This window comes from Kitasatospora sp. NPDC023176, assembly GCF_055560495.1.
Genome location: NZ_JBVHIP010000031.1, coordinates 1 through 55324 on the forward strand (window position 1 = coordinate 1; position 55324 = coordinate 55324).

Annotated in this window: 52 protein-coding genes and 3 pseudogenes (1 of these 55 cut by a window edge); 27 read left to right on the forward strand and 28 right to left on the reverse strand. The window is 73.0% G+C overall.

What is annotated here, in order from left to right; all coding sequences use genetic code 11:
* Positions 1-125 precede the first annotated feature (125 nt).
* The 4 genes and pseudogenes from ACZ3YL_RS32050 to ACZ3YL_RS32065 all read left to right on the forward strand — a co-directional run.
* Complete coding sequence (locus ACZ3YL_RS32050) at positions 126-638, forward strand: SUKH-3 domain-containing protein (RefSeq protein ID WP_465660866.1); 513 nt, start codon at positions 126-128, stop codon at positions 636-638.
* A gap of 949 nt (positions 639-1587) precedes the next feature.
* A complete protein-coding gene (locus ACZ3YL_RS32055; RefSeq protein ID WP_465660744.1) occupies positions 1588-1842 on the forward strand; it encodes a hypothetical protein in 255 nt (84 codons plus the stop codon).
* A gap of 134 nt (positions 1843-1976) precedes the next feature.
* Positions 1977-2342 carry a hypothetical protein gene (locus ACZ3YL_RS32060; RefSeq protein ID WP_465660746.1) on the forward strand — a complete coding sequence of 122 codons (366 nt, stop codon included), beginning with the start codon at positions 1977-1979 and terminating at the stop codon, positions 2340-2342.
* A gap of 108 nt (positions 2343-2450) precedes the next feature.
* Positions 2451-2962: pseudogene (locus tag ACZ3YL_RS32065) on the forward strand (FAD-dependent oxidoreductase); the annotation flags it as partial.
* Here the strand turns inward: ACZ3YL_RS32065 and ACZ3YL_RS32070 are convergent.
* A pseudogene (locus ACZ3YL_RS32070) lies at positions 2915-3112 on the reverse strand (undecaprenyl diphosphate synthase family protein); the annotation flags it as partial. The pseudogenes ACZ3YL_RS32065 and ACZ3YL_RS32070 sit on opposite strands and share 48 nt — an antisense overlap.
* A gap of 264 nt (positions 3113-3376) precedes the next feature.
* On the reverse strand, positions 3377-3838 hold the full coding sequence (locus tag ACZ3YL_RS32075; RefSeq protein WP_465660748.1) for a hypothetical protein: 462 nt from the start codon (positions 3836-3838) through the stop codon (positions 3377-3379).
* 1474 nt (positions 3839-5312) lie between these two features.
* Here ACZ3YL_RS32075 and ACZ3YL_RS32080 point away from each other — a divergent pair.
* On the forward strand, positions 5313-5561 hold the full coding sequence (locus tag ACZ3YL_RS32080; RefSeq protein ID WP_188308631.1) for a hypothetical protein: 249 nt from the start codon (positions 5313-5315) through the stop codon (positions 5559-5561).
* Between the two features lie 10 nt (positions 5562-5571).
* Entirely contained in the window at positions 5572-6396 is an 825-nt protein-coding gene (locus ACZ3YL_RS32085) for a helix-turn-helix domain-containing protein (RefSeq protein ID WP_465660750.1), read from the forward strand.
* A gap of 286 nt (positions 6397-6682) precedes the next feature.
* On the opposite strand, the gene ACZ3YL_RS32090 is transcribed toward ACZ3YL_RS32085, so the two are convergent.
* The 4 genes from ACZ3YL_RS32090 to ACZ3YL_RS32105 all read right to left on the reverse strand — a co-directional run bounded on the left by ACZ3YL_RS32090 (position 6683) and on the right by ACZ3YL_RS32105 (position 9836).
* Positions 6683-6859: a hypothetical protein gene (locus ACZ3YL_RS32090; RefSeq protein WP_465660752.1), complete on the reverse strand. Its 177-nt coding sequence runs from the start codon at positions 6857-6859 to the stop codon at positions 6683-6685.
* Between the two features lie 335 nt (positions 6860-7194).
* Positions 7195-7992 (reverse strand): alpha/beta fold hydrolase, encoded by a 798-nt coding sequence (locus ACZ3YL_RS32095; RefSeq protein WP_465660754.1) that lies wholly within the window; start codon positions 7990-7992, stop codon positions 7195-7197.
* An 81-nt stretch (positions 7993-8073) separates the two neighbouring features.
* Entirely contained in the window at positions 8074-8973 is a 900-nt protein-coding gene (locus tag ACZ3YL_RS32100; RefSeq protein ID WP_465660756.1) for an aldo/keto reductase, read from the reverse strand.
* The gene (locus ACZ3YL_RS32105) at positions 8970-9836 is read right to left on the reverse strand and encodes a helix-turn-helix domain-containing protein (RefSeq protein ID WP_465660758.1); all 867 of its coding nucleotides are present in this window, start codon (positions 9834-9836) and stop codon (positions 8970-8972) included. Before ACZ3YL_RS32105 ends, ACZ3YL_RS32100 begins: the two co-directional genes overlap by 4 nt.
* Positions 9837-10069: 233 nt before the next feature.
* Here ACZ3YL_RS32105 and ACZ3YL_RS32110 point away from each other — a divergent pair, with 233 nt between their 5' ends.
* Entirely contained in the window at positions 10070-10468 is a 399-nt protein-coding gene (locus tag ACZ3YL_RS32110; RefSeq protein ID WP_465660760.1) for a hypothetical protein, read from the forward strand.
* 334 nt (positions 10469-10802) lie between these two features.
* Here the strand turns inward: ACZ3YL_RS32110 and ACZ3YL_RS32115 are convergent, their stop codons facing one another.
* Positions 10803-11150 carry a hypothetical protein gene (locus tag ACZ3YL_RS32115; RefSeq protein ID WP_465660762.1) on the reverse strand — a complete coding sequence of 116 codons (348 nt, stop codon included), beginning with the start codon at positions 11148-11150 and terminating at the stop codon, positions 10803-10805.
* A 773-nt stretch (positions 11151-11923) separates the two neighbouring features.
* Positions 11924-12262, reverse strand: coding sequence for a peptidoglycan-binding domain-containing protein (locus ACZ3YL_RS32120; protein WP_465660764.1), 339 nt, complete (start codon positions 12260-12262; stop codon positions 11924-11926).
* A 654-nt stretch (positions 12263-12916) separates the two neighbouring features.
* Between ACZ3YL_RS32120 and ACZ3YL_RS32125 the strand changes: the two genes are divergently transcribed.
* From ACZ3YL_RS32125 to ACZ3YL_RS32135, 3 genes are all read left to right on the forward strand, one after another.
* Positions 12917-13879: a hypothetical protein gene (locus ACZ3YL_RS32125; RefSeq protein WP_465660766.1), complete on the forward strand. Its 963-nt coding sequence runs from the start codon at positions 12917-12919 to the stop codon at positions 13877-13879.
* 464 nt (positions 13880-14343) lie between these two features.
* Positions 14344-14754, forward strand: a complete 411-nt coding sequence (locus ACZ3YL_RS32130; protein WP_465660768.1) for a peptidoglycan-binding domain-containing protein — start codon at positions 14344-14346, stop codon at positions 14752-14754.
* A gap of 557 nt (positions 14755-15311) precedes the next feature.
* Complete coding sequence (locus ACZ3YL_RS32135; RefSeq protein WP_465660770.1) at positions 15312-16379, forward strand: alpha/beta fold hydrolase; 1068 nt, start codon at positions 15312-15314, stop codon at positions 16377-16379.
* Positions 16380-16457: 78 nt separating this feature from the next.
* Here ACZ3YL_RS32135 and ACZ3YL_RS32140 read toward each other — a convergent pair whose 3' ends face one another.
* Both ACZ3YL_RS32140 and ACZ3YL_RS32145 read right to left on the reverse strand, forming a co-directional pair.
* Entirely contained in the window at positions 16458-18134 is a 1677-nt protein-coding gene (locus ACZ3YL_RS32140) for a tannase/feruloyl esterase family alpha/beta hydrolase (RefSeq protein WP_465660772.1), read from the reverse strand.
* A 291-nt stretch (positions 18135-18425) separates the two neighbouring features.
* Entirely contained in the window at positions 18426-19352 is a 927-nt protein-coding gene (locus ACZ3YL_RS32145; protein WP_188308644.1) for an alpha/beta hydrolase, read from the reverse strand.
* Between the two features lie 250 nt (positions 19353-19602).
* Here ACZ3YL_RS32145 and ACZ3YL_RS32150 point away from each other — a divergent pair, with 250 nt between their 5' ends.
* A complete protein-coding gene (locus tag ACZ3YL_RS32150) occupies positions 19603-20835 on the forward strand; it encodes a cytochrome P450 family protein (RefSeq protein ID WP_465660774.1) in 1233 nt (410 codons plus the stop codon).
* 95 nt (positions 20836-20930) lie between these two features.
* Here ACZ3YL_RS32150 and ACZ3YL_RS32155 read toward each other — a convergent pair whose 3' ends face one another.
* From ACZ3YL_RS32155 to ACZ3YL_RS32165, 3 genes are all read right to left on the reverse strand, one after another.
* A complete protein-coding gene (locus ACZ3YL_RS32155; RefSeq protein ID WP_465660776.1) occupies positions 20931-21290 on the reverse strand; it encodes a hypothetical protein in 360 nt (119 codons plus the stop codon).
* Positions 21291-21419: 129 nt separating this feature from the next.
* On the reverse strand, positions 21420-21824 hold the full coding sequence (locus ACZ3YL_RS32160; protein WP_188308647.1) for a hypothetical protein: 405 nt from the start codon (positions 21822-21824) through the stop codon (positions 21420-21422).
* A 162-nt stretch (positions 21825-21986) separates the two neighbouring features.
* Entirely contained in the window at positions 21987-22550 is a 564-nt protein-coding gene (locus ACZ3YL_RS32165) for a TetR/AcrR family transcriptional regulator (RefSeq protein WP_465660778.1), read from the reverse strand.
* 195 nt (positions 22551-22745) lie between these two features.
* On the opposite strand from ACZ3YL_RS32165, the gene ACZ3YL_RS32170 reads away from it, so the two are divergent.
* From ACZ3YL_RS32170 to ACZ3YL_RS32185, 4 genes are all read left to right on the forward strand, one after another.
* On the forward strand, positions 22746-25556 hold the full coding sequence (locus tag ACZ3YL_RS32170; protein WP_465660868.1) for a helix-turn-helix transcriptional regulator: 2811 nt from the start codon (positions 22746-22748) through the stop codon (positions 25554-25556).
* 110 nt (positions 25557-25666) lie between these two features.
* Complete coding sequence (locus tag ACZ3YL_RS32175) at positions 25667-25795, forward strand: hypothetical protein (protein WP_465660780.1); 129 nt, start codon at positions 25667-25669, stop codon at positions 25793-25795.
* Between the two features lie 236 nt (positions 25796-26031).
* The gene (locus ACZ3YL_RS32180) at positions 26032-28863 is read left to right on the forward strand and encodes an ATP-binding protein (RefSeq protein ID WP_465660782.1); all 2832 of its coding nucleotides are present in this window, start codon (positions 26032-26034) and stop codon (positions 28861-28863) included.
* An 870-nt stretch (positions 28864-29733) separates the two neighbouring features.
* Positions 29734-31095, forward strand: a complete 1362-nt coding sequence (locus tag ACZ3YL_RS32185) for a ricin-type beta-trefoil lectin domain protein (RefSeq protein WP_465660784.1) — start codon at positions 29734-29736, stop codon at positions 31093-31095.
* A gap of 354 nt (positions 31096-31449) precedes the next feature.
* On the opposite strand, the gene ACZ3YL_RS32190 is transcribed toward ACZ3YL_RS32185, so the two are convergent.
* A complete protein-coding gene (locus ACZ3YL_RS32190) occupies positions 31450-31821 on the reverse strand; it encodes an STAS domain-containing protein (protein ID WP_188308650.1) in 372 nt (123 codons plus the stop codon).
* A 10-nt stretch (positions 31822-31831) separates the two neighbouring features.
* Positions 31832-32155 carry a hypothetical protein gene (locus ACZ3YL_RS32195; protein WP_188308651.1) on the reverse strand — a complete coding sequence of 108 codons (324 nt, stop codon included), beginning with the start codon at positions 32153-32155 and terminating at the stop codon, positions 31832-31834.
* A gap of 171 nt (positions 32156-32326) precedes the next feature.
* Here ACZ3YL_RS32195 and ACZ3YL_RS32200 point away from each other — a divergent pair, with 171 nt between their 5' ends.
* On the forward strand, positions 32327-32680 hold the full coding sequence (locus ACZ3YL_RS32200; RefSeq protein ID WP_188308652.1) for a helix-turn-helix transcriptional regulator: 354 nt from the start codon (positions 32327-32329) through the stop codon (positions 32678-32680).
* Positions 32681-32742: 62 nt separating this feature from the next.
* Here the strand turns inward: ACZ3YL_RS32200 and ACZ3YL_RS32205 are convergent, their stop codons facing one another.
* Positions 32743-32943, reverse strand: a complete 201-nt coding sequence (locus ACZ3YL_RS32205) for a hypothetical protein (RefSeq protein WP_188308653.1) — start codon at positions 32941-32943, stop codon at positions 32743-32745.
* A 326-nt stretch (positions 32944-33269) separates the two neighbouring features.
* On the opposite strand from ACZ3YL_RS32205, the gene ACZ3YL_RS32210 reads away from it, so the two are divergent.
* Positions 33270-34769 carry an MFS transporter gene (locus tag ACZ3YL_RS32210; protein WP_188308654.1) on the forward strand — a complete coding sequence of 500 codons (1500 nt, stop codon included), beginning with the start codon at positions 33270-33272 and terminating at the stop codon, positions 34767-34769.
* Between the two features lie 465 nt (positions 34770-35234).
* On the opposite strand, the gene ACZ3YL_RS32215 is transcribed toward ACZ3YL_RS32210, so the two are convergent.
* Positions 35235-35675: a nuclear transport factor 2 family protein gene (locus tag ACZ3YL_RS32215; RefSeq protein WP_188308655.1), complete on the reverse strand. Its 441-nt coding sequence runs from the start codon at positions 35673-35675 to the stop codon at positions 35235-35237.
* A gap of 120 nt (positions 35676-35795) precedes the next feature.
* Between ACZ3YL_RS32215 and ACZ3YL_RS32220 the strand changes: the two genes are divergently transcribed.
* Positions 35796-36368, forward strand: coding sequence for a TetR/AcrR family transcriptional regulator (locus ACZ3YL_RS32220; protein ID WP_465660788.1), 573 nt, complete (start codon positions 35796-35798; stop codon positions 36366-36368).
* A gap of 4 nt (positions 36369-36372) precedes the next feature.
* Here ACZ3YL_RS32220 and ACZ3YL_RS32225 read toward each other — a convergent pair whose 3' ends face one another.
* On the reverse strand, positions 36373-36714 hold the full coding sequence (locus tag ACZ3YL_RS32225) for a hypothetical protein (RefSeq protein WP_465660790.1): 342 nt from the start codon (positions 36712-36714) through the stop codon (positions 36373-36375).
* Positions 36715-37028: 314 nt separating this feature from the next.
* On the opposite strand from ACZ3YL_RS32225, the gene ACZ3YL_RS32230 reads away from it, so the two are divergent.
* Positions 37029-37724 carry an alpha/beta hydrolase gene (locus ACZ3YL_RS32230; RefSeq protein ID WP_188308658.1) on the forward strand — a complete coding sequence of 232 codons (696 nt, stop codon included), beginning with the start codon at positions 37029-37031 and terminating at the stop codon, positions 37722-37724.
* 1295 nt (positions 37725-39019) lie between these two features.
* Positions 39020-39122, forward strand: a pseudogene (locus ACZ3YL_RS32235) (aminoglycoside phosphotransferase); the annotation flags it as partial.
* 80 nt (positions 39123-39202) lie between these two features.
* On the opposite strand, the gene ACZ3YL_RS32240 reads toward ACZ3YL_RS32235, so the two are convergent.
* Genes ACZ3YL_RS32240 through ACZ3YL_RS32250 form a run of 3 tightly spaced genes read right to left on the reverse strand, consistent with a single transcriptional unit; the run spans position 39203 to position 41341 of the window.
* Positions 39203-40126: an RNA polymerase sigma-70 factor gene (locus tag ACZ3YL_RS32240; protein WP_465660792.1), complete on the reverse strand. Its 924-nt coding sequence runs from the start codon at positions 40124-40126 to the stop codon at positions 39203-39205.
* A 47-nt stretch (positions 40127-40173) separates the two neighbouring features.
* Positions 40174-40650, reverse strand: a complete 477-nt coding sequence (locus tag ACZ3YL_RS32245; protein ID WP_465660794.1) for a carboxymuconolactone decarboxylase family protein — start codon at positions 40648-40650, stop codon at positions 40174-40176.
* Positions 40651-40708: 58 nt separating this feature from the next.
* On the reverse strand, positions 40709-41341 hold the full coding sequence (locus ACZ3YL_RS32250; RefSeq protein ID WP_465660796.1) for a hypothetical protein: 633 nt from the start codon (positions 41339-41341) through the stop codon (positions 40709-40711).
* Between the two features lie 320 nt (positions 41342-41661).
* On the opposite strand from ACZ3YL_RS32250, the gene ACZ3YL_RS32255 reads away from it, so the two are divergent.
* From ACZ3YL_RS32255 to ACZ3YL_RS32265, 3 genes are all read left to right on the forward strand, one after another.
* Positions 41662-42591, forward strand: a complete 930-nt coding sequence (locus ACZ3YL_RS32255; protein WP_465660798.1) for an LAETG motif-containing sortase-dependent surface protein — start codon at positions 41662-41664, stop codon at positions 42589-42591.
* Between the two features lie 279 nt (positions 42592-42870).
* The gene (locus ACZ3YL_RS32260) at positions 42871-44085 is read left to right on the forward strand and encodes a phosphodiester glycosidase family protein (protein ID WP_465660800.1); all 1215 of its coding nucleotides are present in this window, start codon (positions 42871-42873) and stop codon (positions 44083-44085) included.
* 162 nt (positions 44086-44247) lie between these two features.
* Positions 44248-45057 carry a hypothetical protein gene (locus tag ACZ3YL_RS32265; protein ID WP_465660802.1) on the forward strand — a complete coding sequence of 270 codons (810 nt, stop codon included), beginning with the start codon at positions 44248-44250 and terminating at the stop codon, positions 45055-45057.
* A 223-nt stretch (positions 45058-45280) separates the two neighbouring features.
* Here the strand turns inward: ACZ3YL_RS32265 and ACZ3YL_RS32270 are convergent, their stop codons facing one another.
* From ACZ3YL_RS32270 to ACZ3YL_RS32290, 5 genes are all read right to left on the reverse strand, one after another.
* Entirely contained in the window at positions 45281-45973 is a 693-nt protein-coding gene (locus ACZ3YL_RS32270) for an SDR family oxidoreductase (protein ID WP_188308663.1), read from the reverse strand.
* Positions 45974-46165: 192 nt separating this feature from the next.
* Positions 46166-46663 carry a hypothetical protein gene (locus ACZ3YL_RS32275; protein WP_465660804.1) on the reverse strand — a complete coding sequence of 166 codons (498 nt, stop codon included), beginning with the start codon at positions 46661-46663 and terminating at the stop codon, positions 46166-46168.
* A 415-nt stretch (positions 46664-47078) separates the two neighbouring features.
* On the reverse strand, positions 47079-47552 hold the full coding sequence (locus ACZ3YL_RS32280; RefSeq protein WP_465660806.1) for a DIP1984 family protein: 474 nt from the start codon (positions 47550-47552) through the stop codon (positions 47079-47081).
* A 333-nt stretch (positions 47553-47885) separates the two neighbouring features.
* A complete protein-coding gene (locus tag ACZ3YL_RS32285) occupies positions 47886-48203 on the reverse strand; it encodes a YrdB family protein (RefSeq protein WP_188308666.1) in 318 nt (105 codons plus the stop codon).
* 14 nt (positions 48204-48217) lie between these two features.
* Positions 48218-48604 (reverse strand): hypothetical protein, encoded by a 387-nt coding sequence (locus ACZ3YL_RS32290; protein ID WP_188308667.1) that lies wholly within the window; start codon positions 48602-48604, stop codon positions 48218-48220.
* A gap of 60 nt (positions 48605-48664) precedes the next feature.
* On the opposite strand from ACZ3YL_RS32290, the gene ACZ3YL_RS32295 reads away from it, so the two are divergent.
* From ACZ3YL_RS32295 to ACZ3YL_RS32305, 3 genes are all read left to right on the forward strand, one after another.
* Complete coding sequence (locus ACZ3YL_RS32295) at positions 48665-49117, forward strand: MarR family winged helix-turn-helix transcriptional regulator (protein ID WP_188308668.1); 453 nt, start codon at positions 48665-48667, stop codon at positions 49115-49117.
* A gap of 436 nt (positions 49118-49553) precedes the next feature.
* Positions 49554-50660, forward strand: a complete 1107-nt coding sequence (locus tag ACZ3YL_RS32300) for a serine hydrolase domain-containing protein (RefSeq protein ID WP_465660870.1) — start codon at positions 49554-49556, stop codon at positions 50658-50660.
* A 95-nt stretch (positions 50661-50755) separates the two neighbouring features.
* The gene (locus ACZ3YL_RS32305) at positions 50756-51919 is read left to right on the forward strand and encodes a serine hydrolase domain-containing protein (RefSeq protein WP_465660809.1); all 1164 of its coding nucleotides are present in this window, start codon (positions 50756-50758) and stop codon (positions 51917-51919) included.
* Positions 51920-52268: 349 nt separating this feature from the next.
* On the opposite strand, the gene ACZ3YL_RS32310 is transcribed toward ACZ3YL_RS32305, so the two are convergent.
* Positions 52269-53534 carry a hypothetical protein gene (locus ACZ3YL_RS32310; protein ID WP_465660811.1) on the reverse strand — a complete coding sequence of 422 codons (1266 nt, stop codon included), beginning with the start codon at positions 53532-53534 and terminating at the stop codon, positions 52269-52271.
* 264 nt (positions 53535-53798) lie between these two features.
* Between ACZ3YL_RS32310 and ACZ3YL_RS32315 the strand changes: the two genes are divergently transcribed.
* A complete protein-coding gene (locus tag ACZ3YL_RS32315) occupies positions 53799-54863 on the forward strand; it encodes a PLL family lectin (protein ID WP_465660813.1) in 1065 nt (354 codons plus the stop codon).
* Positions 54864-55117: 254 nt separating this feature from the next.
* Here ACZ3YL_RS32315 and ACZ3YL_RS32320 read toward each other — a convergent pair whose 3' ends face one another.
* Positions 55118-55324 carry the end of a hypothetical protein gene (locus ACZ3YL_RS32320; RefSeq protein WP_465660815.1) on the reverse strand. Its footprint extends 855 nt past the window's final position, so 207 of the gene's 1062 nt are visible here — the last part of the coding sequence; its start codon lies off the right edge, out of view — the gene reads right to left on this strand; its stop codon occupies positions 55118-55120.

The window sequence follows — 55324 nt, forward strand, 5'->3', positions numbered from 1 at the left end:
TCCCCCTCTTCATCAACAAACACCCCCCCCCCCCCCCCCGCCTCCACCCCCCCCCCCCCCCCGGCCGCGGGGGGGGGGGGGGGCCCCGCGCGCCCCCCCCCCCCCCCCCCCCACCCCCGCGGCCCATCAGACGAAGCCCCGGGCGTGGCCGCGCTCGCTCTACGTCAACCGGTACCCTCAGACGATCGAACACGCCGTCAGTCAATCGTCAAAAGAAGAAGCATGCGCTTCGACCCCCGCGTCGAGCTCGTCCTCCTGCCGCCGGCTGGGCCCCCGATCGCTGGTCCGTCCTGGCACTGGCCAAGGCGGCCGCGGAATTGGAATCCTCTGATGACGCACTCCCCGGGTACGCGTTGAAGTTCTTCGCCGAGTTCGCCGGTCTCTCGCTCCGGTTCCCGAACCCGCGTGATCCGCATCGCCTCACCGGTGTGAACTTCGGCTGCGGCACCAGTGGCCTGCACCCCGGCTCCCTCTCCAGCTTCTGCCGCGAAGCCGGTGAGGACCTCTGCGTCGTCGGGCTGGGCCGGCCGGGCAGCACCGGCTTCTACCTGCTCGGTGCATCCGGTGCGTTCTACTCCGCGTGGGAGGACGTCCACTTCCTCGGCCCGGACTTCGCCGAGGGGTACTCCGACTGGTGACGGCCAGACATCCCGGCCGTCCCCCGTCAGGGTCCGCAGCCCGGCCCCGACTCCCGGTCACCCCCGCGGCGACCGTCGAGGCTCCACCGCCTACCGGCCCGTCGCCGATGGAGCGCTGGTCCTCGACTGCCTTCGGACGCAACCACTCTGGGCGAACCCGTTGACGTGCGGATATCCGTGACCGGAGACGAGGCCCCCGCGGAGGCCGAGTCACTCGCCGATGATCTTCGGGCCCATCCGGCGATGCTCGACGTACGCCTCATCAGCCGGGCCCCGGGCCCTGGGGAACAGATACCGGTACAGAACACCATCTCCGTGGTGTTCGGCGAGTCGGCGGTGCCTCAGCCCTGGCCTGGGCCTTGGGCTTCTTCCTCCGCGGACCGCGAACCCGTGCAGTCCGCCTGACGGTCCACCGTGCGGGGACAAGGCCGGTGGAGATCAACCCCCGCAAGGCCTGGGAGAAGGACATCGAGCTGTTGCTGTGCGGCCGAACTGGCAGCGCGAAGTCCGACTGAACCGAAGAATCCCGACCATTCGCCCGTGGTCGGCAGCGGGCTGCAGCGGGCTGCACCGTCGAGCTGCCGAATGAGCCGTTGGGTTGGCGGCGCCGCGCCGGTACGCGATCCGGGCCGGCCGGGACGGCGACGGATCTACGGCGGCGACCCAGTGGTCGTGGTCGTCGTCGGGCTGCTGTCCAAGGGGGTGTGGGTGTGCCGTCGGGATCCAGTCCGTACGGCCACAGCACCGGACCGACGCCGGCCAGTGCCCGGACAGGCTGGTGTGGAGGACGGTCAGGGCCTCGGCGGGGTGTTGGAGTAAGCACTTGCGGCGTAAGCCCTTGCGGCGGAACCGGCCGCCTGGTGTCTATCCGCACACGTGCGTGGCCGAGCGTGGCCTACGTCCCGAAGTGGATAGCTGCGAGACCGACTCTCCAGGAGGCTGTACCTCGATGCGGGACGGACACAGCGCCGTCTGCGGGTCGCGGACCGGATCAGACTGTCGACCGACCCTCGGCTTCTGGGCAGTCGTCCGGCCGTTACGGCGCACCGTCACCCATTCTGGCGGCCCCAACGGCCCTGCCCTGTGGGCGTCCGGTACGTACGGCCACCCCGGGGGCCATTCGGCCATCCAGCCGGACGGCAACATCGTCATCTACGACTCCAACAACCAGGCGCTCTGGGCCACCGGCACCTACGGCCGGTAACGACCTCGCGCAAGCTTGACCTCGGAGCATCGACCACCGACGGCGCCATCATCCCCGACGGTCTGCCGCACTACGCGACCGGCGGCCCGGGCCGGACGCTGCACCGGGCGTTCGTCGAGGTCGACCGCGGCACCATGGCCAGCGAGAAGCGCGCCGCCAAGCCGATCGGCTACGCCCGCTTCCGCGCCCACCACCCGATCCTGCCCCACCTGCGGCGTACCGCTGGCACACAGAGCGTCCTGCCGACCTGGCAGCAGCACTACATCGTCTTTCCGCGGCTGCTGTTCGTCCTGGCCGACACCGGCGAAAGGGCCGCCCGGCAGTGTATCCGCAACCTCCGGGCCATCGCCGATGCCCACCCGCTGGTCGCCCGGATGCTGATGACCGTGAAGGCCGGCGCGGCCCGCCTGGCCGATCTGGAGCAGCACGGCACCAGCGCGGCGGTGTGGCACACCCTCAGCGACCACACGCGGCCTCTGCGCAGGGCCTGGGAGCTGTAGAGCGGCGCAGTGGCCGGCCCGGGCGGCATCAAGGTGTCCGCCCCGGGCATCAAGGTGTCCGGCATCATCGCCCGCACCCGGTACTTGGGCCACCCGCCACCGGGTGGTCTCCGCACTGAGGGCTTCACCGGCAGGGTGATCCCGGTGTGCGACGAGCGCGAGCACCCCTATGAACGACCGCCACTCTCGAGGGGATACCTGGAAGGCAAGACCGATCGAGAGGCCGTCTTCGTCACGAGCCGACCTGGTATGCCCAGGCGGACATCGAAGTCCACCTGGGCCAGAGTGCTGTCAGCCTTGACCGGGCAGCGAAGACTGTGCGGTTCGGCGACGGGACTCAGATCTTCTACACCAAGCTGCTGCTGGCCACCGGTGCCAGCCGCGTCGCCTCGACGTCCCCGGCAACGGTCTGACCGGTGTACACCACCTGCGCCGCCTGGCACACGCCGACCGGTTGCGTGAGACTCTCACTGAGCTGGGCCCCGACATGGGGCACCTCGTCATCGCGCGCGCCGACTGGATCGGCCTCGAAGTCGCCGCCGTCGCTCGCGAATGCGGTGCCGAAGACCCCATTATCGGGCCGGAGCCCACGCCACTCCATGCTGTACTCGGATCCGAATGCTGCCGTACCGCCGTTGCCTGGCCGCGAAGCTGCGGACCGCGCGTAGGAAGTCGATCTCGCGGAACGCGGGCCAGTAGGCCTCGCGGAAGTACAGCTCCGCGTAGGCGCTCTGCCAGAGCAGGAAGTTCGACAGCCGTTGCTCGCTGCTTTCGGCCTCGCCCCCGCCACCCGAGCCCCCGGCAAGAGCCGCAGCATGCCAACCACTCAGGTCCGCCAGTCCCCGCCCGCCTCTCCTGAGGGCCGTTGACCCCAACTCCTGTCAGCGCACGCGACAGACGGCTGACCCCAGCGGTGCCCTCGACGCCGTGGCCACTGCCGGTCGGGAGCGCATGACGCGCGCCGCCAGGCCGCCGGAGCTGCCGGAGCTGCTCGGGCTTTGGCGGTTCGGGAAGAGGAATCGGGTGACCGCCCGTCAGAGGTCTTTGGGGTAGCCCTTGTCGTCGTCGGAGTCGTAGACCAGCTTCCCGTTGCCGTCGTAGCCCTTGATGTGCGGGGTCCGGGTCACGGCGTTCGTGAGGACTCCCGTGGCGGCGAACCAGCCGTGGTCGAGTGCCGCGTCCACGGCCGGTCCGTTTCCGTACGAGACGGTCACGCGCGCCACCGAGAGGTCGTATGTGCCGATGCTGCCCCAGGTGTACGGCAGCTTCCACTCATGGCCGTCGACCATGGCCTGCCGGTACAGCTTGCCCCCGTTGATGTCCGGGTTCACCAGGCCCGCCGGGCCGCCCGCGCGCGGGTCGGCGCTGCCGGCCTGGAGGCCGGAGGTCTTGCCGTCGACCTGGTGGCAGATGACCTCGCTCGGATGCTCGCCCTGGCTGACGCCGACCACGTTGATGCCATCGCCCGGGGAGTTGTCGTCCCCGGTGCTCCTCACGGCGAGCAGGACGCGGTAGTCGGCGATCGCTCCGAGGTCGTGGACGGGCGGCCGGTTCGGGTGTGCACCCTGTCCGGTCGGCGGCGGCGCGCTCTGCCGACGGGCCTGCGACGCCGAGGCCCGGCACGCCGTCCGGCGACGGTGCGGGCTCCAGGACTACGACGGCTCTCCGCCGGCGGCGCGGGTTCTGCGCACCTCGGGGCCCGGGCCTTGGGCGTTCCATGGTTTGCACTCGTCGCGGGGCCGGGCTTGCCCCGTCGCCCTCCTCGGCACCTGCCGGGAAGACCCCCGCCGCGCTCCGGAACGTCCTGTACCAGAACGCCGTCTACTGCCTCTGGCTCAACGGCAGGAACCAGCTGGTCCGAGAGAGGGGGCCGGTCAGTCGGCAGGGCTGAACGCGGCGTCGAGGGCCTCGGGGAAGAGGTCGAGCGGCGGGCAGCCCCAGTCGCCGTTGACGTTCGTGACCAGTTGCATGTTTTTTGAGACTGCACACCCGGGTGCTCGCGCGCAGCCCGTCGGCCCCGGTGGGGTCGAACACCATCCGCAGCGCGTCCTCCTGGTGCTGGTCTGCAGGATCTCAGCGTAGGGCGTTCGTGCGTTTGCCGTCTCCCGTGGGGTGTTGGCGGTGTGGACGGGTGCCGGGATGTCCGGCCGGCCGCGTGGGCACGTGGTGCTGGCCGCGGCGGTCGGCCGGACGTCCTGGCGTTGGAAAGCTTCGGTGCGGCGATGCCGCACCTGGCCGGCCCTGCTGGAACAAGGCAAGCCGATCCCCTGTGTGTGTCGAGTGGCAACGGCCGGGGAGACCGCGTTCGAGGGACCCCTGTGGTGAGGGCAGGGGAGGGCGCTCTATGTCCGGGATGGATGCCCTGAGGGCATACGGACATGGCGAAGTGGGGGCCTATGCCGCCGGAGCTGGCATGGCGGTGCGAGCACTGTCGCGTGCTGCGGCGTCTGGGCATGCCGGGGCCGTATGCCACCAGGGCATCGGCGTACCGGGCGGTCGGCCTTGGGCCGGCCGCGTTCGCGTAACGGCGGGGATTGTTGGCGGAGTTCCGGCCGCGCTAATGGCTTCTGGTGTGTGGCTTTCATCCCGTCCTCCAATCCCGCGTCGCGCGTCGGGCGCTTGGGCGCGCCCGCCACCGCGCGGGGCCTTCTGGCTTGCCCCGCTTTGGTTATCCCGAGGATTGCGTCTCGGCGGCGTTCGGGCAAGCCTGGTTGTCCCGGCGAGGTCGGACGAAGTTGCCGTTGCGGGCACTCAGGAGGCCCGGGGGTTGGGTGCTGTGAGCTGGAGTTCTTCGCTGATGGTGTCTCAACTTGTAGTGGGACAAAGCGAGAAACCGGTCTTGGGGCGGCTGGACTGTCCCTACGGGACACAGGATTCTGTGCGATGGGAGTCCATCCCGCTTGGCTCTGGAAGGCCGGGCGGGCGTCGTGTGGGCCCCCTGTCGAGTGGCAACACCCGAGGGAGATCGCATTGCGTAAGAAGCACACCAACCAGGCCGTCGTGTCCGCGGCGTGCGTGGAGGTCCCGACGACGACCTGCACCCAGGTGCCGGTCTCGGCCGCGGTCGTCGTGGTCGTCGTCCTCCTTCTCACCACCGCGCTGACCGCGCGGGGCATGGCGGTGCAGACCATCGTCACCACCCTGGCCACGGCCGGCCTGCTCGGGATCGAGCTGGTCCGCCGCCTGGTCGAGGCGCTCACCACCCGCCGGACCCGCTAGGAGAGGGGCGGTGGGGCGCCTGAACAGCGCCCTGGCTGAGCAGAACACGGAGATCGGGGCTCTCGCGCGGTGGCTTCGCAAGCTGCGCGAGGGCTCCGGCCTCACCTACAGCCAGATGGCGCACAAGACCATCGAACTCGCACTGCCCGTCTCCCTCGCCACCCTCTCCCGGGCGGACGAGGGCCGTACGGTCCCGACCTGGCCGGTCACCGAGGCCTACACCCGGGCCTGCGGGGGATCGGTGCGCACCGCGGAGCGGCTGTGGCTGCGTGCCGACGCCAACCGGCCCGGACGAAAGAAGCGGGGCCAGGGCACGGTCGCCGTCCCCACCTCGGGCCAGGCCTTGCGGTTCATCACGGAGTGCTCCGAGTTGCACTTCGCGATGAAACGGCTGTGGCTGCACGCCGGGAGCCCGTCCCTGCGGGAGCTGGAGACGCGGGCCATGCGCGACGGAGTCAGCCGGCTGCCGAAGAGCACCCTGCACGGGGTCCTTGCCGGTGAACGGGACTGCACGGAGAGGATTCTCGTCGAGTTCGTGCGGGCCTGCGGGGTCGCACCTGAGAAGGAAGCCGAGTGGGTTGAGGCGCTGCGGCGCGTCAACACCTACCAGCGCGGAGGCAGGGCGCCGGTGTCCGTCGAGCGGCGGCTCGCCGAGGCCGAGGCGGAGATCCTGCGGCTGAGGGAGTCGATCGGCCGCGGCGCCGACGAGCCCTCGGTGCGGGAGCCGGCCACGGCCGTGGACACCCCGGTGCCGGTCCGGCGGTGGCGGTCGCGACCGCCGGCCGTGCCACAGCAGGCCCGGCCCCCGCAGCGGCTGGCCGAGCGGACCCCGTAGACGAAGGAGGACGGTTCGTGTGGTGCGGTCGCCGGCGGCCGCACCGGCGTCATCCCGCAGCCGCCGAACCCGGCCGGCGCAGACAGCCCGGGGCCCTGCCCGCCACCGACCGGAGGCAGGCAGGGCCCCGACCGCGGCCACAGTCACCCCCGGCCCCGCAAGCCCGTCTCCGCACGTCACCAGAGGGGTTGACCCGCCCGCCCAGCCGTGTACTGTGCGCCAGTTGCGCCGAGTTCGCGTGGTCGAACTCGGCGACGGAGCCCCCTTGATCGGCGCTTCCAGCCGCCTACTGTCCGGCCCATCGGACCCGCCCGGCACCGGGCGCCGAGGTCCGCACCAGCCAGTCGACGACACGGGAGGGGTGGGCAGTGTGGACGGTGAAAGCGGCCTGCTCGGGGGTGTCGTGGAGCATCACTTCCTGGGTGTGGACGTCGCCGATGAAGTAGCCCTCGTACACCGCCACCCACCGGTCGCCGATGCCGGCCAGGCCGCGCTCGACCCAGCCGATCTGGTGGCCGCTCGGTGCGCAGGGTGGGCGGGCGTGCGGGTGGACGGAGCGGTAGGAGGCGAGCGGGAGCCGCAGAACGGCCTGCCGCCCCGGCCGCCCTCCCCCTCGCCCCTCCTCCCGGCCGGCGGCCCCGCTGCGCGGCGGCGTGCCGGGCGCGGGTGGGGTGGGCGAGGGGGAGGTGGGTATCCGATCTTCCCGGGTGGTACGGGCCCTGGGAGACGGTGATCAGGTTCGGCCCCAGGGGCATCCGGTCGGAGCGGGTGGGTTTCGTCGGCGGCCGGCGGCGGGTCCTACCGGTGCGCGGGCGGCGAGGGCTGCGGGAGACGGCGGAGGAATTCCAGCAGTAGGGCGCAGAACGCGGCGGGCTGTTCCAGTGGGGCGAGATGTCCGGCTCCCGGGATGATGGTGGTGCGACCCGCATCGAGGTCGCGGGCCAGGTTCTCGGCGCCCTGGTGGAAGTCGGGCATGTCGTGCTCGCCGACGCCGATCAGAGCGGGCACGCCCCTGAGTGTGCTCAGCGCCGCCGGGCCGGTGCCGAGGGGGTCCGGCGCCTGCGGCGGTTCGCCGTGGGTGAGCTGGTCGGTCAGCTGGCGGTGGAGCATGCGGGCGGCGTGGGTGAGTACCTCCTCGGTGGCCCCGGCCGAGGTCCACGCCTTGACGCCGGCCGTCACCGCGGCGTCCAGGTCGTCGGCGGCCAGCGCCGTCCGTTCGGCCTCCCAGGCGGCGTCCAGACGCGGGGAGGCGGGCAGGTCGTGGGGCCGGTACCCGACCAGTACCAGGCCCTCCACCCGCTCGGGTGCCGTGACGGCGGCCTGGAGTGCCACCAGGGCGCCCAGTGAGTTCCCGGCGAGGACGAAGCGGTCGGCCTCCAGGTGGTCGAGCGTGTCGAGCACGTCCGACCAGGGGACCACCGTGCGGCGGTCGGGCACGGTCGCGTCGCCGTGGCCGGGCAGGTCGAGGGCGATGGCCCGCACGCCCGCCTCGGCGAGCAGCGGGAGGTGGGCGTCCCACATGGTGCGGTCGGTGGGCCGGGCGTGCAGCAGGACGACGGGCCGTCCCCGGCCTGCCTCGGTGGAGGGAAGCAGCATCGCTTGAGTGCCTTCTTCGGTGAGCGGGTGGGAAGGGCCGGCCGGCGTGGAGGGCAGCGGCAGGTCCTGCGGGGGTGCGGATCAAGCGGCGTCGGTGAGTTCGCCGAGTTCCGTGTCGGTCAGGCGCAGCGTCGCCGCAGCCAGGTTCTCCTCCAGGTGCGCGACCTTGGAGGTGCCGGGGATGGGCAGCACGACCTCGGAGCGGGCGAGCAGCCAGGCCAGCGCCACCTGGGACGGCCGGGCACCGTGGGCGGTCGCGATCCGGCCGAGTGGCCCGCCGGGGCGGGCGAGCTCGCCTGCGGCCACCGGCGCCCAGGGGATGAAGCCGATGCCGTAGCGGGTGCAGTGGTCCAGGACGTCGGCGGAGGTGCGGTCGGTCAGGTTGTAGCGGTTCTGGACGGTGGCGATTTCCGCGATCGTGCGCGCGTGCTCGACCTGGTCGACGGTGACCTGGGACAGTCCGATCGCGACGATCTTGCCTTCGTCCTGGAGCGTTTTCAGCGCACCGATCTGGTCCTCCAGCGGGACCTCGGGATCGATGCGGTGCAGCTGGAACAGGTCGATGTGGTCCAGGCCGAGTCGGCGAAGGCTCATCAGGGCCTGCTGGCGCAGGTACTCCGGGCGCCCGACCGGCGGCCACGCCTGGGGGCCCAGGCGCACCAGCCCGTCGCGGGTCCTGATCGTGTCCGGGCCGTTGCGGGTCAGCCCGGCTTTCGTCGCGATGAGCACGTCGTCGGGGTAGGGGTGGATCGCCTCCCGGATGATCTCCTCGCTGACGTGCGGGCCGTAGGAGTCGGCGGTGTCGATCAGCTGCACGCCGAGTTCGACGGCCCGGCGCACCACGCGGACGCACTCGTCGCGGTCGTCGGGCTCGCCCCACACGCCGAGCCCGGTCAGGCGCATGGCGCCGAAGCCGAGGCGGGTGACCTCCTTGCCGGCGATCTTGAAGGTGCCGGCGGTGTCGGACGGGGCGTCGGTCATGACCGGATGTCTTCTTCCTCTTCGGTGTTGTCCTGAACGGTGGGAGCCGAGGCCTGCTCGGCCAGTCGGCGGAGCTGGACCAGGGCCGCGGCACTGGCGCTACCGGGTTCCGCGCTGTAGACGGACAGGTGCTGGCCCGCGGCGCTGGTGACGGCCAGCGCCTCGAAGTGCAGCCGGATCTCGCCCACCAGGGGGTGCCGGAAGTGCTTGTCCTCCTGTGTGCGGGGACGGACCTCGTAACGCGCCCACAAGCCGACGAAGGCGGGGCTGCGCACGCCGAGTTCGCCGACGATGCGCTCGATCCGCTCGTCCTTGGGGAACTGCGAGGAGGACGCCCGCAGGTTGCCGACCGCGGTGTGCGCCGCCTTGTCCCAGTCGACGTAAAACTCGCGTGCGAACGGGTCGAGGAAGATCATTCGCAGCAGGTTGTCGTACCGGGCGAACCCGCGGTACAGCTCGCGCGCCATCCGGTTGGCGGCCAGGACGTCCTGCGCCGCGCCGACCACGAAGGCCGGCACGTCACGCATGCCGTCCATCAGCCGCGACAGCTCCGGGGCCACGGCAGGTGCCGCGGCCGCCGTGGCGAAGACCGGCAGGCCGAGCCGGAACAGGTGACCCGCTGCGGTGCCGTCCAGCCGCAGGGCCGCAACGATCGCCCGGAGCACCTGCTCGGACGGGTTCCGCTCACGACCCTGCTCCAGACGGATGTAGTAGTCCGTGCTCACCCCGGCCAGCAGTGCCACCTCGTCCCGCCGCAGTCCCGGCACCCGCCGGTCCCCGCCGTCGAGCAGCCCGACGTCCCGCGGCGTGATCATCGCGCGGCGGGCACGCAGGTACGCACCGAGCTCGTTGTTGCTCTCCATGCCCGCCACGCTAGATCCACTCCATGGGGCGGGGCGTGGGTGCGGTGCACCCACCCGAGGGGGCGGCTGCCCGGCATCCCGATGGAAGCCCCCGGTGGAGGCCGCCGGTGGAAGCCCCCGGTGGAGGCCGCCGCCCGCCGGACGGGGGCTCAACCGTCAGGACTACCACGGCCAGAGCAGCGACCCGCAGCTGCCGAGGGGGCGCGGCCGGGGGGTGTGCGGCAGCCGCGAACTTGAGTATCCGTACTCAGGACGGCACATGGGATGAGCGTGAGGATGACCAGATGCTTGAGTTAGTAGTCGACGTTCTCGTGGCGGTGGTGCTGACCACTGTGGAAGTGGTGGCACTGGTCCTCGCCTTTTTCGCCATCGGAATCACGGCGTGGGCGGATGACAAGTCGGGCCGCGGGGTCACACCCCGCCTGAAGCGGATCACCTGTGCCGTGGCAGTGGTGTCGTTGGTCCTGCCCTTGGCGTGTGCCTACGGGCTGTTTCTGCTGCATCTGCCGATCGCGGCGACCGCCCAGTGCCTGCTGGTAGTAGCGGTACCGTTCCTCCGCCCCATCCTGACCGCTGTGAACCGTCTGCGGGAAGGCGTGACGCGTCGCTGGGGCGGACGCCGGCGGCGCTGACGCGCCCGGAGGCAGGAAGAGGCCGGGACGGCGGTTGCCGCCAGGACGAGACGGTGCCCCGGCGGCAGGCACAGGAAGCACGGGAAGCAGCAGGCCGGACCGGAGCGGGGCCGGAGACGACCGGGCAACCCAGGGGCCGGGACGGCCAGGACGGCGGCCTGGACCGGCCACCGGGGCCGACAGGGGCACGGCCAGGGCGCGGCAGCGGGGTGGGCAGGCAGTCAGGCCGGCAGAGCGGCAGAGCGGCGGCCGGTGCGACGCCCCCGCCAAGGCTGGCCCGAGGCCCCCGCCGATGACCGCCGTCGGCCGACGGATCAGGTGTTGGAAGGCGCCCTCAGCCGAAGTTCTGGATCACCGCACTGCATGCCAGACCACTCATCACGCTCACTGCGGAGGCGACGAAGCGCCATGGAGCCCAGCGCGTCCGGGGCGGCAGGACCCAGGCAGTCGCGACGAGCACCACCTGTGCGGCCATCAGGCCGTAGGCAACGTCGTACTGAAGGCCCCAGTCCCGCCCACAGGCACCCCGTGGCACACACTGGTCGACCTCGACCGCGCGCACCAGCGCGAAGCACCAGTAGAGGATCTGGCAGAGCGGCAGCAGAACCGTCGCGACGAGGGGAAACCTCCACGCGTCGCGGTCATGCGGTGGCGATGCGGACCCGGCCGCGATGTTGTCCATGAACCGATTCCACCGTGCCGAACCGGACCGCACATGAGCGCGACTACTCAGTCAGGACAGCTCACGTACCCGGTTGTCTCCGGCCGTCCAACACCGCTGCGGCCCCGGGACCGCAGACCAGGAACGCGGCCGTGCTCCGCCACCCCGGCGACGGGGGCGCAGCAGGCCGGGGGCGGCCAGCGCCTGGCGGTCGTGGGCCCCGGACGGCAGCCCCGCCTGTGGCTGTCACGGGCGCCGTCCACCGGCAGCGGCCGCCCCGGCGCCCAGCGGGCACGCCCGGCCGGGGCGGAGCCTGGCCCGGACGGCAGCCCGCACGGCGACGTCGACCACGATGCGGGCCAGGACGGCGTCGGCCCACCCACCACCTTGGCCACGGGAACCCGGGGCCTGCGTGACTTCGATGCTCCAGGACATCAGCCACGCGCTGCAGACACCGGTGCTGCTGGGCCACGCGGCCCTCGGCGGCTCCCAAGAACCCGGCACCGCCGCCATCGACGGCGCACCCGCTCTCACCTGGCAACCCGCCGCTCCAGAGCGCTGGCGAACCCTCCCGCTTGACGCTCAATCACGTGCGATGTCTGCGGTGGCCCAACCCGGGTCCGGCGAGAGTGAGAGCGGTGTGTGTCTCGCCCGGCCTGAACACCGCAGGTCAGGCCCTCGCCGTGGGCCACCGGCCAACACCACCGGGGCGCCGATTGACGGCATCCACAATGCCGGACGGCCCTGCCACTCCTTCGCTGGAGTGGCAGGGCCGTCCGGCTTCATCAGCGAGGCTACGGAGTCGTCGGGATGTAGTCGTAGCAATAGTTCATGGCGGTGCCCAGCGGATTTATTTGCCAGTACGCATTCCACAGGGCGGTGCCGGTCCTGGGTCCGACAATGCCGTCGATGTCAAGGCCGCCGTGCGCGCGCTGGAAGTCCTCGACCGTGCTCTCCGTGTCCGGCCCGAAGTCGCCGTCCACGGCGATCTTGTGGCCGAGGCCGACGCCGTTCAGGAAGGCCTGAACACACGAAACCGCGGTTCCGCGCGACCCCTTCTGCACGTAAGGGGCGGTGTAGGAGGCCTGGGCCGTTCCGCTGAGGCCAATGACCACGGACAGCGACAACGTCACGCCCGCAGCGATCCGTGCTATTGCGCGCGTTCTCATGCAATTACATCCATCTCTGGGGCCATCCCCCGGTGGCTCCGGTGATGACGGGGCATCAGTCATCACCGCCAGGGATCCTACATGAGATGATCATGAAAAAATCTGATCTCGCGGGCGGAACACCAGGACCTCGGGCCCGCACCGTCCGTTCCACGCTCTGGGCTACCGGGCCGCGCCGGGTGCAGCCGACGGCAGACCCGCGATCCACCAGGACATCCGGCTGTGGAACCTGGACTGCCTGCTGACCGGAGTGCCGCTGGAGGACTCGGTCACGGCACCACCGGACTGGCGCCCGGGTTGGCACTACACGCTTCCAGCCGACTGGCCCGCCCCCGCCCGGTGAACCTTCTCGACTGCGGGCGTTGCCGTCCGACTCCCGCCCCCGGAAGGTTTTTCGGATCCACCCGCAACCCCGGTGCGTCCCATACGTCTTGATGAATGAGAGGCAAGGGAGGAGCGGCGATTCCGGAGCACGGTGCCTTCGGCACTCGGCTCGCTCACCGACCCGGTCGATCATTCATCCAGTCATGCTCTGAGCCGTATTTCGGCTTCTCACAGTCACGTTCCAGGGGGAGAAACATGTCCATCGCCCGTATCCGTCGCGCTCGCCGTACCGCAATGGCCACTGCCGTCGCCGGGGCTGCCGTGCTCTGCGGGGCGGTCGGGGTGTCCGCACCCGCCGCCTTCGCGGACGGGGCGCCGCAGGCCACGCTCTCCGTCGAGGCCCCGGCCGCGATCGGATTCGCCGGCCGGCCGGTCGAGTTCAACGAGACCATCACCAACACGGGGAACCAGGCCACCACGTACGGCCTGTCGTTCGACACCGCCAGCGACCTCGGCACGCCCCGGAACGCGATCACCATCGACTACAAGAACCCGGCCGACGGCACCTGGAAGTCGATTCCGCTGGAGTACCACGCAGGGCAGGACAACGTCACCTACAGCGGGTTGCTGGCCGGGCCTGACGGTGTGACCGTCCCCGCCGGCGGCGAGGTCACGCTGGACCTGCGCATCGGCGCCCCGATGGGCCTGCCCCACGACGGGGCGTCCAACGGCGGCTTCAAGTCCCTCAAGCTGCACTCCTCGGTGGTCGCGCTCGACGGCTCCTGGGTGGGGCTGGCCCAGGACACCAGCACGATCCAGGCCGAGTCGCTGACCACCTCGCTCTCCGAGGTGCCGGCCACGGCCGTCGCCGGCGGCGACCCGATCGAGTTCGACGCCGTCCTGGACAACTCGACGCCGTCCGACTACGTCAACCTCAGCAACCTCCTGTACACCGACCCGCACGCGACGGTGCAGGTCCAGGACGCCGACGGTTCGTGGCGTGTGCTGGACAAGGTGTCGGACCAGATCCCGGACGACCCGTTCGGCGTCTACCTCCAGGGCCGCGACTCGGGCATCCACGCGGGCGACACGACCGTCATCCGGGTCCGCGTCTCCTACGACGCCACCACGCCGGCCGGCGCCACGCAGCTGAGCCCGTGCGTGATCGTCAACGAGGGCGACATGCGGTTCCGCGGCACGACGACCTGCGGCGCCCAGCACACCGTGCAGATCCTCCCGGCGACCACCACCTCCTGATCACCACCCCCACCACCAGCGCCGCCCCGCCCGCCTGTGGGCGGGGCGGCGCCCCGTCCGGCGAGCTTCTTGAGTCCGTTTCGCATGGTGTTCCTGTTCCGGTGAGGGTGTCCGCACGCGTGCGGGGCTTATTCAGCCCAGGGAGCGCACTGGGGAATCCGAGATCCCCGTCCGGGGCGGCACGGGCGGGACTCAGAAGTGCGCTGCACACCCTGACAGCCGGTCACATCGCCGACCAGACGGCTGAGCCAGCCCTGATCCGCTCACCAGAGCACGGCGAGCGGACAGCAGGCAGCGGCGCTGCGCGTGGTGGCGGACAGGGGGGATCGCCCCGACCACCGCCCCTGAGCGGATCGTTGATCACTCATATGTACGATGCTCCCGGGATGGCCGAGAGCCATCGTCGTTCGGGACGTCACGGGGGATGTCCCGGACCTTTCTCCACCCCGTTCAGGAGCGCCCTCATGAAGCGACGCGTCATTGCTCTGGGCACCACGGTTCTATCCTTTGCCGCCTTGCTCGGCTTCGCCCCGGCCGCGAGTGCGTCCACCCCTTCGTGCACGACGGGGCTGCAGGTCTCGGTGAATGGCTACGGAACCTTCGTGCCGGTGTCGTCCACCGGCTCGGTGAACTGTGTCATGGGCCAGCAGTCAGGGTTCAACAGCGGGACCTACGACCTCCAGGTTTCGCTTCACCGGTGCGACGGCGCCAACAACCTTGCCGAGGACGGCTACTACGGCCCCGCCACGGCCCAGGCGGTGCGGGACTTCCAGGCTCGGGTCGGCCTCGACCCGGACGGCGTCTACGGTCCCCAGACGCGTATGGCCATGTACTGGCACGCCAACACGGACCAGACGATCTGCAACAAGTTCTGATCGACTGATCCGACCCAGCCCCCGGCCTTCGGTCCGCCTCGGTTCTGGCCTTCTGGGCCTCCTGGCAGGCCTTGTCCGTCTCGTCCGCGCCGGCCTTGCGGGCGGTCTCGACGGCGGCTGCGGTGCGGTTGGCCAGGTCTTCGGTCTCGGGTACGGCGGGCCAGGTCCTGTACGGCGCCGGCCTTGTCGACCGCGGTCTGCGCGTCCGTGGCGAAGCCGGAGGCCGCGTTGGCGTGGTCGGTCGGCTCCTTGGCGGCGTTGGGGCTCTGCCCGGCGTGGTCGGCGGCGCTGCCGTTGCGGCGTTGTTCGCGGCGGCCGTGGCCTCGGCCGTGTCGCTGCCCGCCGCACCGGGGGGCCGGGTGGCGGACGGTCACGGCGGCCGAACGGGCGGACACCCCTGCGGGGGTGTCCGCCCGTTCGGCGTCGGCGACAGTCGGATGACTGCACCCGGTGGGCCCGCCGCGGCCTCCTGCGGCTCGACGTCATGTGACTGATGCGGTCGCCCCGATGGCCCGAGAACAGTGGGGGCACCAGCGAGTCTCCAGGAAGGACCAGACATGATCGACAGGCGAACCTTCACCAGGGCGGTCGGTCTCGGCGTGGGCGCCACCGCCGTATCACTCGGCGCGGCCGCGAACGCGTCCGGCGCCGCCGCCACCGGCGCCGGACGCCCCGGCCGCCCGGCCCCGGTCATCCCGACCGTCACCCCGGGCACCCACACCGCGTTTCCCGCCCTCCGGCAGGTCCGGGCCGGTGTGCTCGACATCGGCTACGCCGAGGCCGGGCCGAAGCACGGGCCGGTGGTGGTCTGCCTGCACGGCTGGCCCTACGACATCCACAGCTACGTCGACGTGGCCCCGCTGCTGGCGGACGCCGGGTACCGGGTGATCGTGCCGTACCTGCGGGGCCACGGCAGCACCACGTTCCTCTCCCCGACCGCCGTCCGCAACGCCCAGCAGTCCGCAGTCGCCCTCGACGTCATCGCCCTGCTGGACGCCCTCGGGATCCACCGGGCGGTGCTGGCCGGTTTCGACTGGGGCGCGCGAACGGCCGCCGTCGTCGCGGCGCTCTGGCCGGAGCGGGTCAAGGCCCTGGTGTCGGTGGGCGGTTACCTCGTCACCGACGTCGCCGCGCAACGCAACCCGCTGCCGGCCAAGGCCGAGCACACGTGGTGGTACCAGTACTACTTCGCCACCGACCGCGGCCGCACCGCCATGGAGACCCGGCAGAACCGCCACGACCTGGCCCGGCTGGTGTGGACCGAGGCCTCCCCGACCTGGCACTTCGACGACGCCACCTTCGAGCGCACCGCCGCGGCCTTCGAGAACCCCGACTACCCGGCCGTCGTGGTGCACAACTACCGCTGGCGCCTGGGCCTGGCCGACGGCGAGCGCCGCTACGACCGCTACGAGCAGCTGCTCGCGGCCCGGCCGCCCGTCACGGTGCCGACCGTCACCCTGGACCCGGCCCTCGACCCGTTCCTGCCCTCGACCGACGGCACCGGGTACCGCGGGTTCTTCACCGGCCCGTACGAGCACCGGGTGCTCGCCGGCGTCGGCCACGACGCGCCGCAGGAGGCGCCGACCGCCTTCGCCCAGGCCGTGGTGGACGCCGACCGGCTCTGACCCGCGCACCGCGTCCGGGTCCGCCCCCTCTGCTCGGAGGGGGCGGACCCGGACGCGGTCAGTGCCGCGCGGTCGCGGTCAGTGCCGCGCGGGCCGGACGCAGTGGAAGCTGCTCGCGGCGGCCGGGTCCCCGTGGCCGGTGTAGCGGGAGAGCATCGGGTAGCGGCACAGCTCGCGGGAGACGGTCGCGCCGGTGCCGGTGGTCACCGTGGCGTGCAGCACCGAAGGCGCCCTGCCCTGCTCCACCCAGGCGGTCAGCGCCGCCAGGTCGTCCACCTTGCCGCCGTCCAGACCGCAGTGGTCGACGCCCGGCGCCAGGAACAACCGGTAGAAGTCGTCGACCTTCCTCGCACCGCCCATCCGCGCCTCCACCCGCTCGCGGTAGTCGACCGTGCCCGCGGTGGGGATCAGCTGGTCGGAGTCGCCGTGCCAGCTGAGCAGCTTGCCGCCGGCGTCGCGGAAGGCCGAGAGGTCCGCGTCCCGGGTACCGATGACCTGGTCGTACTCGGCGCGCGCCGTGCGGAGGACCTCCTCGAACTGCGCGCGGGTCAGGTGCGCGGTGTCGAAGCCGGGCTGCTTCGCCACGAAGGTGGCGACCCAGGCGGCCGGGACGAGGAACGGCGCGCCGGTGGTGACGCCGTCGTCACCGGTCCTGCTGGCCGCCAGGTAGCGGAAGTCGGCGCCGATCGGCAGGCCGTACCAGAGCCGTTTGCCGTGGGTGTCGCGCGGCCCGTCCCAGATCCGCCGGACCACCTCGGCGTCCGCCGCCGTGACGGTGACCTCCTTGCCGTCGCAGACGATCCGGGTGCCGATCAGCCGGCGCGGGTCGAAGTCGCACCGCCGCGGGTCGCCGATCAGGCCGTCGGCGACGCCGTCGAGCTGGTCGCAGGCCTTGAGCGCGGCCTGGTTGAAGGCGTCGAACTCGCAGCCGGTCGGGTAGGTGTGCGCCTCGTTCATCACCACCTGCGGCCACAGGCTGGCGACCTCGAACTGGTTCCAGTTGATGCCCGGCGCCGCGGCCTTGATGCCGTCGAAGTCCGCCGGGTACCGCTGGGCCTCCAGGTAGCCCTGGCGGCCGCCGGTGGAGCAGCCGTTCCAGTAGGAGTAGGAGGCGGCCCGGCCGTAGACCCCGGCCACCACCTGCTTGCCGACCAGTGCCATCTCGTGCGCGGAGCGGGAGGCGAAGTTGTCCAGCAGCGCGGTGTTGACCTTCCCGGCGGCGTCCAGCCCCCAACTGGTGTCCAGGGCGCCGCCGACACCGGCGTCCGTCGTGGCGACGGCGTAGCCCTGCTTGACGGCCGCGGCGAGCCCGGCGCCGCTGTCCCCGGCGGCGTAGGCGCTGCCGCCCGCTCCCTGGAAGCGGCCGTTCCAGCCGCTCTGCGGCAGCCAGACGGTGACCTTGGCGTGGTCGTCCGCGCCGGGGTGGGTCAGGGTGACCGTCACCTCGCAGTGCGCCGGGACGTCCGGCACCGGGAAGCCGCCCAGCGGCGGGACCCCGGGCACCTGGAAGGTGCCGGCCGGCACCGGGGCGGCGGTCACGGACTCCACCGCGGTGCCCGCCGGGGCCTGGACCGGGACGGCGGCCGGGGCGCAGGCGAAGGACGAGGGGGCGGTGGCGGCGGCGTTCACGGCAGGGTTCGCGGCAGGGTTCACGGCGGCGGTGAGCTCCGGGAACGCGCTCACCGGTGTCGAGACGGCCACGGCGGCCACCAGCGGGACGGCGGCCGCGACGATGGTCAGGAACCGTCGTTTCATGATCTCTCCTCGGGATCGGGGTCGGCGCCATCACTGTGGCCGCCGGAGCGGTGACGGCACATCAGTCACTTGACGCCGGTCGGCGCGGTGGTCGCGGGGCCGACCGGACCGGAGAACCTGGGGTCACATGACCGATGTGCCGGCACCGGCGCCGCACGACAGTGGGGCCGCTGGATCAACCCGTTGTCGAACTCCCTTGGAGCACTCCCATGTTGAACCTTGAGAACGGCCGCCTGCGCCGGATCGCCACCGGTGCCGCCGTCGGCTCGACGGCGGCACGGGCGCGGCCGGTCAGCGTGCGGCGCCCAGGTGCTCGGTGAAGAAGCCGGCCAGCGTGTCGACGGCCGGGTCGATGTACTCCCTCCGGTCGTAGAGGTCGACGTGGCTCGCGCCCGGGATCCGGTGCAGTTCTGCCGGGCCGGTGGCGCGCTGGTGGGCCTCGACGGCCATCCAGGCGGTGACGGCACGCTCGCCGACGATCTGCAGCACCGGGCGGGGGCCGATCAGCGGAACGGCGAAGAAGGCGTCGAACCCGGCCAGTCGGTCGATGCTCGCCCAGGCCAGGGACTTCGCGGACCGCTCGTGCGCGCCGCGTGGGGTGCAGTAGTACTCGAAGCCCTCGACACCGTGCTCGCCGCCGAGCGCGCGGGCCTGCTCGGCCGTCTGCGGGAACACCGTCAGCGCGCCGGGGTCCTCGCCCCGGGCGGCGGCGGTGCGGGCTCGGGCGGCGGCGTCCAGCAGGGCCCGGAAGACGGCCGGGTCCTGGCCGCCGTCGGCGCCGAGCCGGAACTGCCGGGAGGGGTCGGCGGTGGACACGGCGGCCACCGCCCGGACCCGCCGGTCGCCGCCGGTGGCGGCCAGCCCGTACCCGCCGGAGGCGCAGATGCCGAGCAGACCGATCCGCTCGGCGTCGACCTCGCCGCGGGTGCCCAGGAAGTCCACCGCCGCCCTGAAGTCCTCGACCCGCTGGCCCGGGTCCTCCAGTCCGCGCGGCAGACCGCCCGACTCGCCCTGGTGGGCCGCGTCGAAGGCCAGGGTGACGAAGCCGCGCTCGGCCAGCAGCCGGGCGTAGGTGCCGGAGGCCTGCTCCTTGACCCCCGTGCCCGGGTGACCGACCACCAGGGCCGGGCGCGGAGCTCGGGCCGGGGCGTCGGGGAGGTACAGGTGCGCGGCGATCGTGGTGCCGGCGCTGTCGAAGCGGATGTCCGTCCTGGCCATGGGGTCCTCTTCCGGTCGGTCGGCCCGCCGGCGGTCCGGGGGGCGTCGGGGACCACCGTGGCCCACGGGGGCGGACCGGGGCTTCGGTCAGATGACTCCACGCCTGACCTGCAGTCATGGGGCGCTCCGGCGGCCGACGGAGCCGGTGGTCAGATGACCGATGCGGGGGCCCGCCACCGGGCGAAGGATGGGATCCCGGCCACGGCCGCTCCGGTCGCGGCCGACCACCCACCCCCGGACAGGAGCTCCCATGGACCCGCACGAAGAACCCCCCGGCAGAACGGCCACGGTCGTCCTCGACGCCGCCTTCAAGGCGGACGCCCCCGCCCGCTACGCCCGGCTGCGGGACCTCGGCCCGATCCACCCGGCCGAGTTCCCACCCGGCCTGGCGGGCTGGGTGGTGGTCGGCCACGACCTCGCCCGCCGGGCGCTGACCCACCCCGCCCTGCTCAAGGACGCCACGCCCGCCGCCGACGCCCTGGACGCGGCCGGCTTCGTCCTGCACCGGCCCTCGGTCGGCCTCGGCGCGCAGATGATGGAGGCCGACCCGCCCGAGCACACCCGGCTGCGCCGGCTCGCCGCGGCCGCCTTCACCCCGCGCCGCACGGCCGAACTGGCGCCCCGGATCGAGCAGATCGCCCACGGGCTGATCGACGCGATGCCGCCCTCGGGCGCGCTCGACCTGGTCGAGGCCTTCAACGCCCCGCTGCCCGCCACCGTCATCGCCGAACTCCTCGGTGTACCGGCCGAGCACCACCGGGACTTCCGCCGGTGGTCGTCCCAGGCACTGCGGCCCGCCTCCCCGGAGCACCGCCCGGCGCTGGCCGCCCTGCACGGCCTGCTGGCCGAGCTGGTCGCGGACAAGCGCCGCCGGCCGCAGGACGACCTGCTGTCCGCGCTGGTCGCCGTGCGCGACGGGGAGGCGGGGCGGCTCACCGAGGAGGAACTGGTCGGCACCGCGCTGATGCTGGTGGTCGCGGGCCACGAGAGCACCGTCAACCTGCTCGGCAACGCCGAACTGGCGCTGCTGCGGCACCCGGACCAGCTGGAGCTGCTGCGCGAACGGCCCGAGCTGCTGCCCGCCGCGGTGGAGGAGTTCCTGCGCCACGACAGCCCCGTGGAGCGCTCCACCAACCGCTACGCGGCGGTGGACCTGGAGCTGGGCGGGGTGGCGATACCCCGGGGCGGCCTGGTCGTGGTCGCCCTCGGCTCGGCCGGCCACGACGCCGCGCAGCGGGGCTCCGGCGACCCGGCCGCCCTCGACGTGGGCCGGCCGGACGCCCGCCACCTCGCCTTCGGCCACGGCATCCACCACTGCCTGGGCGCCCCGCTCGCCCGGCTGGAGGCCGCCGTCGCCCTGCGCGTGCTGCTCGCCCGCGTCCCGGAGCTGGAACTGGCCGTCCCGGTGGAGTCGCTGGCGTGGATCGACTCCGGGATCATCCGCGGCGTGCTCTCCCTGCCGGTCCGCTACCGGCACGACTGACCGCTCCGGGGGCCCGTCAGCCGGAAACGCCGGTACCGGGGGTGCGGAAGAGCACCCCCGGTACCGGCGTCCGGCCGAAGTCGCCGCGGCCCGCGTCAGGCCGGGATGACCCGGTAACTGCGCATCGCCCACGGCGTGTCGGACTGCGCCAGCGAGCCGGTGGCCCACGGAACCGCCCCCGCGCAGCCCGCGCCGCGGTACAGCACCACGGACGCGGAGCCGTTGGCGACCTGGACCGAGCGGGCGGGCGTCGCCAGGGTGTGGCAGGTGCCGAGGTCGGCCAGGTCGACCGTGGTCGCCGTGCCGCTCCCGTCGGTGCCGGTGTACAGGTGGGCGCCCGGCTGCAGCGGCGGCCGGCCGGCCGCGTTCGCCGGGCCGGCGCCGAGACCGACCAGGGCGGCGACCGCGGTCGCCGCGACGGCCGAGCCGCGGAGCACCGTCTTCGGGGTGCACATGGGCGAACCACCTTTCCGTGGGTGTGCTGGTGACGCCGGTACGGCAGGCGGCAGCGGGGGGCTGAGCCGCTCCTGCCGTACCGGCGGGTCAGGTTCCCGGACGGGGCGTCCGGGACGGCACGGTCTGGCTCAGTGGACGTAGAGCTCGTTGGAGCAGTACGTCCACCAGCCGCGGGGCGGGGCCCAGCCGAGGTACTTGGTGCCGCAGATCTTGATGCTGTTGATCCTGCCGATGTACTTCGTCGCGACGGACTTGCCCTGGTCCACCTCCAGCGGCGTCTTGATGTGGCCGAAGTCGTCGGTGGCCTGGACGGAGCCCTTGAAGTAGGTGCCGTCGCCGACGTAGATCCACACCCAGCCGTCGGAGCAGTTGTCCACCTGGACTTGGACGTTGCCGAACCCGAAGTACTTCGTGCAGCCGGCCGTGGCCGCGGTGCTCGCGGACGCCGGGGTGGCCGAGACGGTGGTCAGCGCGGCGACGGCGAGGCCCAGGGCGCCGGCGGTCCTGGCCAGCTTGCCGAACGGGTTGTTCACGGTGATGACTCCTGCGGTGCGATGCGTGCGGTGTACTGATGACGTGTCTGCTCGTGCAGCGACTCCACAGTGCCGCGCGGGCCACGACCCCGGCATCAGTCAAACGACTGCGTTCCCCACCGCCCGGCCCTCACCACCCGGCCGTCACCGCCCGGCCGGCCCTCACTCCAGCAGTCCGGCCGCCACCCGCCGGACCAGCTCGCGGCGCTGCGCCGCGTCGTGGACGTCCACCACCATCAGCACCTCGGGGGCGATCGTGGGCCAGAGCATGGCGAGGTGGACCATCACCGCGAACAGCAGCCGGGCCTCGAACCGGTCCGACACCACGCCCCGGCTCTGGGCGTCGGCGATCACCCCGATGCGGCGGCGGACCTCGTCGAGGGCGCGGGCGTCGGGCGCTTCCGCGCCGCGCTCCATGTTCTGCCAGGTGATCAGCCGGGGGAGGTCGGGGTGCTCGGCGTAGATGTCGCCGAGCCGGGCCGCGAACTCGGGGAGGTCCTCGTCCCCGTCGAACGGCAGGCTGTCGACGATCTGTTCCACCGCGGCGCTCCAGACCGCGTCGAACAGGCCCACCTTGCTCCTGTAGTAGTGGTAGATCTGCGCCTTGTTGCTCCGGGCAGCCGCCGCGATGCGATCCACCCGGGCGCCGTGGAGCCCGTGAGCGGCGAACTCGGCCCGTCCGGCCGCGAGGAGTCTCTGCTTGGTGGCTTCGGCGTCACGTTGCATGCGCAGACCTTAGCCGAGTACCGACTAACCGTTTGGTTGACAGTCGGTTCCTCGGCCGGGTCTAATCAACCAACCAGGTAGTTGAAAGCCGTACGGCCCTCGCGGGCGCCGGGCCCCGACGTCCGACCGGTCACGGCCCTCACCGACCTGGACGTTCGATGGGGAGGGAACCGGACCGTGGGATCAGTCGGGCCGATGCTCGGTCGGGACGGCGAACGCGAGCAACTGACCGCGTTCGCACGGTCCGTGGAGGGGCGGACGCTGCTCCTGCGGGGCGAGACCGGCGTCGGCAAGAGCACCCTGCTCGACTTCGCCGCCGAACTCGCGGCCCGGGAGGGGCAGCTCGTGGTCCGGGCAACCGGGGTCGAGGCCGAGTCCGAGCTGCCCTACGCCGGGCTGCACCAGCTGCTCTACCCGCTGCTGGCGCACACCACCGGACTGGACGACACCTCCCGCGCGGCCCTCGGCGCCGTGTTCGGCCAGACCGGGGGCACCCCGCCGTCCCTGATGTCCCTCGGCATCGCGGCGCTCGGCCTGCTCTCCGCGGCGGCGCTCGAACAGCCGCTGTTCCTGGTCCTGGACGACGCCCAGTGGCTGGACGACTCCAGCGCGGCGGTCTGCGGGTTCATCGGCCGTCGGCTGACCGGCAGCCGGCTGAAACTCCTGCTGGCGGTCCGCTCCGACATCGCCTCCCCCTTCGACACCGCCGCACTGCCCGAACTGGCGGTCGGCCCGCTCAGCGAGGAGGACTCCGCCCTCCTGCTGGACGGCCACCACCCGTCGCTGGAGCGCCGGTTGCGCCGCATCGTCCTCAACCAGGCCCAGGGCAACCCGCTCGCCCTGCTGGAGCTGCCCGGCCACGCGGGCGGCCCGACCGACGACCGGCCCCCGGCCGACCCGCTGTCCCTGCGCGGCGCCTCACCCTCCCGGCGCCTCCGGCACCTCTACGGCACCCGGATCACCGGCCTGGCCGCCGGCGTCCGGGCGGAGCTGCTCAAGGGCGCCCTCGACGGCGTCGCGGCCGGGTCCGGCGACGGCCCGGTGCCCGCGGGCCGGTACCGGATGCGCGACGCCGACGAGGCCGTCGTCCGCGGCCTGCTGGTGATCGAGCCGTCCACCGGCGAATTCGCCTTCCGGCACCCGCTGGTGCGCTCCAGCGTCGTCCAGCTCGCGACCCCCGGCCAGCGCCGCGAGGCGCACCGGACGCTGGCCCGGCTGCACCGGGGAGACCTCGAACGCCGGGCCGCGCACCTCGCCGAGGCCACCCTGGACCCGGACGAGGAGGTGGCCCGGGTCCTGGAGGCCGCCGCCGAGTCCGCGACCCGGCGCGGCGGCGCGCTGACCGCGGTGACCTGGCTGACCCGCGCCGCCGAACTCAGCGAGCACCCGGCCGAACGGTCCCGGCGGCTCGGCGACGCGGCGTTCATCGCGGGGCACGCCGCCCGCCTCGGCCACGCCCGCCGCCTGCTGCGGGCCGACCCCGGGCCCGACTCCGACCGCTCCCCCGCCGCCGCGCTGGCCTCCGGCTACCAGGCGCTCTACCAGGACGGCGACGTGCGCTCCACGCACCGGCAGATCTCCGCCGTCGTCGAGCGGCTGGCCGATCGGCGCGCCGCCGACCGGACCGACGCCGAGGGTCCGGACGGCGCCGGCGGCACCGACGGCACTGTGCTGGACCGGCTGCTCGCCCTGCTGCTCGCCACCAGCCAGTTCGCCGCCGACCGGGCCCTCTGGGAGCGCACCCACGCGCTGCTGGCTGCGCTCGGCGACCGGGTCGGCGAGCGGGCCCGGATTTACAGCGCCACCTGGAGCGACGTCGTCCGGCACGGGGCCGGCTGGACCGGCCCGGTGGAACGGGCCGCCGCCGACCTGCCCGGGCAGGAGCCGTGGGACGTCGCCCGGCTCGCCGTCTCCGCCTACCACCTGGACGTCCTCAGCCCGCTCCGCCCGCACCTGCAGCGCGTCGTCTCCCGCGAGCTGGAGACCGGCGCGGTCTCCGCCGGCATGGTGATGCTGCACCTGATCATGCTCGACCAGATGGGCGTCGGGGAGTGGGAGGCCGCCGAGCGCACCGGCGGGCGCGCCCTGCGGCACTCGGACGAACACGGGCACGAGCTGTTCGCCCAGCAGACCAGGGCCTACCTCGCCCAGATCGCCGCGATGCGCGGGCAGACGGCGGCCGCCCGCGAGCTGCAGGCGGTGGTCGACGCCTGGGCCCGCCCGCGCGGCATCGGCTTCCTCACCCAGCTCGCCGACGCGGCCGGCGCCACGGCGGCGCTGAGCGACGGCGACTACGAGGGCGCCTACCTCCACGCCATCGGCATCACCGCGCCGGGCGTCTTCCAGCCCTACGCCCACCAGGCCTCCCGCACCCTGCTCGACCTGGTCGAGGCTGCCGTCCACACCGGGCGCGCCGCACAGGCCAGGGCGCACGCGCTGGCCGCCCGGGACGCGAACCTGCCCGCTGTCTCCCCCCGGCTGGCGCTGGTCACCCACGGCGCCCTGGCGATGACCGCCGACGGGGAGCAGGAGGCCGCCGAGGCCTACGCCCTGGCCGTGGACCACCCGGCGGCGGCGCGCTTTCCGTTCGAACTGGCTCGGATCCGGCTGGCGCACGGCATCCGGGTCCGCCGTACCCAGGGCGCCACCGCGGCACGGCAGTTCCTCGCCCCGGCCGCCGACGCCTTCGAACGCCTCGGCGCCACCGCCTGGGCCGCCCGGGCCCGGGCCGAACTGCGGGTCAGCGGCGTCCCCGCCCGGCCGGCAACGCGCACCACGAGCCTGCTGACCTGGCAGGAGCGCCGGATCGCCGACCTGGCCGCGGGCGGCCTGACCAACAAGGAGATCGGCGAACGGACCAGGCTCTCCCCCCGCACCGTCAGCGCCCACCTGTACCGCATCTTCCCCAAGCTGGACATCACCACCAGGGCGGCCCTGCGCGACGCCGTCACCAGACTGGACGAGGACGCTGCTACGCCGAACCCCGCTCTCCCGCACCACCGTTGACCGTTCGACCGGCCGATCCTCCCGAGCCGCCCCGAACCCGGTGCGACTGAACCCCGCCCGGGCACCGGCGGCCCGTACCAGGACAAGCGCGCCTACGGCATGCCGATCCAGTGCGGGTCCTGGCCCGCCTCGCCACCGGCTTCCTCGACCGCCCGGACCTCGCCGACCACCCCGACCGGGCGGCCGACGTCGCCCGGTGCCCCGCCGCTGACTGGTCGGCGGCCGGACGGCGGCCATGACGACGGAGGAGGCAGTCAAGCGGCTGGACGCGCCGGCCATCGCCTCGGCCCGGCCGGACGAGGTCGGCGACCTGCTGAGCCACCCGCAACTCACACCGACTCCGCCCTGCGGACCCGGGGGTACTGGGCGGGTCCGGGACGTGAGCGAACCGGACGGTCCCGGTCACCCGGTACATTGCGACACCGGTGAAACAGGTGAAGGCCGCTCAGGCCTCGATCGGTGGTGAGGACGGGACGTGGCCGCAGAGGACAGGCTCCGCAGCGACGGCGTGCCGTCCCGGCCCGGCGGTCCGGACCCCGGCGGCCCTCGGCTGATCGGCCGGGAGCCCGAACTCGCCGCGCTGGCCGCCTTCGTGGCCGCGCCCGAGGGGCAGGCCCTGGTGCTGCGGGGCGAGCCGGGGGTGGGCAAGAGCGCCCTGGTCGGTCACGCGGCGGGACTGGCCGCGCGGCAGCGGCACGCCCTGATCCGGGCCACTGGGGTGGAGGCCGAGTCGGAACTGCCCTACGCCGGGCTGCACCAGTGCCTCTTTCCCGTGCTGGACCGCGCCGCCGGGCTCGACGAGCGCCAACGGGCGCTGCTCGACGTGGTGTTCGGGCACGGCAGCGGCGGGCCGCCGTCCGTGCTGGCCCTCGGCATCGCCGTCCTCGACCTGCTGTCCCTGGTCGGCGCGGAGCGGCCGCTGACGCTGCTGATCGACGACGGCCACTGGCTGGACGACGCCAGCGCCGAGGTGTGCGGGTTCGTCGCCCGCCGGCTGGCGGCGGGCCCGGTGAAGATGCTGGTCGCGCTGCGGGCGGACGAGCGTTCCCGCTTCGACGACGCCCGCCTCCCGGAACTGCCGGTGGAACCGCTGTCGGAGGAGGCCGCCGAACGCCTGCTGACGGTGCACCGCCCGGAGCTCGACGCCCGCACCCGGCGCACCGTCCTCGACCACGCCCGGGGCAACCCGCTGGCCCTGTACGAGCTCCCGCCCCGCCCCGCCGCGCCGTACCCGGGCAGCGACCCGGGCGGCGCCGCCCTCCCGCTGTCCCGGCGCCTCCAGCTGCACTACGGCGCCCGGATCGAGCGTCTGGACCCCGGCACCCGGGCCGAACTGCTGCGGGGCGCCCTCGACGGCACCGCCGGCCGGCCGGGCGGGGAGCCCGGCGCGCGGTACCGGATGCGCGGCGTGGAGGAGGCCGCCGCGTCCGGGCTGCTCGACGTGGACGCGGCCGGCCGCGACTTCGTGTTCCGGCACCCGCTGGTGCGCTCCGCCGTCGTCCAGCTGGCGACGTCCGCGCAGCGCCGGGCCGCGCACGCCGACCTGGCCCGGGTGCACCGCGCGGACGTCGAGCGGTACGCCGGCCACCTGGCGGCGGCGACCGTCGACCCCGACGAGTCCGTGGCGGCGGCGCTGGAGGCGGCCGCCGGATCGGCGACCCGGCGCGGCGGTGCGGCGGCCGCGGTCAGCTGGCTCACCCGCGCGGCCGAGTTGAGCGAGGATTCCGCGCAGCGTTCCCGGCGGCTCGGCGACGCGGCCTACCTCGCCGGTCAGGCGGCCCTGCTGGACGAGGCCCAGCGGCTGCTGCACCGCTTCGAGCCGGAGCCGGGCGCGGCCGCGCCGCTGGCCGCCGTGCTCGCCTCCGCCCACGCCGACTTCGTCCGCTCCGGCGCGGTCCGGCCCGCCTTCCGGCGGCTCGCGGCGGCGGTCGAGCACCGTACGGGCGACTCCGCGCTCGCGGGTGACGAGACGCTGGCCCGCGCGGCGGACGCGCTGGTGACCATGGCCCACTACTCCGGCGACCCCGCCCTGTGGCAGCGCACCGACCGCATCCTGGAGGCCCTCGGCGAGCTGGTCCACCCCCTGACGGCGATGTACCACGACGCGAGCGCCGTGGCCCGTAGCGGGGTCGGCCTGCGGGCGCGGCTGGAGCGGGCGTTCGCCGACCCGGCGAACCAGGCCCCCTGGGACCTGGCCCGGCTGGGGGTCTGCGCCTCCCACGTCGACGTGCTGAACCAGTACCGCGGCCAGTTGCGCGGCGCCGTCGAGCGCGAGCAGGAGGCCGGCGCAGTGTCGAGCGTCATGGTCCTGCTGCGGATGCTGATGCTGGACCGGATGTACTCCGGGGAGTGGGAGGAGGCGCGCCGGACGGCGGACCGGGCGCTGGAACTGGCCACCGCGCACGGCCACGTGCTGCTCGCCTACCACGCCCGCGCCTGCCTCGGGCAGCTCGCGGCCAGGCAGGGGCGGCTCGACGAGGCGCGCGAGCTCCAGTCGGCCGTGGACGCCTGGGCCCGGCCGCGCGGCGTCGGCCTGCTCACCCAGATCACCGAGGCGATCGCCACCGGGGCGGCGCTCACCGAGGGCGACTTCGAGGCGGCCTACCTGTACGCCATCGGCATGACGCCGCCGGGCAGCTTCGACCGCCACGCCCATCAGATCGCCCCGCGGGCCCTGCTCGAACTGGCCGAGGCCGCGCTGTACAGCGGCCGCCGCGAGCAGGCGCGCCGGCACGCGCTGGCGGCCTGCGACGCGGGCCTGCCGGAGGCGTCCCCCCGGCTGGCGCTGTCCGCCTACGGCGCCCTGGCGATGACCGCGGCGGACCTCGCCGAGGCCGAGCGGACCTTCGCCCGCGTCGAGGCGTACCCCGGGGCCGGGGACTTCCCCTTCGAGCTGGCCCGGATCCGGCTGGCGCACGCCATCAGGCTGCGGCAGTTGAAGGCGCCGAAGACGGCCCGGCAGGCACCGCTACTGCTGGCCGCCGAGCAGTTCGAGCGGCTCGGGGCGACGGCCTGGGAGGCCCGGGCCAGGGCCGAACTGCGGGAGAGCGGGCTGTGGGAGAGCGGGCTTCCGGCGGGTCCGGCGGCCGCGGCGGCCGTGCCGCTGACCTGGCAGGAGCGCCGGATCGCCGAACTCGCGGCGAGCGGGCTCACCAACAAGGAGATCGGCGAGCGGACCAGGCTCTCCCCGCGCACCGTCGGCTCGCACCTGTACCGCCTCTTCCCCAAACTGGGCGTCACCACCAGGGCCGCGCTGCGCGACGCGCTGACCCGACTGCCGCCGGCCGACGGGGACAGGGACGGCTGACCGAGGAGGCGGGTTTCGCCGTCCCGCGCCCGGCGGGATCCCACCGCCCATATCCTGGAGCGGACATCGGGGGCGCGGCGAGGCTCCGCAAATTTCCTGATAGGCCGTCAACTCGGCCGCCGCGCAAGGAGATTCGGACAGGGACGGAGGAACGCGCGGTCTCGGCGCTCTACGCACCGGTGGTACTCGGGCTCGGGGCGTGGTTCGCCGGGCACGGCCGGCCGGGCCGGGCGGGCGGGCCGGGTGGACGGGCGGGCGGGCGGGCGGGTCCACTCCAGCTCTCCCTCGGGGCCGTACTCCCAACTGCTCCCCTGCTTCGACACGTTCCCGCCATCGGCGCAGGCCAGGGTCCGCATCAGCCCGAGAGCAATCCAGCTCGTCGGGGGCGAGCAATGCGTCTCGCAGATGGGCTGCCTGGCCGAAGCAGATCAAGGCGTGCCGATGGTCCAGAGTCCGGACCTGGCAGGTGTCCTGCCCGCGCGGACCTGAGCGGCACGTGCCGCGGATGCGATCACCGGCCGGCCCAGAGAACGACCGCCGCCGCCACGCTGGGCAGGGGGCGCACCGAGGGGGACGTGCTCCGATCCTCTGTCCGGGGTCCCCCGGGTTCAGTTCGTCAATGTGCACCGAAGCGTCGGCCCCCGCTCCCGTGCGAGGGCCTTCACGAGTTGGCGCAGCGGAGTGCCCTTCCATCCCCTTGACGCCTTGACAGGTACAGGAGTTGAATGCGCCTCAGGTCAGCACACGATAGGACGACTCCAGGGCCCGTCCGGCAGGATCCGCCGGACCGGCGCCCCCGCCCCGCTCCGCGGAACCGGCCCCCACCCCACCCCGCGGGCCGGTCCGCGCCCCTTCCGTCGGGAGCCCCAGATGACCCGTGACCCCGCGCGCCGCCGCACCGGCCGACGCGCTCGCCTCCGCACCCGGTCCGGCCGCCGACTCGCGGTCCTGGCCACCCTCGGCATGCTCGTCGCGCTGATCGGCCACGCGCCCGCCGCCGGCGCCACCGCCGCCGCGGTGGCGCCGGCCGCCCCGGTGGCCGCCGCCGGGCCGCCGCCGGGGTGGACGACCGTGTTCAGCGACGACTTCTCCGGCCCCGGCGGCGCACGGCCGTCCGGGGCGAACTGGACGTACGACACCGGCCCGGGCTCGACCTTCGGGACCGGCGAGATCGAGACCATGACCGACTCGACCGCCAACGTCCACCTCGACGGCAGCGGCCACCTGGACATCACCGCCCTCGGCAGCGGCAGCTCCTGGACCTCGGGCCGGATCCGGACGCCGAACGCGGTCGCCGGTGCGCCGGCCGGCGGCAAGCTGGAGGTCACGGCCTCGATCATGCAGCCCGCCCCCGCCGGCGGGCTGGGGTACTGGCCCGCGTTCTGGATGCTGGGCCCGGGGCAGTGGCCCGAGAACGGCGAGATCGACATCATGGAGGACGTCAACGCCCGCTCGCAGGTGGCCGGTACCGTCCACTGCGGCACCTTCCCCGGCGGCGTCTGCAACGAGGGCAACGGGATCGGCAGCGGCCTGCGCGCCTGCCCGGGCTGCCAGAGCGGCTACCACGACTACGCGATGGTCCTGGACCGCACCAACACCGCCGCCGAGTCGATCACCTGGTACCTCGACGGCGCCGCGTACTTCACCGTGACGGAGAACCAGGTCGGCACCGCCGTCTGGCAGCAGGCCTTCGACCACCCCCTGTCCATCATCTTCGACCTGGCCATCGGCGGCGGCTTCCCCAACGGCGCCTGTGGGTGCGCCACCCCGACGGCCGCCACCACCTCCGGGGCGACGATGAGCGTCGCGTCCGTCGCGGCGTACACCACCACCGGCGGCAGCGGCGGCGGTTCGGCGATCACCGGCTACGGCGGCCTCTGCCTGGACGACCGCGCCGCCTCCACCGCCGACTACAACCCGGTGCAGATCTACACCTGCAACGGCACGCCCGCCCAGCAGTGGACTGTCGTCCCGGCCGGCAGCACACTGCACGTGCTGGGCAAGTGCCTGGACGTGTACGCGGCCGGCACCGCGAACGGCACAGCGGTGGACATCTACGCCTGCAACAACACCGGCTCCCAGGTCTGGATCCCGCGCTCCGACGGTTCGCTGTACAACCCGCAGTCGGGCAAGTGCCTGGACGACCCCGGGCAGTCCACCACCGCGGGCACCCAGGTGCAGATCTGGGACTGCACCGGCGGCGCCAACCAGAAGTGGGTGCTGCCCGCCTGAGACGGCGTCCCGCCGGCCGTCGACCGGCGGCCGGCGGGACGGCCGGCGCTGCATCGGCTGGGGGCGCGGCCGCTCGTCGGGCAGGGCAGCGCACCACCCCTCGCCGCCCCGGGCCCCGAACCGGGACCCACGCAGAGGCCCACCGCCGCCGCCGGTGGCCAAGCAACGGCCCCTGGCGACTACAGAATCCGTTGTCGAGCCGATGCCAGCGACGGCCGGGCCACCGGGGTGCGCTCGGCGGTGGCGGCGTGCGGGAGTGGAGTCGGTGGTGCGCATCGGTCGTGCCGGGCTACTCGCTTCGGAGGGTCTCGTCCCGGCCCCGGGCGGGTACCCGAGGGGGCCTTGGCGACGCGCTCAGACAGAAGGAGTGCGTGGCACGTGGTGCCGCAGAGCGTCTTCGGTGGTGGCGTGGATGGTGAACAGCGCGGTGGTGTCGGTGAGATCGAGGACCCGCAACGTCTGGGGCGGGGGCGCGATCAGCACGAGCGGGATTCCCTCGGCCAGGGCGCGACGGCGGGCGGTCAGAAGCACGTTGAGGCCGGTGGAGGTGAGGAACTCGACGCCGGCCAGGTCGACGGCGAGCAGGACGGGGCGCTGGTCCAGGGCAGCGTTCAGCGTCTGGTCGGCGACGGGTCCGCTGTCGAGGGTCATGTCCCCGGTGAAGGAGCACACCAGCGCGCCGCCGACCCGCAGGGTCTCCGAGTTCAGCAGGGGGTGGGGCAACACGGCTTCCTCCTCAGGGCAACGGGGCGGGCTGCACGGGCACCCTGTTCCCGCCTTCACGGACGTCTGCTCCCGCAGTGCCGGCGGTGTCGTGCGCGGGCAAGGCGGCTACGATCCGCTCCAGCCCATCCCAGAGGTCCAGGGCGCGCTCACGTAGTCCCACCGCGGAGCAGCTGCCCGCCTCCACCGCGCCGAGGTAGGCATCTATGCCGGTCACCGCATGGCGCACCTGCCGGCGCAGCGGCTCCGCCCGGCCGGCGTCCTCCCCGCTCTCGCAGGGCGCGCCGATCCGCTCTGCCAGCACGACGGCCAGCCGCTCCAGGCCTTCCCTGCTCATCGGGTCCACGCACACCACTCCCGCCGAAGGGGTCATCAAGGCAGCCCGCCACGGACACCTGTGCGGGCTGCGGTACCTCCACTGTTCGCCCCCGCAGCCGTGCCTGTCAACCAAAGCACGAATCTGCTGTCGTGTTTCGTCGGTCGTGAACCAAGGTCTTATCGTGGGGGCATGGACAACGGCACAGCACCGACGGAACGACAGTGGACCTTCCTGACCAACCACGCCCGCGTCCTGGTTCAGATCGCCCGCGACCCCGGCGTCCGCGTACGGGACATCGCCGTCCGCTGCCTGCTCACCGAACGCGCCGTCCAGCGCATCATCACCGACCTCGAACAGGCCGAATACCTCAGCCACGAACGCCGCGGCCGCACCAACCACTACAGCGTCCTGGCCGCCAAACAGCTGCGCCACCCGGCCGACGCCGGCCCCACCGTCGCCGAACTCCTCGCCACCCTCCTGCGGACACCCGCCGACGGCCACCACAGCCCCGCGCCAGGCGCCCAGGAGTCCTCCGGGCAGTGACCGCGCCCGGCCCGGCACCCGGCTGTGCGGCCGGGCCCGGCCCGTGCACCGAAGATCGTTGGTCAGCCGACGACGGTCTCGCAGTGGCGGGTGAGCGTGTCCAGGAGTGCGCTCTGCTGGTCGGTCAGTTCGCCCTCGGTGCGGGCCCCTGCCCGTCCGCACAGCCGGGTGCCGGGCCGGAAGGCCGGGTCCGCCTCACCGCCGGTGCGATTGGCGGGGCCGTCGAGGGTGCCGCCGGCGGCGCATCCACGCGCCCACCGCATGGTCGTACGGCTTCGCGGTCGCCGGGATCGCCAGGTGGCCGTCCTGCGCCGCGCCGACCGCCGAGTCCTCGGCGAGGAAGGCGGCCTGGCTGGTCCGGCCCTCCGGCGACGCTGCCCCCGCCGGGACCGTCCGGGCATGGGACGTGCCGTGCGGGGCACACGCGACCCCGGGGCGGCGACCACGTCACCCCAACCACTCGCCCCGCAGCCGGCTTGACGGTCGACGTGCGGCGGCCGTGACGTCCACGCGGTCACCTGCTCGCCGGGCGGTGCCGGGGCGGGTGGGCACTCGCGAGCGGGGCAGGACGAGCGGAGGGAGACCCGTCATGGCGGATCCGGCGAAGTCGACGGCGGTCCGGGGAGATCAGGAACCAGGGGTGGTCGAGACCTCCGTACCGGCCAGGCTCGACCGGCTGCCGTGGTCCGCCTGGCACTGGCGGATCGTCATCGGCCTGGGCACGGTCTGGATCCTCGACGGCCTGGAGGTGACGATCGTCGGCAACCTGGCGGCCCGGCTGGCCGAGCACGGCAGCGGCATCGCCATCTCCACCGCGCAGGTCACCACCATCGCCGCCGCCGTCTACGTGGCCGGCGCCTGCTCCGGGGCCCTGTTCTTCGGCTGGCTGACGGACCGGCTGGGACGCAAGAGACTGTTCATGATCACACTCGCCGTCTACCTCGCCGCGACAGCGCTGACGGCGTTCTCCTGGACGGCCTGGTTCTTCTTCCTCTGCCGCTTCTTCACCGGCTTCGGCATCGGCGGCGAGTACGCGGCCATCAACTCGGCCATCGACGAGCTGATCCCGGCCCGGGTGCGCGGACGCATCGACCTGGTCATCAACGGCAGCTTCTGGGTGGGCGCGGCGCTCGGCGCCTTCGCGTCCATCGCGCTGCTCGACACCTCGCTGTTCGCCACCGACCTCGGCTGGCGGCTCGCCTTCGGCATCGGCGTGGTGCTCGGACTGGTGATCCTGCTGGTGCGCCGGCACGTCCCGGAGAGTCCGCGCTGGCTGTTCACCCACGGCCGGGCGGAGGAGGCCGAGGAGGTCGTGGCCGAGGCGGAGGAGTCCGTGGAGCACTCGACCGGACGGCCGCTGCCTCCCGTCACCGGTGAACCGATCCGGATCCGCGAGCGCGCGGCTCTCGGCTTCGGCACCGTCGTGCGCACCGTGGTCGCCCGCTACCCGCGCCGCACCACGCTCGGCCTGGCCCTCTTCATCGGCCAGGCGTTCCTCTACAACGCGGTCACCTTCGGCTACGCCGTCATCCTGACCACCTACTTCGGCGTGGCGAAGGGCGACACCGGCTACTACTTCGCGGTGATCGCCGTCGGCAACTTCCTCGGACCGCTGCTCCTCGGCCACCTCTTCGACTCCGTGGGCCGCAAACCGATGATCGCGGGCACCTACATCGGCTCCGGCCTCCTGCTGTTCGCCACCGCCGCCCTGTTCCAGCACGGCGACCTCTCCGCCACGACGATGACGGCCTGCTGGACGGGCGTGCTCTTCCTCGCCTCCGCCGGCGCCAGCTCGGCCTACCTGACGGTGAGCGAGATCTTCCCGCTGGAGACCCGGGGCCTGTCGATCGCCTTCTTCTATGCGGTCGGCACCGCCGTCGGCGGCATCAGCGGGCCGCTGCTGTTCAACGGACTGGTGAGCAGCGGTAAGGTCTCGGACACCACCCTCGCGTTCTGCATCGGCGCGGGGCTGATGACCGTGGCGGGGCTGGTGGAGGCCGTCATCGGGGTCAAGGCCGAGCAGCGCAGCCTGGAATCGCTGGCCACGCCGCTGAGCGCGGTCACCGCCGACGAGCCGTCGAAGGCGTAGCCGTGGACGGCGCGGGCAGGCCCGCCGCACCGGTAACGGCGGCTTCGACGCCGAGTCTCGCTGAGCGAGCCACGGATCGCGGATCGCGGATCTCGCCGGGCACAGGGTCTGATGCTCGGGGGGCCAACCCGGCGCGGCGCGCGGAACGGGCCGTCACGAGGTCCACCGCCTCAACCACCGCACCACCAAAGGCCCGGAAGCCGCCGACTTCCTCAAAGACCTCACCGAGCGCCTGCCTGCGACCTTCGTCCACGCCGGTTTCGACGTCACCGGCACCCCGCCGCCTCAGCCGGTCGGCAGGATGCGGCGGTAGCGGAGCTTGGTGATCGGCACCCCGTCGCTCGACTCCCGCGGCACAGTGCCGTCATGCGTCCAGCCCTGGCCCTGGTAGAAGGTCCGGGCGCGCAGGTTGCCCTCGATGGCCCACGGCGACGCCTACACCCACAGGGCCGCTGACGACCTGTGTCAGTTGCCGTCCAGTGCCTCCACCAGCTGCGGCAGGTTGCCGCCGGCTACGGCAAGGGCCAGATGGTCGTGGTAGTCACGACTACTGACGATCAGGCCGTCGCGGACGCGCAGCACCTGGATGTTGGCGGCCATGGAGGTCCGCCCGGTCGCCCGGTGACGCACCTGGTAGTTCCACTCGTTGACGATCACCTCCGGGTCGTCGGTCTCCCGGATCACCACGTCCACCGGGGTCAGCTCCACGGGGACGCTCGTGGCGAGTTCCATGAACCGCTCCCTGATCACGGACCGTCCCTCGAACCGGCGCGGTCCGACCGGTGCGAACACGATCTCCACCACGGCGTCCTCGGCGTAGAGGTCCGCGAGCTCCGCGAACCGCCCCCCACCGATACCGTCGAGCAGCTTCGTGAAGACCTCACGAGGTGACAGCGTTTCGGACATGATCAACCCCCAGCAGGATCCGTCGCTAGAATCGGACTAGCGAATCCGCTTTCGACGATACGGACTAGCTACTCCGTTTGTCCAGTGTGGCTTCGCCACCGACAGGAAAGGGTGGGAGCGATGAGCGGCACCCAGGAACGCCCGCTGCGGGCGGACGCGGCCCGCAACCGGGCCAGGCTGCTGGACACCGCCACGCAGGTGTTCGCCACCCGCGGCGTCGGCGTGCCGACCGAGGAGATCGCCCGGGCCGCCGGGGTCGGGGTCGGCACGCTGTTCCGGCACTTCCCGACCAAGGAGGCACTGCTCGAAGCCGTGATGGTGCGCAAGCTCGAGACGATCGCCACCCAGGCCGCTCAGTTGCCCGCCGACTCCGCACCCGCCGAGGCGTTCTTCGACTGTTTCCGCCTGGTGGTCGAACAGTCCGCGGGAAAGAACGAGTTCGCCCAGGCACTCGCCGCAGCCGGCGTCGACGCGCACGCGGCCCTGCGAGACGCCGGCGCGGCGATCCGGGCACAGCTCACCGAACTCCTCGCCCGAGCGCAGCGCGCCGGGGCCCTCCGCCCGGAGGTGGGCCCGCCGGAACTCGTCGCCCTGCTGATCGGTGCGACCACGACGATGGAGCACCTCGGGGACGACGCGGCCGCCCGGGAACGGATCTTCGCGGTGCTCTTCGACGGGCTGCGGCCACGCTGACCCCTCACGCGCGCTCGCCACCTGAACCGTGGTGAACCCCGGCCCGATCGGGCGAGTTGGGCTCGCTCCTCGGGTCGCGCTCCCGTCGCACCACCACCCGAGCACCCGCCCACGCCACGACGCCTGCGCCGCTTCCCGCTGACAGGCCGTCAGCTCGAAGGCCCCGATGCGCGCCGTGCGAACCTCCCCACGTCCGCCACCCGAACATCCGGGCGGCCTTGGCCTCGAAATCGGGGTCCCGCCAGCTGCCCGGGAGACCAATCAGCACCGGCGGGCTGCACACGCCGTGGCCCCGGTGCGTGATCCGCACGATATCCGGGGCGTTGGCGCGCTCGTTCTTCTTCACCACCTCGACGTTCGTGATGTCCGACCAGGCGAACCGCTTACGGCGGCCCCCAGGGGGGTCCACCGCAAGCTGCGCGACACCGGACCGAACGGCGGCGTCGGCCGGCGGGCGGCGGCGGAGGCCGACAGGGCGGGTAACCGGGCCCACGGGGCGCGGCAGCGGCCGGACGCCAGCTGGAGGCCGGCGCAATGACCGGAAGGCAGCGAACAGTGATGAGGATCTGCGAAAACGGCTCTGCCCGTGATTCCGTGAATGACCTTCGGCTCACGTCTACCGTTGATCACAGGGCAGCCAAGGCGGACGGGGAGGCAGCGATGAGGGTCGTGTTCGTGCACGGGGCGTGTGTGCGGGACGGGTCGTGGTGGTGGCACCGCACCGCCGACCTGCTGCAGGAGCGCGGGGTGCCGAGCGTGGCCCCGGCGCTGCCGAGTTGCGGAGAGGCGGGCCTGCCCGCAGGCGCCGGCGGCCCAGGGCTTTCCGAGGACGTCGAGGCGGTGCGGAAGACGCTGCTGGACGCGGACGAACCCACCGTTGTGGTCGCCCACAGCTACGGCGGCATCATCACGGCCGAAGCCGCCGCGGGCGTCGGGTCGGTACGCCACCTGCTGCTGATCTCCAGCTACCTGCCCGAGGTCGGGCAGAGCCTGTCGGAGTTCGGGGACGGCAGTCCAGCCCCGTTCCTCGACGTCGACCCTGACGCCGGCACCTTCGGAGTCCGCCCCGACCTACTCGTGGACACATTCCTGCAGGACTGCGACCCCGAGATCCAGGCACAGGCGGCGAACCACCTCGCCCGGCAGAGCGTGCAGGTGACCGGACAGCCGATCGGGGCGGCCGCGTGGCAGCAGGTGCCCTCGACATACCTCGTCTGCGCCCAGGACCGGGGCACCCCGCCGCGGCTGCAGCGCGAGTTCGCCCGCCGGGCCGGCAGCGTCGTCGAACTCGACACCGGCCACCACCCGTTCCTGTCCCAGCCCGCCGCGGTCCGGGACCTGCTGCTGAGCCTGTGACGGCAGGAACGAGATCATTCACGGAATCGCGGCCAGAACCATGTTCAACGAGCCTCATCAACAGCAGGCGGCCGGGCAACGGGCACCGAGGCGCGGGCACCAGCCGAACGAAGACGTGGTCCTGGTCCTCGGGGGGTCCCGGCTGAGGGCGGTCCCCGGCAGGGCCGAATCCATGGGCGAGCCCGAGCCGCGCGAGCCGGCGGACAACTTCCTCCCACCGGACCGATGAGTTCAGACGGTGACGGCGGGGCACTGGGGCCGAGCCGGCGCTGAGGGGCCCCGGTGCCGTAGCGGCTCCGGGGCCCCGAGGGGAACAACACCATCTACCGGCCCTGGGCCGGTCCTTGTGTCCGCACGGCCCCAACGGTGGGGGTGTGCGGGGATCGCGTATGCGTGACCGGAAACCACCGTCCTTGCTGTGGGGTCTGCGGTGTCCGCCCGGGTGAATACCTCACGGGCCGGGCGATCCTGATGGCGGTCTGTCCCTCCGTTCATCCTCTGTACTGACTGGGAACTGCGTACTGCCGGTTACTGCTGTAGTGCGACCATCCGGTACTACTGCGGCCCTCCTGGGCTGCCTGGTGCGGCGGCCAGCCCCGTCGCCCGTCCTGCTCACCTGCTCGGCTTGGAACCCCACTGCCGCACCTCCCAGTACGCGCGCCCGCAGCCCTGGCGCCTTTACTGGGATACCGCGTCCTGCGACTGCTGGTACCACTCGACTTCACTTGCTGGTACTGCACCTGCACTTGCCGCGGTACCACTCGGTGGCGGCCCCTGATACCTGCGGGCCGCCCGGCCCGGCAGCCAGTCCTGTCGCCGTCCTGCACCTGCTCTGGCTTCAGGGCTCCACCGCCGGGCCGCCTGCGAACTTCTGTACCGCTGACCGCCAGTTCGTGTCTGGCGGGTACCGCTTGACTGCGTCTACGAGAGAAACACTAACCACAGCCACCGACAATGTCTACTCCAGCCATCACAGATTTTTCAGCGCCCAGGGAGAAGGTAGTCTGCGCCCCACGGAACGGGACGGCCGGCACCCCGATCTCCGAGGCCTGCCACACACCGTCCGGGCGCACCTGGCGCCCGCCGCCCGGCAGCAGGAACTCGGTCTCGGTCGACCAGGACCGCACCGTGCAGCGCCAGGTAGCCGAGTGCCTGCCGGATCGCCTTGTTCGACGCCGCACCGGGGCGCAGCAGGCGGTGGGCTGACGGGTCGCCGATGACGTCTGGACCGGCCTGATCACGTCGCGGCGTTGCGCACCGGGTTGATTCGACGGGTCGGCGCACGGTCGTCTCCGGCCGACGCCTTGGCCGCCTTCCTGACGGCTCTTCAGCGACCCGCTCCCACCGGGGCCCGCTGGTCGTGACCGCGGGGGGCCGCCGGCTGATCACGCCGAGGGTCCGGCCGATCACGCCCGGAGCCAGATGACGAGCGTCGTGGCAGCGACGGTCCCGAGGAAGACGTAGCCGCGCGAGCGCGGTCATTCCGCCGAGCGGCGGGACTCCCTGAACTCGCGGGAGACCTCCCACGCGTCCCCGACCGGGCCGACATGGCCCAGCTTGTCGGGGTTGAGCACGAAGCGGATCGTCTGGATCTGCCCGTCCAGCACGTCGAGCGCCAGAGTCTGCAGCACCTTGCCGTCCCGGTCCCGGAAGATCGCGCCCGGCTGGCCGTTGATCTCGTGGGCCTCGGTCGTGAGTCCGATGCGGGCCAACTCGGGGAAGACGGCGGCAAGCAGGCGCGCCACCTTGTCGGCGCCCATGACCGCCCTGGCCAGCTGCGGGGCCTTGCCGCCGCCGTCGCCGACCATGGAGACGTCGGCGGCGAGCAGCTGCTGCAGACCGAGGACGTCGCCCTCGCGGAGGGCTTCGAAGAACCGGGTCGCCAATTCCTCCCGCTCCCGGCGGTCGGCCTCGAAGCGGGGGCTACCGGCGCTCATATGACGCCTCGCCCGCACCGCGAGCTGGCGGCACGCGTCCTCCGAACGGCCGACCGCAGAGGCGACTTCGGGGAAGCCGAAGTCGAAGACCTCGCGGAGCACGAAGACCGCACGCTCGAGCGGGCTGAGCCTCTCCAGCAGCAGGAGCGCTGCCGTCGACACGGAGTCGGCCAGCTCCGCCGAGCGCTCCGGGTCCTCATAGGGGTCGTCGAGCAGCGGCTCCGGAAACCACGGCCCGACGTACTCCTCCCGCCGGACCCGGGCCGAGCGCAGCACGTCGATCGAGATCCGGGTCACCACGGCGGAGAGGAAGGACTTGACCGAAGTCGGCTGCGTCGGCGAGGCATCGAACCGCAGCCAGGTCTCCTGGACCGCATCCTCGGCCTCGCTGACGCTGCCCAGGATCCGGTAGGCGATGGAGAACAGCAGCGGCCGCAGCTCCGCGAACTCCTCGACCTTGCCCATTCCTTAGCCCCTTTCCGTCTCCTGGTGATCATCCGAGCCGCTGACGTTCAGTGCAGCTGCCCGGCGACGTAGTCGCCGGCGCACAGCTGGCGGGTGATGATGTTCATCCGGTTCACCATGTTCATGAATGCGATGTGGATCACCAATGCGGTGAGCTGCTCGGCGTCGAAGTGCTTGGCGGCATTGGTCCACACCTCGTCACTGACGCCCTCGGCCGCGTCCGCGACTCGGGTCCCCTCCTCCGCGAGCGCCAGCGCGGCCCGCTCGGCCTCGCTGAAGACGGTGGCCTCCCTCCACGCCGCCACGAGAGCCAGCTTCACCGGGCTCACGTCGGCGGCGATGGCCTCCTTGGCGTGCATGTCGAGGCAGACGGCGCAGCCGTTGATCTGGCTCACGCGCGTGGACACCAGCTCCTGCAGGCTGGCGGGCAGCCCCGATTCCCGGATCACCTTGCCCGCGGACATGAAGTACTTCAGGGCCTTGCCGGAGACGGGAGCGGCGAAGAAGTCGAGTCGCGCGTCCATGGTGTGTTCCTCCGTGCTCGTGAGTGGGTTACACCCCCGAGACGAGACAGCCGGCCGCTCAGTGACACGTCCGAATGTGACGTGGATCACCACGATGCCCGCATGGCCGCCAGGCGAAGCCCTCCGCCGACGCGGCTCGGTCCAGCTCGATGTACTGGTGCGCGTCGGCCGGCGCTCCGTAGCTGATCCACGTCGTCCGCGGCTTCTGGCCCTTGGTGATCGCGTGAGCGAGCGGGAACAGCACCGGCACCGGAGACGGGCGGGCCGGCAGCGGCGGCACCTCATGCACGGTCAGATAAGTGAACTCCTGTCGCCGAACGCCGCTCGACAGCACAAGCCCGGCCATCGCGGAGTTCCGGGCGCCCTCGCGCCCCCGGTAGTGACGGTCCGGTTCCCCATCCGGGTCCAGCCCCGCCAAGGCCCGCACGAACAGCTGAGAGAAGTCCCGATCCAAGTACGTGATCGAGGTGTGCGGCCGCGGAGTCCGCATCGTGGCGAGGTTCCGTTCGACCTGCACCAGCACGCCATCCGCCATCCTCTTGCCCATGCGGTAACTGAACGGCCCGGCCGCAGACAGGCCTTCGTCGCGTGCCCACCGATAGAAGCTCGACAGCATGCCCATGTGGAGATTCCACGTGGTCACGTCCCATCGGTGCTTCAGCTCCCCGGCCAAGCGGTACTCGGCGTACATGCTCAGAGCCGCGCGGAGCTCCTCACGATCACCGGCCGATCGGCACCGTCCCCCACGCGCCTGCACCCTCCCGCCGGCCCCGGACAATCGCCGTGTTCGCCGTGTTCCCGTGCTCGGCCCGAGCGGGCCGGGCGGCCTGGACTGCCCCCCTGCAGAGCGGCGAAGGCCTGCTCGGTGTGGGTGCGGGGCCCGGGACCGCGGGGCCATCGGGTACGGTCACGGTTTCACGTCCGCTCAGTTCCGGTGACGGTCCGTCCGGATCGCCACCGGGGAGCGGCGAGTCCCACCGAACCGTGTACAACCCCCTAGGGAGCTTCCTCGTGCACCACCTCCTGCGTCGGAGCCTTCCGGCCCTCACCGCCCTCGGCATAGCCGTCGGCGCTCCGCTGCTCACCGCCGGCACCGCCCAGGCCCAGGCCGAGCACGGGTGCGGCGCCGTCGGCGTCCAGTTCTCCGTCGACGGCGGCAAGGGCTGGATCTCCGACGGCCGGATGTCCCAGCCGCATGGCGTCATCCAGGTCCGGCTGGTCGGCGACATCGTGGACGGCTGCGACTACCGGGTCTCGCTGGCCTCCTACGACACCGAGGGGCCGACCTGGGCCACCTCGGGCAAGCAGACCTTCCTCGGCTGGGCGACCACCACGCTGCGCAGCGGGAACCGCCAGGCGACCCTGGACGTCTCCGCCCACCTGCCGAAGTGCTACGGCCAGATCGACCTGTACAACGGCGACAAGAAGTTCGACGGCGTCGCCAACCCCGCGCCGAGGTACCCGGACGGCGTCTTCCCGGACAACCTGATCTCGGCCTGGAACGGCGGCAAGGCCTGCACGCCGACCCCGACCGGCACGCCGACCGTCCCGGTGCCGACCTCCTCGGCGTCGCCCACGTCCACCGCGACCCCGCACCCGACCGGGACGCCCACCCCCACGACGACGCCTTCGGCCACCGCGACGGCCACCGCTTCGCCCTCCACCACCGCCAAGCCGTCGGCGCCGGCCACCACCGGGACGCCGTCCGGCGGCACCCCGTCGACCGCCCCGGCCGTGCCGGCGCCGTCCGCCCCGGCGGACACGACCGGCCCGGTCGGCAAGCCGACCGCCAATCCGGTCTCGACCACGCCGGCCAGCACCCTGGCCAGCACGGGTGGCAACAGCAGCCAGATGATCGTCTACGGCGCCGGCGGCGCCGCGCTGCTCGCCGTCGGCGGGGGCGCGCTGGTGATCGCCCGCCGTCGGGGCGCCCGCCGCTGACGCGGCATCGCTGAAGCATCCAGGACGCCCGCGGTCCCCGGACCGCGGGCGTCCGTCGTCCGAACAGCAGCGATGTGATTCGCCGCTCCGACCGGCTCTCGCCGAACCGTCGGCTGGTCCACTGGAGCCCGGCGGCCGGACCCCTCGGTGTCGGTTTGAGCCCGGTGGCGGCAATCAGCTGCTTGGTCGTCAGGCCGGCCGGCCTGGCGTAGCGCGACCCGGACCTGGTCCGCGCAGACCTTGCTGCGGGCAGGGCGCGGCAGCCGCGAGGATGGGGGTGTGAAGGTTCTCCTGAGATCCGCGGTCGCCCTGGTGATGGCCCTGGTCCCGGCCGGCCCAGCCGCGTCGTCCGCCGAAGAGGCCCTCGGAGGCACCGCACCCTGGGTGCCACTCGCGGCCGGAGTCGCGTACAGGGAAGTGACGGTACCCACCTCGCACGGCACCGCTCGGCTGTACGCCGTGCGGGCCGACCTGCGCCGGCCCGGCGTGCGAGCGGACCTGCTCTATCCCGGTGCGGTCGCCGCCCGGGCACCGCTTACCCGGTTGGCCGGCGAACGCGGGGCGGTCGCGGCCGTGAACGGGGACTTCTTCGACATCACTGAGGAGCAGCACCCCGGTGTCGAGGCGACGGGGGCGCCCTCCGGCCCGGCCGTCCACCGCGGCCGGGCCCTGAAGGCCGCGGTCCCGCAGGCTCAGCGGTTCGGCTGGTGGCCGCCGCCGGGTGACACGGACCAGGACGTGCTGGGGGTCGGGGTGGACGGCGTGGCCCGTACCGGTCGTCTGGAACTTCGGGGCCACCTGCGGGCTGCAGGCCGTACGTGGGAGCTGGGCGGGCTGAACCAGTACGCCCTGCCGGTCGGCTCGATCGGAGTGTTCACCTCCGACTGGGGTGAGGTCTCCCGAGAGCGCGCCGTGTGCGGGAACGACGAGTCGCGAAAGGCGCCCTGCAGCACGGACACCTGGGAGCTGACGGTCCGCCGCAACCGGGTCGTGTCGGCCTCCGCCACCCCGGGCCGCGGTCCGATCCCCGCCGGCAGCCTCGTACTGCTCGGCCGCGAGGCCGGCGCCCGGGTGCTGGCGGGCCTGCCGGTCGGAACGGCTGTCGTGGCGGACTACCGCCTCGCGTCGAACGGGCCGGTGCCGTTCGCCTTCGCCCTCGGCGCCTACCCGATGCTGCACGGCGGGAACCCCTTGGCAGGGCTGGACGCCCACGACGTCGAGCCGCGCACCGCGGTCTGCCTGGCAGACCACGGCCGGCTGCTCACACTTCTCTCCACGGACGGCCGCGAGGGCACCTCCACCGGGTTGACACTCACCGAACTCGCCCAGGCACTCCGCGGTTTCGGCTGCTCCGACGGCGTGTACCTGGACGGCGGCGCCTCCGCCACCCTGGTCACCCGCGACCCGGACACGGGCGAACTCGCGGTGCGCAACCACCTCGACCACGGTCAGGAACGACGGATCCCCAACGCCATCGGCATCTTCGCCGGGTAGGACGACCAACCGCGCCGCAGCGGCAGGAGTACGGGGTCAGTTCCTCGACGTCCCCCACCTTCGGACGGTGAGGCCGGGCCGCACGGCGGCCGCATGCAGGGGCGCTGGGCCGAACGGCACAGGGGCGTTGCGGTGGCGCGGCCGGCATGAACTTCTGTTTGCATGCGTACTTCATCGAGTATCTCCGCCGCCTCCCCCAGGCGGCTGGCGTGTGGCGCGATGGCGGCGGCCCTCGGGGCCGCCTGCCTCGGGGCGGGTACGGCTGCCGGAGCCGCCCCTGCTGCGACGGCGGTGCCCGCGGCCGCGCACGGGCAGCTGGGATTCGGCCGGGACGGTTCGCTGTACAGCACCTTCACCGCGCCGGAGGGCGTCACCGAGGTGACGTTCTACGTGTGGGGCGCGGGCGGGAACGGTGCCGGAGGCGGAGGCGGCGGAGGTGGCGGAGGCGGGGGCGGCGGCACGGGCGGACAGAACGGCCGGATCGGCGCCGTCAACGGCGACGGCGGCTCCGGCGGCCGCCCCGGCCGGCCGACGAGCCCCGGCACCGGCGGCACCGTGGCCTCCGGAAGCTGCGAGATCGACTTCGAGCCCGTCACCGCCACCGTCCGCGCCAACCCCGGCCGCGACGGCGCGAACGGCGCCGCCGGCCGGCCCGGCGAAGGCGGCGCGAGAGGCAGGGCCGACAACCAGGGCCTGAACGCCCCCGGTGGCGCCGGCGGCACAGCCGGCTCCGCCGGAACGGGCGGCGCCGCCCCCACCCAGAACCTGCCCACTGCCGTCAGCGCCGCCCTGCCCGCCTCCGTCGCCACCGGCGGAAACGGCGGCAACGGAGGGACCGGCGGCAACGGAGGCGACGGCGGCCAAGGCGACGACGGCGTCGCGAACAAGAACGACGGAAGCTCCGGCACCCCCGGGGCCGCCGCGACCGCCGGCTCCCGAGGCGGCGACGGCTACGTCATCGTGACCTGGTAACACGACAGCCGGGGTGCCCCGGGGCCGCCTGCCGACGAACACCGGGACCGGCGCCACCACGCCCCCGGGAAGCCGCGACCACGCAACGGCGGTGGCCGTCGGCACGACGGCGAGCGCGGACCGAAGAGGCACGGGGCTCCGTTACGCCTCCTCCAACTGCACCACGACGCCCTCGGCGTCGCGGGCGACGGCTTTCAGCTCCGCTTCGGTCGCCGTACTGGCGTCAGCCGAGCTGCCCGGTCGGCCGCATGGTGATCTGGTTGATGTCCACGCCCGCGGGCTGGTTGAGCGCGAAGGCGACCGCGGCCGCGATCTGCTCGGGGGTCATCGCCTCCTCAGGGGTGCCGCCGCGCTCGGCCCAGAACGCGGTGTCCACCACTCCGGGGGCGACGACGGTCACGCCGACTCGGTCCTTGCCGACCAGCAGCCGGGTGTTCTCGGCCAGCGCGTGCACGGCCCACTTGGTGACCGAGTACAGGTTGCCGGGCGTGTTGCGCACCCCGGCGACGGAACCGATGAACACGATCCGGCCCTTGGACGCCCTCAACTGCGGCAGGGTCTCGCGCACCAGCAGGGCCGGGCCCAGAACGTTGGTGAGGACCATGGCGCGCATGTCCTCGGGGGCGTGGCTCTCCAGGTTGCCGGGCAGCGAGAAACCGGCGTTGGCAATGACGTTGTCCAGTCGGCCCCACGCCTGAACCACGCGGCGCACGGCAGCGGCGACGTCCTCCGCCTCGGCGGCGTCGCCGGTGATCGTCAGCAGCCGCTCACCCGCTCCGGCCGAAGCGGCGAAGGCGGCCAGCTTGCCCGCGTCACGTCCGGTGACCGCCACACGGTGCCCCTGCTCGAGGAGGGTGCGGGCGGTGGCGGCACCGATTCCGGTCGATCCACCAGTGATCAGCGTGACGGGCTCCATACAACGGTCTCCTCGGCGACGTGGTCGTCAGTTCCCCAAAACGCCTGCACTATACGTGGGGTGAGCTGCTGCCAGGGCTGTCACCCCGTACCGGCTCCGCCCGGGCCCGCTCGACCGCCGCCAGTGCGAACTCCGACGGGTACTTCGACCGCCGGGAACCGGGGCGGGAGCGCTGTCGGGACCCAGCCGCCGTCAGGACAGCGGACCGGCCAGCAGCCGGGCAGCCAGGTCGTGCAGTTCGGCCTCCAGCTCCTTCGTCAGTCCGCCGCGGTGCTCCAGCTGGTCCTCCGCGCGGTACAGCCACCCGCGGACCGGCCGCAGCGGCGAGCCGCGGTCGTCGGCGGGGCACAGCTCGAAGCCGATCCGCTCGGCCGCCGCCAGCGGATCAAGGCGACCGTCCAGCAGGTCCCGCAGGCAGTACCGGGCCAGCGCCCGGTCGCGGCCCTCAACAGTGGCGGGCAGCCGCAGCACCGGCCAGAGTTCCTGCTCCACCTCGGCCAGCAGCCGGCGCGCCTCCAGGACCTCCCCGTCGGACAGCACGCCGAGCTCCCACAGACTCGGGGTGTCCACCCCGCCGGCCAGCGCCGCCCAGGCAGCCTCCACCGCCTGGGCGACCGACTCCGGACAGCCGACGATGCGTCGCTCCAGCAGCACCCGGCGCAGCGGTTCCAGTGCCTGGTCAAGCTCCATGGCGCGAGCGTAGCCGCCCACTCCAGCCCGGAGCGAAGCGTTTTGATCCGACGGCAGCCGGCGCACTCCGCCACCGTCCCGTCGCCCGACGGAAATGGAGCTGTCGGCGCTGTCCGCATCCTCGAGGTGTCCGTGCGGGTCGGCTGTGGGGTGATTGCGGGGGCCGTGCTGTTGGCACGGCCCCCGCAACGGGTGTGGGGCGCCCCGTTTCCCGCCCTCGTCGCCCGGATCTGCACGTGGTGATGTGCTGTACGGAGTGCTCCGTCACTTGTGCGCGGTGCTGAGCTGCACTGTCTGGTGAGGAATCGAACCCCTGCGTTGCTCTTCACGCGCCAAGGGCCGGATGAACCGCCGGCCCGCGGTGTGTGCACGCCTCCGTGGCGACTACCTGCTCCCCCACACCCTGCTCGTGGGGTCAGTCCTCGATCAGGTCGATCTGCCAGTTGGTGCGCTGGATCAGGGCGTCCACCTCACGGATCTCCTTGGCCAGCACGTCCGCCCGGGCGCGCAGCTCGGCGACCGGCAGGGCGGAAAGAATCCTGAGCTCGGACCGCAACTGCCGTACGGCTCCGCGCTGGTCGCGCCCGGAGGCGGCGTCGGCGGCTGCGGTGATCACCGAGTGGCGCAGCCGCAGGACGTCCCGGCGGGCGAGGGCGTCGGTGAGGGTGCCGCCGCCCTCGATGGTCGCGGTGGAGTTGGTCCGGTTGATCTGACGGATCAGCCGCTCCAGCTCGTCCAGCGTCTCCCCGGCCTGGGCCAGTACCTCCGCCGCGTCCTCGGCGGGTTCCTCGCCCTCCTGGTAGCGGGCGCTGCCGACGACGCGCGCCCGCAGCTGCTCCACCTGCCGCACCGCAGCCGCGCGTTGCGCGAGCGCCTCCGCCAGTTTCACCGTGCCATCACTCCTACGTCCTGCCGATCGTCCGGAAAGTATGCACGTCAGCGCCTGCGGCGCGGTTCGCGGGGTGGGGCCGGGGGGATGCGCGCGGTCAGCCCCGCTTGCGCAGGTGGCGCACGTACGCGTCCGGACTGCGGCGAAGTTCCGGGAAGCGCACCCGCGGCATGAGGGCGAGGGTGAGCAGCGGCATCACCACACGGCAGCGCGTCGGGCCCCATGGCGAGCCGGCGGCGGGCGGCGGCCCGTACGGGTCGGGCACGTCGCCGAGGCCGCGGCGGCGGCCTTGACGGGGCCCCTCGCCGCCGGCCGCGCCACGGCTCCGCCCTGTCACAGCGTCAGGTGCACTGCGGTGGTCAGCAGGTAGGCCACCGCGAAGACGACCGCCGTGCGGCGCAGGTTCGTTGCCCGGAGCAGGACGGCCGCACTGCCGAACCAGACCAGGTCCAGCACCGCCCGGGGCGCACCGTGCAGCGGCACCGTCGCACCCGGCGCGCCGAACAGCGCCCAGACCGCGGCGTACCCGGCCGGCAGGGCGAGGGCGAGCGCCCAGCGGGCCGGCCGGGCCGCCCGCCGGGTGAGGGCGAACCGCACGGCGGCGGCGTAGACGGAGAGTTCGAGCAGGAAGGCGAGCGTGTCGTCGGCCACGCGCAGCGCCCCGGTCACCGCGCACCCGCAACCCGCCGCGCCGTCGCCAGGTGCAGCAGCGCCAGTGCGCCCGCCCCGAGCGCCATCCCCGGGTTGCGGGTGCGCACCCCGATCGCGGCATCCCCCGCCTGCACCGCACCCGCGAGCAGCAGCACTGCCGGCAGCGCCGCTCCGCCACGCCCGCGCACCAGTTGGTGCAGCAGCAACGCCCCCAAGGGCAGGGCCCGGGCGGCGTACGCCTGGGCGTAGAACCGCACGCCGCCGGTCACCGGCTCCTCCTTCGCCAGCCCGATCCCGGGGTTGATCAACCCGGCCGCGCAGGAGGCCATCGAGAGCGCCGCAGCAGCGGCGTTGGCGATCACCAGCGGCTTCGACAGCGCGCCCGTCCCAGTCCCACCCATATCAAACACACCTCAAATGATTCGAGCTTCGAATGATTCGATAGAGATAGTATCGCTGCCATGAGCGCCGTCAACCCCCCTTCGCTGACCTCCTCGCTGTCCTTCCGCCTCGGCACCCTGGGCACCATCGCCACCACGCGCTTCACCGCCGCGATCCAGGACCGCGGCCTCAAGCCGAAACACGTCGCGCTGCTCGCCGCCCTCGACGCGGGCGCGGCCTCCTCGCAGCTTGAACTGGCACAGGCGATGGGCGTGGCGCCGAGCCTGGTGGTGAGCATGGCCGACCAGTTGCAGGCACTGGGCGCGGTGGCACGCGAGCGCGACCCCGCCGACCGCCGCCGCCAGATGCTCGCCCTCACCCAGGACGGCCGCGCCCTGCTGCACGAGTGCGCCGCCCAGGCCCACGCCATCGACGCCGAACTGGCCGCCGCCCTCTCCCCCGTCGAGCGCGAGTCGCTGCGCCGGGCCCTGGGCGTGCTCGCCCGCGAGGCCGGCCTGCCGGTCGAGGAGTAGCCCCGCGACGACGAACCCGGCCACCGTCACCGCCCCCACGACGCCATGACAAGGGGTCGGCCGGACTGCTCCCCTCGACTGCCAGAGCGCAGCCGGCCCGGTGCCCGGGTTCACCCGCCGTGGCGGCGAACGCACTTCCCCTCGACAAAGGCGAGACGGACCCCGATGCGCTCGGCATGCGGGGCACCCCGGGACCTGTGTCCGGCGGCACCGTGCCGGACCGGCCCTGGGAGTACGGTCCCGTGCCCGGCCCCGACCCGGAGCACGTTCCCGGGTGCCATATCGTCCTCTGCGCGGACGGATTGACGGCCCGTCCGATGATCCTCTTGGAGGGCGCCGAGAAGAGCTCCGGTGCCCTACCCAGAGGGGCTTTCCCGTGAACGAACACGCATCGCAGCACCACCGTCCGAACCGCCTCCGCGGTCACCGGCGCGGGGTGGCGGCGACCGTGACCGCCGTGGCCGCGGCCGTGGTGGCCGCCGTCCTGGCACCCGCCACGGCCTCCGCCGCACCGCGCCCGGACGCCGTGCAGCAACGCCTCGACGCCCTGGTCCAGAAGGACGGGGTACCCGCCGCCCTCGCCACCGTCAAGGGCCGCGACGGCCGTACCCGCACCTACACCGCCGGTGTCGGCGACGCCGCCACCAAGGCCAAGGTCCCGGTCGACGGGCAGGTCCGGATCGGCAGCAACACCAAGGCGTTCACCGCCGTCGTCGTCCTGCAACTGGTCGCCGAGGGCAAGGTCGGCCTCGACGCGAACGTGGACACCTACCTGCCGGGTCTTCTGCGCGGCGACGGCATCGACGGCCGGAACATCACGGTCCACCAGCTGCTCCAGCACACCAGCGGCCTGCCCGACTACGTGGACAAGGCCGGCGCGCTCAGCGACCCCAAGCGCTACCTCGAGCCGCGCGAACTCCTCGACGCCGCGCTGGCCCACAAGGCCCACTTCGCGCCCGGCGCCCAGTGGGAGTACAGCAACACCAACTACCTGCTGGCGGGCATGATCATCCAGAAGGTCACCGGACGCCCGATCGGCGAGGAGATCACCAAGCGCGTCATCGACCGGATCGGCCTGCGCCACACCTACTTCCCCGTCCCCGGCGACATGACGATCCACGAGGCCCACCCCAAGGGCTACCAGCGTGCCGCGGACGGGTCGCTGCGCGACTACACCGAGCTGGACCCGTCCTGGGGCTGGGCGGCCGGCGCGATGGTCTCGACCAACACCGACCTCACCCGGTTCTACGACGCGCTGCTCGCCGGCCGGCTGCTGCCCGCGGCCCAGCTCGCCCAGATGCGCACCACCGTCGCCGCCGAGCCGGCCGGCCCCGGGGTCCGCTACGGCCTCGGCCTGATGAGCCGCCCGCTCTCCTGCGGCGGGCTCTCCTGGGGCCACGGCGGGGGGATCCCGGGCTACGCGACCTTCGGCGGCAGCACCGACGACGGCCGCTCCGTGAACATCGCCGTGACCACGATCCCGGGCGACGCCGACACCGACAAGCACGTGGACCAGGCCGTGGACGAGGCGCTCTGCCGCTGATCGTCCCCCGGGTGGCCCGCGCCGGTCCTCGGCGCGGGCCACCCGGCCGCACCACCCGCATCTCCCCCTTCCTTCTTCCCGGCAGTGGAGTCCCGATGAACGAACACACCCCGCAGCGCACGGCACGCCGCATCCGCATGGTGCGGCGCGCCACGACGGCCACGGCCGCCGCCGGGCTCGCGCTGACCGCCTTCGCCCCGACCACGGCCTCCGCCGCACCGCGCCCGGACGTCGTGCAGCAGCGCCTCGACGCGCTGGTGCAGGAGGACGGGATGCCCGCCGCCCTCGCCACCGTCAAGGGGCGCGACGGCCGCAGCCGTACCTACACCGCCGGTGTCGGCGACCTCGCCACCGGGGCCAAGGTCCCGGTGGACGGGCAGATCCGGGCCGGCAGCAACACCAAGGCGTTCACCGCCGTCGTCGTCCTGCAACTGGTCGCCGAGGGCAAGGTCGGCCTCGACGCGAACGTGGACACCTACCTGCCGGGTCTTCTGCGCGGCGACGGCATCGACGGCCGGAACATCACGGTCCGCCAGCTGCTCCAGCACACCAGCGGCCTGCCCGAATACATGGAAGCCCCCGCGCTGACCGACTTCACCACCATCCAGTACCGCTACTTCGAGCCGCGCGAACTCCTCGACGGGGCACTGGCCCAGAAGGCGATGTTCCCCGCCGGGACCGACTGGGCGTACAGCAACACCAACTACCTGGTGGCCGGCCTGCTGATCCAGAAGGTCACCGGCCGCCCCTACGGCGAGGAGGTCACCAAGCGCGTCATCGACCGGATCGGCCTGCGCCACACCTACGTCCCCGCCACCGGGGAGACCGCCCTGCGCGAGCCCCACCCGCACGGCTACCTGCGCACCGGCCCGGACGCTCCGCTGGTCGACTACACCGCGATGGACTCGTCGATGGCCTGGGCCGCGGGGGCGGTCGTGTCCACCAACACCGACCTCAACACCTTCTACAGCGCGCTCCTGGCGGGTCGTCTGCTGCCCGCCGCCCAGCTCGCCCAGATGCGCACCACCGTCCCGGCCGAGCTCCTGGGCCCCGGCGTCCGCTACGGCCTGGGGATCCAGAGCAGGCCACTGACCTGCGGCGGCCTGGTCTGGGGCCACGGCGGCACCTCCGTGAGCTACCGGACCCGGGGCGGCGTCACGGAGGACGGCCGTGCCGTCAGCATCGCCGTCACCACCATCCCGGACGCGCCCACCGGCAAGCGCCTGACCGACGCGGTCGACACGGCCCTCTGCCGCTGACTCCCGCCCGGCCCCGGAGCGGCTACCTGGAGCGCGAGCCGCCCGCCCGGGCCACCCCGATGAACGCCGCTGTGACCACCGGCCGAAGCGCCCGCCCGAACACAGCTGACGCAGCCCGTCCGTGCAACGCTCCCCCGCCTGGGGAAACAGGGGGCCATCGCCACGGCCCCCTCAGGCCTGCGTGCTCCCCGGCCCGAGGGGGCCGGGACGGTGGGCGTGGTCGGGCGCGCAGGGGCGGAGCCTGGTCTCCGTGGGCGGCACGGCCGCGGCGCTGCACCGCGACGCGGTGGTCACCACCTTCGTCGCGTATCGGCGGTTCGGCCACGGCCCGCAGCACGCCTCCGCCCGGCTACGCGGTCGCGCAGTCCAGGACCCGGCCGTCGGCCGTGCCGACGAGCAGGCGGCCGGGCTGGGTGGCGGTGAGCGCCGTCGGGACGGCGGAGACACCGGCCACGGTCAGCCGGTGGCGCCAGCGGAGGGTGCCGTCGCGGAGGTCCAGCGCCAGGATCTCGCCGTTGCGGTACGCGACGTAGGCGGTGTCGGCTTCGGTGTCGAGGTCGGTGGCGACGTGGTCGGCCCGGAAGGCCCAGCGGGGTGCGCCGTCGCCGGCCGCCCGGCGGACGACGAAGGACTCGCCGGGCTGCAACCGCTCTCCGCCGTAGGCCTGACCGGCGTGGACCAGGTCGCCGCCACCGGTCTCCGCACCCGGGCCGGGGAACTGCATGTCCCCGGGCTCCCAGGTGAACGGGAACAGGGGCTGAGCACCCGTCCCTCCGGCGCAGCGCGCCGAGATCCAGTACCGGCCCCGTCGGACCTGGTAGACGTACTCCCGGCTGCCGCCCCGGATCCGCAGGCGCAGGTACCGGTCGGTGGGGGACGTGGTGCGGTGCTGGATCAGCAGGCCGTCGGCGAGGGCGGTGCGCCCGGGTCGCTCCGGGTCCTCCTCCCGTCGGTCGAGGGTGGCCAGGACCGCGCCGTCCGACAGCTCCTCGACGGCCAGGACTCGCCGCCGGAGCTCCCAGTCCGGGCTGAGCGCGGAGAGCATCCGGTGGGTCCCGTCCCGTCCGTCGGGACGCGGTGCGGGCACTCGGGGGCCGGCCAGGTCGGTGGCGGTGAGCGAACGGGGTGCGACGGCGCGCCAGTCAGGCCGTCGCACGACCGCGACATGGCCCTCGACGCGTGCCCGGTCGTCCTGCCAGTCATCGGGCGGTGCCATCAGCACGCGCAGGTCCCGTTCGTCGAGCCAGGCCAGTCCGAGGACCTGGCGGCCGAAGTCGTGCTCGATGAGGGAGGTGGTAACGCTCGTCTCCCAGTCGAGCAGGAGCAGCTCGCCCTCGAAGAAGTAGCCGCCGTCGTAGTCCCCGGTCCCGACGGCGAGCAGCGGCGCCGTGGGGTGGAAAGCCAGCGCGTGCACCCGGAAGCGCGTGCGGAGCACGGCCCGGCAGCCGAGGTCTCCCGTGCCGTACACCCCCACCGTCGACATCCCGCCCTCCCCGGGCCCGCCCGCGACGGCGAGCAGCCCGCGCTCCTCGTCGTCCACGGCGAGGACGGGCAGACCGACCTCGGCGAACGGGCGATCGCCGAGGACGCGGAGGACACGCAGCGGAGAGGTCATGCCGGAGATCCTCCCAGCGGGCGGCGTCGAGCCCTTGCCCGGGCCGCGCCGAGGAACACATGACTTCCCTCCGTGCCGCGTGACGCATGGCCGCCGCGACCGCGACGACCGTTCGCCGTGGTGGGTTCCGATCCGCTGTCGGCCAACCGCCTGCGGCAGTGTCCGCGCGGTCTGGTATGACTTCGCCTGGGCAAATCGACGCCCCACGAGACCAGGGGGGAACCTGTGCAGAGAAACAAGCGCGCATTCCGCGCCGTATCAGCGATGGCCACGTCCGCCGCGCTTGCCGTGCTGGCCACCGCGCTGACCGTCACACCGGCGGCCGCGGCCGAATCATCGACGGCCACCACCGCCCAGAGCACGGATTCGGCGTCCGGGCTCAACCTGCTCCTGCGAGCGGACCCCTGGAAGATCATCCAGACCCGGCGGGCGCCGGACGGGTCCTGGGACCAGGTCCGGGAGGTCCCCCAGATCGCCGGCCTCTGGTACTGGAGCCTGGCGGTCGACGGTGGCCGGCTCCGGATGTTCGGGGCCCAGATGGCCGGGCAGGGGTTCCACTACGTCCAGTCTGCCCAGAACCCCGACGGCACCTGGGCCCCGGTCTCCGACATGACCGGCCTCACCGACCTTCCGCACGACCCGCAGTACCCCTGGATGGGCCGGATCACCGCGACCAGGGTGGCGGGCCGGCTTCAGGTCGCCGCGGTCGACGGCTCCGGCCGGGTCGTCCACACCATCGAGCGCCCGGACGGCACCTGGCAGCCCTGGGGGACGGTGAGCGCGTCCTCGGGCCTGGGCTCGGGCCAGTTCTCCAGCCTGTCCGCGGCGGAGGTGAACGGTGAACTCCAGCTGGTCGGCACCACGTCGGCGGGCGAAGTGCTGCACACCATCCGCCATGCCGATGGCACCTGGAGCACCTGGGGCAGTGTGCTGGGCGCGACCGGCACGCCCTCCCCGTGGGGGACGCCGACGGACGTCGTCGCGGCGAGCTTCGACGGCGCCCTGCAGGTCGTGGTCACGGACAACAGCCAGGCCGGCTTCTACCACACGATCCGCAACGCCGACGGCACCTGGAACCGATGGGGGGACATCGGCTCCCAGGTCCACTTCGATCGGGCCGGTTTCCGCGGCTTCACGATGGGCGGTGTCGACGGCGCGAACGTGGGCGGTGAGCTGCAGCTGGTCTTCGAGTCCGGTGACAACTCCGGCTCGCTCTACCACACGATCCGTCACGCCGACGGCAGTTGGGCGCAGGCCGGACTGGTCCAGCGGGCCGTCGACCTCTCGGCCTGGCGCCCGGTCAGCTACGGGGCAGCCGCCGCGGGGTGACCCTGCCCCTGGCATCACACCCGTGAGCACGACGGCACCCCGGCCCTCCTCAGGGCCGGGGTGCTGCCCGGCGGCTGGGTGGTCAAGGTGTGATCGCCTTCGCGGTGCCGGCGGTCACGCACTCACCTGGTGGCGGTGCCGTCCACGGGCGGGGGGTTCGGGGCGGGGGGTCGGGGCGGGGTCCCCGGGCCTCGTTCGTCCCCGTGTCGGGGACGGCGATGCGGACCGGGGTGGGCGGGCGGAGCTGCCTGGTGTCAGAAGGCGTTCAGGGCGGCTTCGACCAGCGTTGCCACCGGCACGAGTGCCTGACGCTGTGTCAGGCCGTCCTGGATCACGTTCTGGTACACGACGGCGAAGCTCCTGCTCCGCACGGTGTCGGTGACGAGGATTCCCTCGGACAGCACGGTCCGGCCGGTTTTCAGCGAGCCGATGCCGACCTTGCCGTGGGTGGCGGTGAACTG

Bases quoted from the DNA above. Each gene is read 5' to 3' on its own strand.
- ACZ3YL_RS32315 (WP_465660813.1), top strand. From the start codon at position 53,799: ATGGCCACGTCCGCCGCGCTTGCCGTGCTGGCCACCGCGCTGACCGTC.
- ACZ3YL_RS32200 (WP_188308652.1), top strand. From the start codon at position 32,327: ATGGACAACGGCACAGCACCGACGGAACGACAGTGGACCTTCCTGACC.
- ACZ3YL_RS32250 (WP_465660796.1), bottom strand. From the start codon at position 41,341: ATGTACGCCGAGTACCGCTTGGCCGGGGAGCTGAAGCACCGATGGGAC.
- ACZ3YL_RS32135 (WP_465660770.1), top strand. From the start codon at position 15,312: ATGATCGACAGGCGAACCTTCACCAGGGCGGTCGGTCTCGGCGTGGGC.
- ACZ3YL_RS32205 (WP_188308653.1), bottom strand. From the start codon at position 32,943: ATGCGGTGGGCGCGTGGATGCGCCGCCGGCGGCACCCTCGACGGCCCC.
- ACZ3YL_RS32130 (WP_465660768.1), top strand. From the start codon at position 14,344: ATGAAGCGACGCGTCATTGCTCTGGGCACCACGGTTCTATCCTTTGCC.
- ACZ3YL_RS32155 (WP_465660776.1), bottom strand. From the start codon at position 21,290: ATGTGCACCCCGAAGACGGTGCTCCGCGGCTCGGCCGTCGCGGCGACC.
- ACZ3YL_RS32125 (WP_465660766.1), top strand. From the start codon at position 12,917: ATGGCCACTGCCGTCGCCGGGGCTGCCGTGCTCTGCGGGGCGGTCGGG.
- ACZ3YL_RS32100 (WP_465660756.1), bottom strand. From the start codon at position 8,973: ATGACCGACGCCCCGTCCGACACCGCCGGCACCTTCAAGATCGCCGGC.
- ACZ3YL_RS32220 (WP_465660788.1), top strand. From the start codon at position 35,796: ATGAGCGGCACCCAGGAACGCCCGCTGCGGGCGGACGCGGCCCGCAAC.
- ACZ3YL_RS32095 (WP_465660754.1), bottom strand. From the start codon at position 7,992: ATGCTGCTTCCCTCCACCGAGGCAGGCCGGGGACGGCCCGTCGTCCTG.
- ACZ3YL_RS32275 (WP_465660804.1), bottom strand. From the start codon at position 46,663: ATGGAGCTTGACCAGGCACTGGAACCGCTGCGCCGGGTGCTGCTGGAG.
- ACZ3YL_RS32215 (WP_188308655.1), bottom strand. From the start codon at position 35,675: ATGTCCGAAACGCTGTCACCTCGTGAGGTCTTCACGAAGCTGCTCGAC.
- ACZ3YL_RS32240 (WP_465660792.1), bottom strand. From the start codon at position 40,126: ATGGGCAAGGTCGAGGAGTTCGCGGAGCTGCGGCCGCTGCTGTTCTCC.
- ACZ3YL_RS32170 (WP_465660868.1), top strand. From the start codon at position 22,746: ATGCTCGGTCGGGACGGCGAACGCGAGCAACTGACCGCGTTCGCACGG.
- ACZ3YL_RS32055 (WP_465660744.1), top strand. From the start codon at position 1,588: ATGCGGGACGGACACAGCGCCGTCTGCGGGTCGCGGACCGGATCAGAC.
- ACZ3YL_RS32195 (WP_188308651.1), bottom strand. From the start codon at position 32,155: ATGAGCAGGGAAGGCCTGGAGCGGCTGGCCGTCGTGCTGGCAGAGCGG.
- ACZ3YL_RS32210 (WP_188308654.1), top strand. From the start codon at position 33,270: ATGGCGGATCCGGCGAAGTCGACGGCGGTCCGGGGAGATCAGGAACCA.
- ACZ3YL_RS32245 (WP_465660794.1), bottom strand. From the start codon at position 40,650: ATGGACGCGCGACTCGACTTCTTCGCCGCTCCCGTCTCCGGCAAGGCC.
- ACZ3YL_RS32105 (WP_465660758.1), bottom strand. From the start codon at position 9,836: ATGGAGAGCAACAACGAGCTCGGTGCGTACCTGCGTGCCCGCCGCGCG.
- ACZ3YL_RS32295 (WP_188308668.1), top strand. From the start codon at position 48,665: ATGAGCGCCGTCAACCCCCCTTCGCTGACCTCCTCGCTGTCCTTCCGC.
- ACZ3YL_RS32165 (WP_465660778.1), bottom strand. From the start codon at position 22,550: ATGCAACGTGACGCCGAAGCCACCAAGCAGAGACTCCTCGCGGCCGGA.
- ACZ3YL_RS32310 (WP_465660811.1), bottom strand. From the start codon at position 53,534: ATGACCTCTCCGCTGCGTGTCCTCCGCGTCCTCGGCGATCGCCCGTTC.
- ACZ3YL_RS32290 (WP_188308667.1), bottom strand. From the start codon at position 48,604: ATGGGTGGGACTGGGACGGGCGCGCTGTCGAAGCCGCTGGTGATCGCC.
- ACZ3YL_RS32185 (WP_465660784.1), top strand. From the start codon at position 29,734: ATGACCCGTGACCCCGCGCGCCGCCGCACCGGCCGACGCGCTCGCCTC.
- ACZ3YL_RS32305 (WP_465660809.1), top strand. From the start codon at position 50,756: ATGAACGAACACACCCCGCAGCGCACGGCACGCCGCATCCGCATGGTG.
- ACZ3YL_RS32060 (WP_465660746.1), top strand. From the start codon at position 1,977: ATGGCCAGCGAGAAGCGCGCCGCCAAGCCGATCGGCTACGCCCGCTTC.
- ACZ3YL_RS32270 (WP_188308663.1), bottom strand. From the start codon at position 45,973: ATGGAGCCCGTCACGCTGATCACTGGTGGATCGACCGGAATCGGTGCC.
- ACZ3YL_RS32115 (WP_465660762.1), bottom strand. From the start codon at position 11,150: ATGGACAACATCGCGGCCGGGTCCGCATCGCCACCGCATGACCGCGAC.
- ACZ3YL_RS32140 (WP_465660772.1), bottom strand. From the start codon at position 18,134: ATGAAACGACGGTTCCTGACCATCGTCGCGGCCGCCGTCCCGCTGGTG.
- ACZ3YL_RS32145 (WP_188308644.1), bottom strand. From the start codon at position 19,352: ATGGCCAGGACGGACATCCGCTTCGACAGCGCCGGCACCACGATCGCC.
- ACZ3YL_RS32230 (WP_188308658.1), top strand. From the start codon at position 37,029: ATGAGGGTCGTGTTCGTGCACGGGGCGTGTGTGCGGGACGGGTCGTGG.
- ACZ3YL_RS32265 (WP_465660802.1), top strand. From the start codon at position 44,248: ATGCGTACTTCATCGAGTATCTCCGCCGCCTCCCCCAGGCGGCTGGCG.
- ACZ3YL_RS32150 (WP_465660774.1), top strand. From the start codon at position 19,603: ATGGACCCGCACGAAGAACCCCCCGGCAGAACGGCCACGGTCGTCCTC.